We start from the raw sequence: 55,571 nt of genomic DNA, 5'->3' as shown, positions 1-55,571 counted from the left end.
GTGCGCAGCGCGCCGACGCGCTGTTCCATGATGGGCGTGCGCTCCGCGAGCCACTTGGCGTACTCGGCGCGCCATTCGTCGAGCATCTGAAGGCCGGCCGCGGCTTGTTCGATGAAGCCGAAGCAGTGGCCGTACTTGGAGCCGACCTGAAAGCCGACTTCCGGCGGCAGCGGCACGTTGCCGGACAGGCCCTGCAGCGGCCCGCCGATGACGGCCACGCCCGCCGCGTGCGTCCAGCCGAAGTGGTAGTCGTCGCCGCCGAAGTTCTCGGTCGGCGTCTTCCAGTTGCAGTTCAGGATCGACTTCATCGGCGGGCCGATCAGCTCGATGCCGCCCGGCACGTCGAGAAAACTGTCCACGTACCAGCGCATGTCGCCGAGGTAGTCCTCGAGCGGCGGCGCGCCGGCATCGAACGTGCCGAACACAAGGCCCTTGTACGACGCCACCTGCGCCACCGGCCGCAGGCCCCAGCGCGCCTTGTCGAGCGTGCCGAACCAGCTTTCCTTCTCCAGCGGCACGCCCACCAGCGCGCCCGTGCGGTCGTACGCCCAGCCGTGGTAGGTGCAGGTGAAGCGCTGCGTGTTGCCGGCATCCGCGTGGCACACGGTGTTGCCGCGGTGGCGGCAGGAGTTGATGAAGGCGCGGATCGAGCCGTCGTCCTGGCGGATGACGATCACGTTGTCCTCGCCCATGCGCGTGGTGTTGTAGTCGCCGGGGTTCGGGATCAGCGACTCGTGGGTCAGAAACAGCCAGGCGCGGGCGAAGATGTGCTTCAGCTCCTGCTCGTAGATGGCCTCGTCCCAGAAGATGCTGCGGTGCTGCAGCGCGCCGTCTTCGAGGATCAGTTCGTCCGGTTTCTGCATGGCGGTGCTCCTTGCGATGCGGTGGTGGTCAGGCCCGGCCGACCTTGCGGCCGAAGCGGATGTCGTTGAAGAAGGTTTCGAGCCGCTCGGCGGTGATGCGATGGCCGAAGGTGGACCAGAACTCGCCGTGGCACTGGTGGCGGCCGTTCGCGACCAGAGTGGGCGCGCGCAGGATGCCGTAGCGGCGGGCGATGTCCATGTCGGCGTGAATCTCGGCGTCGCGCGCCGCGGTGTCCTCGAAATCCCGCTGCCAGCGGGCGACGTCGAGGCCGACGTCCCGCGCGCACTGCGCCAGCACGGCGGGATCGGCGGTGTCGATGCACTCGGTCAGGTGCGCCCGCTGCGCGCGGTCGAAGAAATCCCAGTGCGCGGCCTGGCCACCCTGCTGCTGCGCCGCCTTGCAGCCGCGCTGGCTTGGCATGGAGTAGGGGTAGTCGAAGCGGCGCGTCATCATGAGCCGGTAGTCGATGCGCGGGTCGTTTTCTACGTCGTGCGCGTCCTTCCAGTGCTGGCCGCAGATTTCGGCGCGCGCCGCGTCCTTGCTCGGAAAAATCCTGGTCATCAGGCTGGGGTCGGTGGCGAGCGGCCACGAGCGGTGTGTCACCTCGATGTCCGGCTGGTGGGCCACCAGCGCGCGCAGGCGCTCTGAGGCGTGAAAGCACCAACACGACATCACGTCGTGGAAGAACTCGACCTCAATTTTCGGTGCGTCGTCGGCCATGGCTTTCTCCTCTCGGTGTGTGATTGGCTACCGATTGCCCCACACGGGTTTGCGGCGCTCCGCGAACGCCGCGAGCCCCTCGCGTAAATCATCGCTTTTCAGCACCTGCTTCCAGATGTCGGGTGCCGCCGCGGCCCAGGCCTCGCGCGGGTGGCGCAGGGTGAATTTCATGCCGGCCTCGGCGCCGGCGGTGGCGAGCGGGGCGTTCTTGGCCACGCGCGCCGCGAGCGTGAGCGCCGCCGGCATCAGCTCGGCGTCCGGCACCACCTGATTGACGAAGCCGATCGTCAGCATGTGGCTAGCCGGGTAGGGATCGGCGGTGAGGCTGAGTTCGAGCGCGCGGCGGTAGCCGACGGTTTTCCAGAGATCGAAGTAGGAAAAATTCGGCACGCCGACCGCCGCCTCCGGCATGCCGAAGCGGGCCGACTCGGCCGCGACGATCAGCGAGCAGGCGTGCGCGAGCGACAGGCCACCGCCCATGCAGAAGCCGTTGACGGCCGCGATCAGCGGCTTGCGGTCGCCCTCCAGCGCCTCGAACAGTGGCGTCAGGTGATCGACCGCGCCGACCCAGTCGCCGCCGTCGGCGCTGCCGACGCGCATGTTCTCAAGATCCGCCCCGGCGCAGAACGCCTTGCCGGTGCCGGTGAGGATGCCGACCCAGGCGTCGGCGTCGGCCTCGAAGCGACCCAGGCCATCCACCAGCGCGCCGGCGAGTTCGGCGTTCAGCGCGTTCATCTTGTGCGCGCGGTTCATGGTCAGCACCGCGATGTGGTCCGGGCGCAGTTCGTAGTGCAGCAGGGGCTCGGTCATTCGGGTTTCTCCTCGGTCGTTGTTGTGCCGTGCAGTATCCGCCGGGTGCGTTTCGATCCTCAGCGCCACAGCGCGTGGAAGTGCTGCACCGGCCCGTGGCCGTGGCCGACATTGAGTGCGCCTGCCGCGGCGATGGCGGCGGTGAGGTACTCCTTGGCCGCGCCCACTGCCTGCGGCACGTCTAGCCCGCGCGCGAGCCCGGCGGCGATGGCGGCCGACAGCGTGCAGCCGGTGCCGTGGGTGCTGGCGGTGGCGATGCGCCGGGCGGGGAATTCGGAGAACTCGCGGCCGTCGTAGAGCACGTCGGTGCAGTCATCGCCCGCCAGGTGGCCGCCCTTGAGCAGCACCCAGGCGGGACCGAGCGCGTGCAGCGCCCGCGCCGCCTCACGCATGGCCGGCAGGTCGGCGGGCGGCTCGCAGGCGAGCAGCGCGCCCGCTTCCGGCAGGTTGGGGGTGACGATGGTCGCGAGCGGAAGCAGGTCGGTGCGCACGCGTTCAATGGCGGAATCGGCCAGCAACGCGGCGCCGCTCTTGGCCACCATCACTGGGTCCAGCACCACGTTGCGCGCGCGCCAGTGGCGCAAGCGGCCCGCGACCGCCGCCACCACGTCCGCGTCGCCCAGCATGCCGAGCTTCACCGCATCGACGCGGATGTCCTCGAACACGGCGTCGATCTGCGCCGCGACGAACGCCGCCGGCAGCGGCTGGAGCGCCGTCACGCCGCGCGTGTTCTGCGCCGTGAGGCCGCCGAGCGCCGCCATGCCGTACACGCCAAGCGCCGAGAAGGTCTTGAGATCGGCCTGAATGCCGGCGCCGCCGGACGGGTCCGAGCCCGCAATGCTGAGCGCGTTCGGGATGGTGAAGGGCATGGGGCAGGGTCAAAATGGGGCCGCTTCGGCAGTATAGGACTCGCCCTTCACGCGGGCGCCGCGCCGCCCATCACAACCCGAGGAGAACACCATGGCCAACCGCACCGTACCCGCCCCGCCGCATTTCGCCGAAAAATTCGCCTACTCGCAGGCGCGCCGCGTCGGCGACTTCATCGCCGTGTCCGGCACGCCGGGACGCGGCGCTGACGGCGAGGTAGTCGGCGAGGGCGACGCCTACGCCCAGGCCCGCCAGGCGCTGGAGAACGTGAAACGCAGCGTGGAGGCGCTTGGCGGGCGCATGGAGCAGGTGGTGCGCACGCGCATTTACCTCACCGACATGAATTACATCTGGGACATCGGCCGGGCGCATCTCGAATTCTTCACCGGCATCGATCCGGCCACCTCGCTGGTCAAGGTGACCGGCTTCTTCGACCCGAAAATCCTGGTCGAGGTGGACTGCGACGCGGTGGTAATGCCGCAGTGACCGCCTGTGGCGTAGGCGCAGCAGCTGTGTGAACGCGCCGCTGCGCCGGGTGTCCAAGCTGCCCGGTGGCGGCCCCGGCCGCAGCGGGGACCGCCCGCTGGGCGGGCGCGCGCCACGTTGGACGGCCCATGCTCGGCATGCGCCGACCGATCACGAACCCGCAGCCCGGCGCTGCGCTGACCGCACGGGGAGTGCCCTTTGACTGACCACGCACTGTCGCGTCTGCCGTTTCGGTTCTGGGGCACCAGCCTGGCTGTAGTGCTGGCGCTGATATTGGTGCAGGCCCTCAATGTGCACCTCGCCGGGCCGGTGGCCGTCGGCTTTTTTGTCGCGGCCGCGGCGGGTTATGCGGCGCTGTTTCTGCTGCCGCTGTTGCTGGTGCCGCTGCTGGGTCGCTTGCTGGTGCCGGTGCTTGGCGCGGATGGCGCGCGTGCGATGGGCGGTGTCCTGCTGGTCGTGATCAGCAGCCTGGTGCAACTGGGGTTGATAGTCGATTGGCTGATCTACCGCATGTTCGGGTTTCACCTGAACGGTTTTGCGTGGAACCTGGTCACCACCCCCGGTGGGCTGGAGTCGATGGGGGCCGACGACAGCGCGTGGTTCACAGTCGCCGTGATGGTGTTGCTGGTGCTGGCTGCAAATACGCTTCTGCTGCGCTGGGCGCGGCGTCAGCCGCCGTTGCGTTCCGGTCGGCGGGCGTTGGTGGCGGTGCTGTTGCTGTGCGCGGTCGGCGAGCGCCTCGTGTACGGCATCAGCCACTTCACCGGGCAGGTCGGCGTCGGCAATGCCGCAGTCGCCATTCCGTTTTACCAGCCGACGACCTTCCGTCACGCAGCGCAGGCGCTCGGTTTCATGCCGGCGCCACGGCAAACCACCCGCTTGCACGCGGCCTCCGGGACGCTCAGTTATCCGCGCGCGCCGCTGCGGATCGAGCCGCCCGCCCGGCTGCCGAACATCATCTGGCTGGTGGCGGAATCGCTGCGGGCGGACGCGCTCAACCCCAAGGTCATGCCTGCTACCAGCGCGTTCGCCGCCAGCGCGGTGCGCTTCGACCGCCACTACAGCAGCGGCAACGGCACGCGCATGGGCCTGTTTGGAATGTTTTACGGGCTGTACGGCAGCGACTGGTTCCCGGTGCTGGCGGCCAACCGCCAGCCGGTGCTGATGGAGGCTCTGGAGCACCTGAATTACCGCATCGAGGCCTGGACTAGCGCACGCTTCAGTTACCCGGAATTTGATCGCACGGTGTTTGCCGGCCTGCCGGGCACTGCCCTGCACGAGCAGACGCAGGGCGCCGGCTGGCAGCGCGACCGGGCCAATGTCGACGAGCTGTTGGCGTATGTGCAGCGTGCCCGGTCGGCGCTGGATGGGCGGCCGTTCATGGCGTTCATGTTCTTCGAGTCGGCACATGCGCGGTATTACTTCCCGCCCGAGAACGCGGTCTTTCGGCCGTATCTGGAAGACTTCAACTACGCGACTGTGTCCCTTGAGCGGGACATCGGCCAGATCCACAACCGGTACCTGAACGCGTGCAACCACCTCGACAGCCAGTTGGGGCGGGTGTTCGCGGCGCTGCGGGCACAGCACCTGCTGGACAACACCATCGTGGTGGTCACCGGTGACCACGGCGAGGAGTTCATGGAGAAGGGGCGCTGGGGCCACAACTCCAGCTTTGTGGACGAGCAGATTCGCACGCCGCTGCTGCTGCACGTGCCTGGCGTGGCGCCGGCGCGCGTGGAGCATATGAGCAGTCACCTTGACCTGCCCGCGACGGTGATGGCGCGCATTGGCGGACGTAACGACGCGGCCGATTTATCGCTGGGCCACGACTTGCTGGGCGGCGGTCCCGCGCGGGTCGCGACCGTGGTGTCTGACTGGTCGAGCGTGGCCTGGATCGGGGCCGACTACAAGGCGGTGTACCCATTGGCCGCTAGTGCTATCGCCGATGCGGGCACCTTTGGGCCGGATGACCGCCCGACGCCGGACCCGCGCAAGGCGCGGGCAGCCCACCTTGGCGACCTGCGCGTCTTGTTGCGTGGTATCTCGCAGTTCCACCGGCCGCAGGTGCGCGCCGCTGGCATGCATTGACATGTCAAATGGCCGGGCGCTGCCTCACGCCTGCGCCAGCCCCGCCGCCTGGCGCTCCACCCCGGCATAGAACAGCCGCTGCGCTTCCAGAATCAGCGGCAGGCCGCGACGAATCTGCGCCTCGACGTCCGGCGTCAGCCACGGCTCCATCGGCCGCCACACCTTGATGCCGGCGTGCTCAAGGTCAGCCGACAGGTGGTAGCGGAAGAAGAACACCTGCTCCTCGGTGAGGCCGAGATGCTCGATCCAGCGGTCGGGGTGAAAATTGTGCCCCGGCAGCGCCGTCAGCACGAACTCGTCGATGGACGAGCCGAGCCAGCCGACCGTCCAGTGCCAGTCGCGCGCGAGGTGCTCCAGCAGAGCGAGCGCGGCGGCAGTCTCGGGCTCGGGCATGGTGGCATCCATCTGGGCGTCGGCGAGGCCGACATTGCGGCCCATCTGCCACAGTATCTTGGTGTGCGCGGCGCCGATGGCCGGGTCGTAAACCAGCTCCTCGCCCATTTGCGAGATGGTGCGGCGGACGATCGCCTGATCCGGGCAGCGGCTCATCCAGGCCGGCCGCATGACGGAGCTGAAAAACCGGTTGCGCAGCACGTGTTGCAGGATGTAAGCCTGCCCGCGCGGCAGCGTGAGTGGCGCCAGCACCCAAGGCCAGGTGCGGGCGGCGTCCAGCGCGGCCCCGGCGATGTCGGACAGCTTGAGCGCGGACATGGACTTGTCTCCTGGGTTGTCGAAAGCTGGCGAGGCAGCGCCTACTGTAGCCGTCACGGCTGGGGAGCTGCCAACGGTCGGCCGTGGGTCCACCCGGGCGCGCTGCAGAGCACCTGCCGTTGAACCTCCGCTAGCATTTCCACCCTTCATCCACGACGAGCCAGCGATGACTGAATCCACCGAGTACCTGCTCGGCAACAGTGCCGATGAACGCGAGCGGCTGCTGCGCCAGGGCGAGCTGTTCCGGGAGCAGGCGATCTGGCTGCTGGATCACGTCGGCATTGCGCCCGGTCAGCGTGCACTGGAAGTTGGCTGCGGCCCGCTTGGCATCCTCGATCTGTTGGCCAAGCGCGTCGGCGCTAGCGGCTCGGTGGTAGGTCTGGACCGCGACCTGCAGATGCGCGACTGGGCGCAGCTTTCGATCGCCGAGCGGGGACTCGACAACGTGCAGATCGTGGCGGGGGAGGCCGAGAGCTCGGGCCTGCCGCGCGCGTCGTTCGACTTCGTGCACGCGCGGCTGGTGCTGATCAACGTCGCCGACTGCGACGCGGTGGTCGGCGAGATGGCGGCGCTGGCACGCCCCGGCGGTGTGGTGGCGGTGCAGGATCTCGACTGGGTGTCGTGGGTGTGCGAGCCCCCGCACCCGGCCTGGGACAAGCTGGTGTCCGCCACCGCCGCGGTTCGGCAGGCGCATGGCCTGGACGTCCACATCGGCCGTCACATGCCGGCGCTGCTGCGCCGTGCGGGGCTGGTGGACGTCGGCTACAAGGCCTTCGCCCCGACCTGGAAGCCGGGCGATCTGTATCAATACCTGTTGATCGGCTTTGCCGAACTGCACCGCGACAAGATCGTGGCCGCCGGCTTGCTTGGCGACGACGAGATGACGGAACTGGCGACCGCGCTGCGCGCGCACCTGGACCACCCCGGCACGCTGGTGATCCACCCGCTGCTGTTCCAGGCCTGGGGGCACAAGCCTGCGTCGTGAAGGGCGCGCGCTACAGCGCGAGGCTCACGCGCATGAAGGTGGCCGGGATTGCCACCCCGCTGCCGGCGGCCGCGCGGTTTTGCGCATGGGCGAGCTCCAGCAGTTGCCGGTGCAGGTCCTGCTCGGTGCCGTTCCTGGTGGCGGCGTCGAAGGCGTTCATGGTCGGGCCGTAATAGCGGCGAAACAGCTCCACCACGTCGGCCGGACCCTTGTCCGGCGCGGCGAACAGAAAGGTGTCGCGTTCCGTCGAGATGTTTTCTGGCGCCACGCCGGCAGCACCGAAGCGCTCCACGATGTGGGCTTCGACGCCCCAGGTCATCGGGCTGACGAAGCCCTCCGGCGGCGGCGGGGTGAAGGCCGAACTGATCTTCAGCAGTTGCGACACGAACGAGGTCGGGTCGTTCGGAATCCAGTTGCCCATCACGATGCGCCCGCCCGGCCGGGTAACGCGCACCATCTCGCGCGCCACGTCGAGCGGCCGCGGCGCGAACATGGCGCCGAACATGCTGAGCGTGAGGTCGAAGGAATGGTCGGCCACACCCTGCAGATCGCAGGCATCGCCTTCCTCGAAGCACAGCTTGTGCAAGCCCGCCGCGGCGGCGCGGGCGTTGCCGGCTGCGACCAGGTTGCTCGCGATGTCGATCCCGACCACCTCGGCGCCGAGCCGCGCCAGCGGCAGCGCGGTGGTGCCGTCCCCGCAGCCAAGATCGAGCGCCCGCAGCGGCGGCGTGATGCCGAGCGAGGCGACCAGCGCCTGCCCGGAGTCACGCATCAGCGCCGCGATGGCGGTGAAGTCGCCCTTCTCCCACAAGGCCTTGTTCGCGTTCATGGTGGTGCTCCGAAGTCGGCTGTCTGATGGCGCCTCAATCCCGTCGCGGCCGGCACCCGCTCACGCGGCGCCGATCATCAGCCGCCGCCACTGCCGATACGCGCCGTGGGCGAGCACCTCGTCGGTGATGCCGCCGCTCGCCACCGGTTGCAGGCCGATTTCGCCCGCCGCGGCGTCGCCGCCCCAGGCGAGGCCGCCCGCGCCGCGTGCGTAGCCCTGCTGCCAGGGCACGGCGGTGCCGGCATAGCCGCGCTGGCAGTGCTCCATCACGGTCTGGTCGTCCGGCGTGGCAAGACCCGCCGGCCCCAGAAAGTCCTCGAACTGGCGAAGGCGCAGCGTGCGCGCGGCGGCCGGCTCGTTGCGCGGCGCGATGCAGAACACATCGAGCCGCGTGCGGTCCACCGCCAGCGGGCGCACCACGCGCACCGTGGTCGAGGCCTGGTCCATCAGCCACAGGTTCGGGAACACCAGCAGCGCGCGCACGCAGTCGATCATCCAGCGCGCCCGGTCGGCGCCGCAGCGCGCCTCCACCGCTGCGCGCTGCTGCGCGAGTGGGCGCTCGTCGCCGTTCGGCATCTGCGTCCAGCCGACGGCGTGGCCGTTGCCGAGGTCGTACATGCCGCCCGGCATCTGCTCCATGCGCGTCACGTCGATGGTCTTGAGCAGCTCGTCCGAGGTTTCCAGGCGCCGCCGGCCGAGGTTCATGTAGCTCAGATGCACCGGCACGAAGTGGTACGCGTCCGGGTTTTCGAGTTGCAGCTTCCAGTTGGCGTCGCAGGTGTAGGCGTGGCGCCCGCGCACGAGTTCGAGCCCGTCCGGGGACTGCTCGACGAACAGATCGATGAACACCCGCGCCGGGCCCAGAAACTCGCCAAGCGACGGCGCGTCGGGGTTCAGCGTGGCGAAGATGAAGCCCCGGTAGCTGTCCACGCGCAGGGACTTCAGGTCGTGATCCAGCGCATCGAAGTACGCCGGGTAGTTGGCGCCGGCGCGGTCCTTGACCGCCAGGCAGCGGCCATCCGGTGCGTAGGTCCAGCCGTGGTAGGGGCAGGTGAAGCTCGCGGCATTGCCGCGTTGGCGGGCGGTGAGCATGGCACCGCGGTGCGAGCAGGCGTTGACCAGCGCGTGCAGGGCACCGTCGGCGCCGCGCGTCAGCAGCACCGGTTGCAGGCCAAGCTGCGTGGAATAGAAGTCGTTCGGCCGCGGCAGCTGGCTGTCGTGCGCCAGGTACACCCAGGTGCGCTCGAAGATGCGCTGCATCTCCAGGGCGAACACGGCCGGATCGTGAAAAATCCGCCGCTGCACGTCGAAGCGGCCCTCGTGAGGCTCGTCCACCACCATGGCCGCAAGCTCGGCCGTGTCAACGAAAGCTTCGGCGGGACGGTTCATGGCGGGTTCCTCCTCTGGAACGGGCTGGGCTTCAGGTCATCGACGGGGCGGTTCCGGTGCGGGTGAAACGGGAGACGTGCAGCGCTATCGTGGCGGCCCACGGCGTCGGGGTGCGGGTCCGCCGGCGAGTGTAACCATCCGCACGCGCGGCGCGCGCGCCAACCGTCGGTACGCCGAGTGTCGATCCGCAAACCACCGGCGAAGACGCGCGATTCCACCAACGAGCCGAGGAGGATCCGACCATGACCGACAGACTCACAGGCCACGTGGCGCTGGTCACCGGCGGCGGGCGCGGCATCGGGCGGGCGATCAGCGAGCGCCTGTACCGGGACGGCGCCGAACTCGCTATCTGCGGCACCACCGAATCGGTGCTGCGCGACACGGCAAACGCGCTTGGGAACGAGGGCGGCCGGGCGGTGTTCTGGCAGCGCTGCGATGCGGGGGACGAGGCGTCGGTGCAGCAGACAGTGGCGGCCGCCGCGGCGCGCTTCGGCAAGGTGGACATCCTGGTCAACAACGCCGCTGTCACGCTCGGGCAGTTTCCGCGCGAGCGCATCGACGTGCCGTTCCACCAGCTCGACCGCGCGGTGTGGGACACGAACCTGCACATCAACCTTACCGCGCCGTGGTTCTTCGCCAAGGCGGTGTACCCGCACATGGCCGCGCAGCGCTGGGGGAGGGTCATCAACATCGGCTCGGGCACGGTCTACTCGGGTCGCGGCAACTGCGCCGCGTACATCGCGTCCAAGGCCGGCCTCGGCGGGCTCACGCGCGCCATGGCGTTCGATCTTGGCCGCGAAGGCATCACGCGCCATGGCGTTCGATCTTGGCCGCGAAGGCATCACCGGCAACCTGGTCTCTGTGGGCCTGACCCTGACCGACCGCATGGTCGATGCCGGCTACGAGGCGATGGCTGAGCGCTTCGTGGCGATGACGCCGATGGCGCGCACGCAGCGCCCGGACGACATACCGGGCACGGTGGCGTACTTCGCGTCCGACGACGCCGGCTACGTGACGGCGCAGGCGCTCAGCGTCGACGGCGGGCGCACCATGCACTGACCGCCATTGCACCCGCCGCCGCGCGCGGCGCATGCTCGCGCATCCCCACACCTGAGGAGAAGTCCATGGCCGCCAGCAAGACGCTCAACCTCGGCGACAAGGCGCCTGCCTTCACGTTGCCCACCGGCGACGGCCGCAGCGTGTCGCTCGCCGACTACCAGGGCCGGCCGGTCGTCGTGTACTTCTACCCGAAGGACGACACGCCCGGCTGCACCGCAGAAGCCTGCGCGTTTCGCGACCAGTACGAGGATTTCAAGCAGGCCGGGGCGGAGGTCATCGGCATCAGCTCCGCCCCCCCGGAGTCACACGCCCGCTTCGCCGGCAAGCATCGCCTGCCGTTCGTGCTGCTGAGCGACCGGGACAGCGCCGTGCGCAAGGCCTACGGCGTGCCGGCCACGCTCGGTCTGCTGCCGGGGCGCGTCACCTTCGTGCTGGATGGCAGCGGCACCATTCGCCACATGTTCTCCAGCCAGCTGCGCGCCAGGCAGCACGTGGCGGAGGCGATCGGGGTGATCAGGACGCTGGCCTGACCCTTCGGGCTTGACACCCAGCTCAGGCGTCGGGGTCCGGCAGCGCGTACGAGACCTTGTTCTCGGTGACCGTCACCAGCTCCCGGCGTTGCAGCTCGGCCAGCAGTTCCGCCAGATCCGGCTCGGCGAGCTGCTTCTGGAATAACGACTGAATCGTGCTCGACAGCGTCTTCAGCGTGCGTGGTTTGGAACTGCCGCGCTGGCGCAGGTTGGCGACCACCAGATCGATCTTCTCCGGCAGGCTCTTGACGTTCGCGATCTTGAGCAGCGGGATGTCCTCGATGGTCTTGCTGCGGCTGGCGAAAATGTTCTTGGTCTTGAGGTGCTGGATCAGCGGGTCGAACCCGGCGTCCTTAGAGATCACGTGAAAGTAGGCCGCCCCATCCGTGGACGCCAGGTGGCCGATGTAGAAGGCGATATGGAAGTCGAGCGCGTTCGGGCCGTTGCCGGAAATCCTGACGTATTGCGCGCGCTCACCCAGGCGTTGCATGGCATCCGCCACCTCGAACGGCACCTTGCTCTGATTGGCGCCCATGAACAGCAGCACCTTGAAGTGGTCGGCGTGCAGGCCAGCCAGCGATTGCGGCTGCACGTTTTCGTAGTCGATCAGGACGTAGTTGCTGCGCATGGGGCTCCAACGGCTCGCGGGCCACGGCGGAGGTGTCACGCCCTCCGCGACCAGCACCGGAGTGTTTCACCTCGCGCGTCGCTGCAAAAGCGTGCCTCGCGCCGGCGCCCTCAAAAGCTGTAACTCACCCCCGCGTACAGCGACCGCCCCGGTCCGGCGACGGCGATGCCCCACGGCACGCTGTTGATGCCCATGGTGCTGCCCTGGCCGACGTAGGCGCCGCCGAGCGGCAGCGCGAAGCGGCGGTCGAACAGGTTCTCGACGCCGGCATCGACGCGCACCTGCCGCCACGTGTAGCTGGTGCGAAGGTGCAGCAGCGCGTAGGACGCCGTCTCGATTTCATTGCGCACATCCGACACGTCGTCCTTGCGGCCCCACCATTCGGCTTCGAGCGCGCTGCGCCAGCCGCCGAGCGTCTGGCCGAGGCTGAGCGTGCCATGCAGCGGGTGCACGTTGTAGAGACCGTCGCCGGTGTCGCGGTTCTCGCCGTTCACGTAGCCGAACACGCCGTCGAGGGTGAAGTCGCCCGCCGCCGTGCCGCGGGCGAGCTTGATGTGACCGGACAGGTCGACGCCGTACAGGCGCGCCGAGACGTTGTCGTACTGGAGCACGTTGAAGCGGTTTGGCAGGCAGGTCTTGCCCGGCGCGCAGCGGGCGTCGATGTAGTCCTCGACGCGCGTGTAGTACGGGCTCAGGCGCACGCTCCAGCGGGTTTGCGCGGCGTCGTGCCAGTCGGCAGCGAGGCTCAGCGTGCGGGCGATTTCCGGGTCCAGATCAAGGTTGCCGACGTAGCCGTTACCGTCGCCGACCAGGTTGTTCATGATCGCGGCCATGGCGTTGCCGGACCACGTGTAGCGCTCGTAGAGGTTCGGCGAGCGGGTTTTCTGCGCCAGGCCCGCCGAGTAGGTGGCGGTGCTGCCGGGCGTGTAGCGCAGCAGGGTGGTCACGTCCCAGTTGTCGTCGCTGCGGCCGTGATCGCGGGCGTTGAAGGCGGCCGCGTCACCGGCGTACATCATGCTGTAGCCGTGCACGTCGGCGGCGTCCATGCGCACGCGCTCGTAGCGCGCGCCGAGCAGGGTCTGCCAGGCATCGTCCCAGCGCCGCTCCCACTCGCCGTAGGCGGCGTGGCGGTCGCGCTGGCCGTCGTTGATGTTCTGGAAGGTGCCGGGCGCCATCATCATGCCGCTGCCGGACGGCGGCCAGGAGTCTTCCAGCCGGTAGCGCTGGTATTCGGCGCCAAGACGCAGCGTGTCGATGTCGGTGAGCGGCAGCGCGGCGGCCAGCGTGGCGCCGGTGTTGCGCCCGCGGGTCTGCATGGGCATGCCGGGCGCGTCCATGTACCAGAACTGCCGGTCGTCGCCGAAGTTCATGCGGTGGTCGGTCGCCTCGTGATAGGCGCGGGCGGTGAGATCGCCCCAGCCGAACTGCGCCCGGTAGCCGGCGTTGACCTGGTCGGTCTCGTTGTCGGTCAGATCCATGCGCTGGTTCGGGAAGCCCTCGAACGGCACGTGCTGGTAGCGGTAGCTGATATCCGCCTGCTGGTCTGTGCCGCGCAGGCCGAGCTTCACGGCGTGATTCACGCTGCGGTAGGCGGTGGAGCCGACCTCGTCGCCGTCCACCCAGCCGCCGCCGGCCACGGGTGCGCCGGGCTTGAAGCTGCCGCCGGCGTCGTAGTTGTTGGCCCTGGTGCCGCTGCCGGTGTAGTTGAGGCTCACGTTGGCGCCGGCGAGCGTGGAGGTGAGATTCACGCCGCGGCCGTCGCCGTTGCTGCGATAGAACGCGCCGGCGCTGCCGGTGAGCAGCGTCTGCCCCGGCTCGGCGAACAGGCTTGGCGCGGATTCGACGACGATGGTGCCGCCGATGCTGTCGCCGCCGAGACTCACCGGCGCGATGCCGGCGTAGACGTCGGCCTTGGCAACGGCGGTCGGGTCCAGATACGACAGCGGCGAGTTCATGTGGTTGGGGCAGGCGGATACGAGATCCATGCCGTCCACCTTGATGCGCAGGCGATCGTCACCCAGGCCGCGCACCACCGGCAGCCCGGCAAGGCCGCTGCCGCCGGACACGGCGACTCCCGGCAGATTGCGCAGCAGCGCGGCGGTGTCGCCGCTGCGGTAGCGACCTTCGGCGATCGCGTCCGCCGACAGCGTGGCGTCGGGCGCGCTGCCGAGTGCCGGCAATTCCGGAGCGGCCACGATCGGGATGCGAGTTTCTTCGGCGAGGAGCGGGCTCGCCAGGCCGGCGAGCGTCAGCAGCGCAAGGGAAGAGCGAACAGCAACGGACATGGTTGGGCTTCGGCAGTGGAACGATCGCCCCGTCGGCAGGGCGACAGGGCCGAAAAATCGAAGCCGGAACGGTAATCAGGGTGGCCTGCAAACGCCATGCGACAGGTTGCCGCAGTCACCGCTGCGCAGCCGGTTCGGCGCCCGCAACGGGTAGAGCAGATCACGCGGTTTGCGTGAGTCTGGACGCCAGCTCCAGCAGTCCGCGTACGGCAGGGCGCTGGAGCCGAGGCCTCGCCCCGGTCAACCGCCGTTGGCGGCCGGGGCAGGGCCGGCGGTGGCCGGCGCGGGCACGCTGCGTCCGCCGCCCGTGTAGCGCTTCAGCAGCAGCGTGCCCTGCGAGCGGCCGCGCTTCTCGCGGTCGATGCGCACCGGGAAGTAGTCGAGCTCCGGCGCGCACCACAGCGTGACGGCGTACTTGCCGCCGGTCTGCGTGCGCTGCACCTTGATGGTCTTGAAGGTGCCGGCCGGGGTGGTGATCTGCTCCTCGCCCAGGGCTTCGAGCTTGTAGTCGCGGATTTCGCCGTCGGAGCCGTACAGCACCGGCGCCGTCATGGCGGTGCCGCCTTGGGCGAGCGTGCGGCGCAGGGCCTCGACGTAGGTCAGCTCGTCGAGCGTGCCCGGCTGCAACACGGCCGGCGGCCGGTCGCCCTCGCGCTCGCGGGTCCGGCCGGCGCGCCAGTCGAACGCGAAGTCGTGGTCGCGCTGCTTGCGCCCGCCGACGCGCTTGTGGACATAGCGCTGCGGTTGCCAGCCCTGCTTGCCGACGGTGCCGGTGCTCTCGTCGTGGAAGGTTTCCTGCGTGAACATGGCCACCACGCCGCCGGGGGTGACATCCAGCGTCATGCGGTAGCGGCCCTTGTCGGCCGTGTAGCTTTGCACCGCCTCGCCGCCTTCGATGCTGCCCTGGCGCACGGTGTAGGCCGCCTGCCACTGGCCGGGCGGGGCGGCCTGCGCGGCGCCGGCGCACAGCAGCAGCGCCAGCGCGCAGTTCCAGATCTGCCTAGTCATCGCGTTCTCCTGCGGCGGCGAATGGCACGGGCGCAGCCAAGGGCAGCCCATCGAGCTGCACCTGCTCACCCGCCAGCGTCAGGCGGCCCCGTGCGTACCAGCCTAAGACCGTCGGGTAGAGGCGGTGTTCGGCGGCCAGCACGCGGGCGGCGAGCGTATCCGGCGTGTCGTCGGCGCGCACCGGCACGCGGATTTGCGCGACTAGCGGCCCGCCGTCCACGGCGGCGGTGACGAAATGCACGCTCGCGCCGTGCTCGGCGACGCCCGCGGCCAGCGCCCGCGCGTGGGTGTCGAGGCCCGGAAATTCCGGCAGCAGCGAGGGGTGGATGTTGATGAGCCGACCGCGGTGGCGGGCCACGAAGTCGGCCGTCAGCACGCGCATGAAGCCGGCCAGCACGACAAGGTCGCACGGCACGGCGGCGAGCTGCGCGTCGAGCGCCCGCTCGAAGCCCGCGCGATCCGCGAACTGCCGGTGATCGACTACCGCTACCGGTACGCCGGCGGCCGCGGCGAGCGTGAGGCCGCCCGCACCGGGGCGGTTGCTGATGACCTGCACCACCCGCGCCGGCAGCGTGCCCGCCGCGCAGGCGCGCAGGATGGAATCGAGGTTGCTGCCGCGGCCGGAGAGCAGGACCGCCAGGCGCAGCGGCTGCGCCGTCACGGCGCCAGCACGACGCCCGGGCCGTCCCCGCGCGGCACAATCTCGCCGATGTGGAACACGCTCTCGCCGGCTTCCGTGAGGCGCGCGATGGCCTCGTCGGCGCGCGCCGCCGGCAGGATCACGACCAGGCCCACGCCGCAGTTGAAGGTGCGCCACATTTCGGCATCCGCGATGCCGCCGTGCTGCTGCAGCCAGTCGAAGATGGCCGGCCGCCGCCAGGCGCGCGTATCGAGTCGCGCGGCGAGGCCATCTGGCAGCACGCGCGGGATGTTCTCGACCAGCCCCCCGCCGGTGATGTGGGCGATGCCGACCACCGGCAGCGCGGCGAGCAGGTCCAGTACCGGCTTCACGTAGATGCGCGTCGGCGCGAGCAGCGTCGCACCGAGCGTGCTGTCGCCGAAGGGGGCATTCAGGTCCGCCCCGGCATGCTCCACCACCTTGCGCGCCAGCGAGTAGCCGTTCGAGTGCAGGCCGGTCGATGCCAGACCTATCACGGCATCACCGGCCTGGATGGCCTGACCGTCCAGGATGCGCACTTTCTCGACCACGCCGACGCAGAAGCCGGCGAGGTCGTAGTCGCCCGCCGGATACATGCCGGGCATCTCGGCGGTCTCGCCGCCAGCCAGCACGGCGCCCGCCAGCTCGCAGCCCCGCGCGATGCCACCCACCACCGCGGCGGCCGTGTCGACGTCGAGCTTGCCGGTCGCGAAGTAATCCAGAAAGAACAGCGGCTCCGCACCCTGCACCAGCACGTCGTTGGCGCACATGGCGACCAGATCGATGCCGACCGTGTCGTGCACGCCAAGGTCGATGGCCAGACGCAGCTTGGTGCCGACGCCGTCGGTGCCGGCCACCAGCACCGGCTCGCGAAAGCGCTTCGGCAGTTCCAGCAGGGCGCCGAAGCCGCCGATGCCGGCGAGCAGTTCCGGCCGGCGGGTGCGCGCGGCGAGCGGACGGATACGATCGATCAGGGCGTTGCCGGCGTCGATGTCGACGCCCGCGTCGCGGTAACTCAGACCAGAGGTGGGCTGCTCGCCCATGGGGAAAACTCACGTGGAAACACGGTTCGGGGCACAATGGTAGCCGCTCCCCGGTTACCCGCCTAGCTCGCCCCGATGCGTCCGCTGCTGCCGTTCGTCTGTATGGTTCTGGCGCTCGGCCCGTGGCGGCCGGCGCTTGCGCTCGATCTTTACCAGGCCAGCGCGCCGCTCGCCGACGCCGGCGAGGCCGCCCGCGACAACGCCGTGACCACGGCCTTCGGGCAGGTGCTGGCGCAGGTCGCCGGGCGCGCAGCAGTCGCCACCCTGGCGCAGCAGCCAGCGGGACGCCGGGCGGCGCAGGGTGCACTGCTCGGTTTTGCCACCCGGACCGGTGACGACGACACACCGCTGATCGAGGCGCGCTTCGAGCCCGCCGCGGTGCGTACTTTTCTCGACACCCAGCACGTGGCGGCGCCGCCGGATCGGCGCCCCACGCTGCTGCTGTGGTTGCTGCTGGACGGTGAATCGCCGACCTGGTTCGGCGCGGACGAGCCGCCGGATCTCGCCGCGGCGGTGGCGCAATCGGCCGCTGCGCGCGGCGTCCCGCTGCTGCTGCCGGTGCTTGATCTTGCCGAGCGCGGCACGCTGCCGCCGACGCTCGACCCCGCCGACCCGGCGAGCGTGGCAGCGCTCGATACCGCCGCCGCGCGCTACCGGCCGGACGGCGTGCTGTTCGGCCGCGTGCACGGCGGTGCCGATCGCTGGCACGCCGATCTTCGCCTGACCCTGCCCGGGCGGCAGGACGCCACGTGGTCGGCCGAGGGCGACAGCCCGCAGGCGGCGGTGGATGCCGCGTTCGACCGCGTGGGCGGCCAGTTGGCGCCGATCGCGTCGGTGCCGGATGGGCCGCCGGCGGCGGTGCAGGTCAGCATTCTGGGCGTCGACGACATGGCCGCCTATGCGCGCGTCTGGGAGCATCTGTCGCGCGTGCCGGGCCTGCGCGGGCTGCGGCCGGTGGCGCTCGGCCAGGGGCGGGCGGTGTTCGGCTTCGAACTTGCCGGCGGCGAGGCCGCGCTCGCCGGGCGCGTCGAGCCCGGCGCGCCGTTCGCGCGCAACACCGATTCACCCGACTACCGGTACCAGCCATGACCACACAGCTGCGCCGCCGCTTGCTGATCGCCGCCGGCGTGCTCGGCACGGCGTTGCTGTGCTATCTGCTGGGGCCGGTGCTGGCGCCGTTCTTCGGCGCGGCGCTGCTGGCGTACATCGCGGACCCGCTGGTCGAGCGCCTGCAGCGGCTGCTGCCGCGTGGCTGGGCCACCACACTGGTTTTCGGCGTGCTGGCGCTGGCGGGGCTGCTCGCCATGCTGTTCGCCATTCCGGCGCTGCAACGCCAGCTCATCAGCCTGCTGCAACAACTGCCGCGCTTCCTGGACTGGCTGGAACAGACCGCGGTGCCCTGGGCCACGGCCACCTTCGACCTGCCGCCGGACATGCTGTCGGTGGCCGCCGCGCGCGACTGGCTGCAGGAGCACTGGGCGCAGGCGGGCACCTACGCGGCGCAGGGGCTCGGCAAACTCGTCAGCTCCGGTCTTGGCCTGATCGGGCTGCTGGTGAACCTGATCGCGGTGCCGGTGGTGACGTTCTATCTGCTGCGCGACTGGCCGCAACTGATCGCGCACATCGACGCCCTGCTGCCGAACCGCTGGCGGCCGGCGGTGCGCGAGTTCGCCGGCGAGGCCGACCGCGTGCTGGGCGGCTTTCTGCACGGCCAGTTGCTGGTGATGCTGGCGCAGGGCACGTTTTACGCGGTGGCACTCAGCGTGGTCGGCCTGAACCAGGCGCTGCTGATCGGTTTTGCCGCCGGGCTGGTCACCTTCGTGCCGTACCTGGGCGGGGTGATCGGCATCACGCTGGCGTTGATCGTCGGCCTCATCCAGTTCCAGGACGTGGTGCATCTGGCGGCCATCGGCGGCGTGTTCGCGGCCGGGCAGTTGCTGGAAAGCCTGGTGCTGACGCCGCTGCTGGTCGGCGACCGGCTCGGCCTGCACCCGGTGGCGGTGATCTTCGCCGTCATGGCAGGCGGGCAGTTGTTCGGCTTTTTCGGCGTGCTGCTGGCGCTGCCGGTGAGCGCGGTGCTGCTGGTGCTGCTGCGCCGGGCGCTGGCGCGCTATCGCGACAGCGAGTGGTATGCCGAGGAGCCGCCGTGCTGAGCGCCCAGCAGCCGCTCGAACTGCGCCTGCGGGCGGACCAGACCTTCGAGGGCTTCATCGGCGCGCCCGGCCGGGGCGGCGCGCGCGCCTGTCAGTTGGCGCAGCGCCTGGCCACCGGCCGCGAGCGCACGCCGCTGTACCTGTGGGGACCGCCGGCGAGCGGCAAGACGCATTTGCTGAGCGCCGCGCTCGCGGCGGCGCAGGCGCACGGGCTGCGCGGCGCCTGTCTGCCGCTGCGCGAGCTTGGCGCCGCCGGCGTGGTCGAGGCCGTCCGCGACTTCGAGCAGTTCGCCCTCGTGTGCGTGGATGACCTCGACGCCGTCGCCGGCGACGAGCCGGCCGAGCTCGCGCTGTTTCACCTCTACGACCGGCTGCGCACCGGCGGCGGGCGCCTCATCGTCACCGGCAGCGCTACGCCAACCGCGCTCGGCCTGCGCCGCCCGGAGCTGCGCAGCCGTCTCGGCTGGGGCGTGATCTGCCACCTGGAGCCGCTGGGCGACACCGACAAGCGTGCATTGCTGCTGCGCCGCGCCGCCGAGCAGGGCCTGACGCTCGCCGAACCCGTGGCGGACTACCTGCTGCGCCACCACAGCCGCGACCTGCGCGACCTGCTGGCGACGCTCGACCGGCTGGAGCGCGCCACGCTCGCCGCGCAGCGGCATCCGACCCTGCCTTTCGTGCGCGAGCTGCTGGCCGCCGCCGACGCGCCGTGAGCGCGCAGCGCATCGACGCCTTCGCCGACCGCCTGCTGGCCTGGCACGCGCGCGCCGGCCGGCACGACCTGCCCTGGCAGCGGCCACCCACGCCGTACCGGGTGTGGGTGTCGGAAATCATGCTGCAGCAGACGCAGGTCGCCACCGTCATCCCGTACTTCGAGCGCTTCATGGCGCGCTTGGCACACCTGCCGGCGCTGGCCGCGGCGCCGCTCGACGAGGTGCTTCACCTGTGGACCGGCCTTGGCTACTACGCCCGGGCACGGAACCTGCACCGCGCCGCGCAGATCGTGTGCCGCGAGCACGGCGGCGAGCTGCCCGAGGACATCGAGGCGCTCACCGCGCTACCCGGCATCGGCCGCTCGACGGCCGGCGCCATCCTGGCGCAGGCGCACGGCCAGCGGCAGCCGATCCTCGACGGCAACGTCAAGCGCGTGCTGTGCCGCCATCAGGCGGTCGCCGGCTGGCCGGGCGAGGCGGCCGTGCACAAGTCGCTGTGGCAGCTCGCCGAGCGCCACACGCCGCCCGGCGACGCCGCCGATTACACGCAGGCTATCATGGATCTGGGCGCGCTCGTGTGTACGCGCCGCCGGCCGCGCTGCGCGGACTGCCCGGTGGCGGCGGACTGCGTGGCGCACGCCACCGGCACCGCAGCGGATTACCCGCAGGCACGGCCCAAGCGCGTGCTGCCGCAGCGCGATACCACGCTGCTGCTGCTGCGCCGGGCCGACGGCAGCGTGCTGCTGGAGCGCCGCCCGCCGGCCGGCATCTGGGGCGGGCTGTGGTCGCTGCCGGCGTTCGATGACGATCAGGCCGGGTTGGCGCAGGAATGCCGGCGGCGCTACGGGCTCGAAATCGTCGGCGATGCCGAACGCGGGGCGCCGTTCACGCACACCTTCAGCCATTTCCGGCTGCGCATCACGCCGCTGGAATGCGCCGTCGCGCCGGCCAATGCGGCTTTGGACGCCCCGGACCTGCTTTGGTATAACCCGATCAACCCCCCGCGTCTTGGCCTGGCGGCGCCCGTTTCGCGCCTGCTTCGGGCCTGACGCCTTCGCTGGAGAATCCGATGCGTACCGTCAACTGCGTGGTCCTGGGCCGGCAGGCCGAGGGCCTGGACCGCCCGCCGTATCCCGGCGCGCTCGGCCAGCGCATCTTCGAGCAGGTGTCGCGCGAGGCCTGGCAGACCTGGCTTGGGCACCAGACCATGCTGATCAACGAGAACCGCCTGACGCTGATCGACCCCGAGGCGCGCAAGTTCCTGCAGCAGGAAATGGAGAAATTCCTGTTCGGCGGCGGTGCCGACAAGCCGGAAGGCTACGTCGCGCCCCAGTCCTGACATTCGCCTGACGTGGCGCATGTCAGCATCGTCGGCGGCGGCATCATCGGACTGCTGGCGGCACGCGAACTGCGCGCGGCCGGACTTGACGTCACGGTGCTCGACCGCGGCGAGATCGGCCGCGAGGCATCCTGGGCGGGCAGCGGCATCCTGTCGCCGCTGCACCCGTGGCGCCAGCCGCAGGCCATTCACCCGCTCAGCCTGTGGAGCCAGCGGGCGTATCCCGACCTCGTAGAGGCGCTGGCGGACGAATCGGGCATCGACCCGCAGCTCACGGTGAGCGGGCTGCTGCTGCCGGACTGCCCGGACGCAGATGCTGCCGGCGAATGGGCCGCGCAGTGGCGGGTGCCTACCGAACGGCTGGACGCCGCAGCGCTGCGCACCGCCGAACCCGCACTCGTTGCCCATGCTGGAGGTCTGCTGCTGCCGGACGTGGCACAGATTCGCAACCCACGCCTGCTGCGGGCAGCACGCGTGGCGCTGGAGCGTGCGGGCGTGCGCTTCGAGGAGCACTGCGAGGTGCTCGGCTTTGCCACGCGGGGCACACGCGTGGTCGGCCTCGACACGCGTCACGGCCGCCGGCCGGTGGACCTGCTGCTGGTGGCGGGCGGCGCATGGAGCGGCCAGTTGCTGCGCGCTTGCGGCATCGATCTGCCGATTGCCCCGGTGCGCGGACAGATTCTGGCCCTGCAAACGCCGCCAGGGCATGTACGCCACGTGCTGCTGGCCGAGGATCATTACCTCGTGCCGCGCCGAGATGGACTGGTGCTGGCCGGTAGCACGGTCGAACACGTCGGCTTCGACAAGGCGGTGCCGCCTTCGGGTGCCGCCTCGCTGCGCGCCGCGGCCGCGCGCCTGGTGCCGGATCTTGCCGACGCGCCGCAGGTGGCGCACTGGGCCGGTCTGCGGCCGGGCAGTGCCGACGGCGTGCCTTACATCGGCCGCCACCCGCGCTTTGAGAACCTGGTGGTGAGCGCCGGGCACTACCGAAGCGGTCTCACGCTGGCGCCGGCTTCGGCGGCGGTGATCCGCGCCTTGCTGGCGGGCGGACGGACGCCGGTGGACGCGACCCCGTATCGCCTGGAGCGGCCGCCGGCAGGGTAGAGGGCTGGTGTTCCGACCGGTCCGCGCGATCCCGCTTACTTACGGTAAAGCCGATCGATGGCTTCGGCGTAGTGCTCCAGCAGCTTGCCGCGGCGCGCCTTCTGTGTTGCCGTGAGCAGGCCATTGGTCTCGGTCCACTCGTCGAGCGTGAGGTGCACCCGACGCAGGCGGGCGTAGCCCGGGAAGGCGTGCAGCGCGGCGTCGGCGCGCGCCAGCACGGCCTTTTGAACGGCCGGGTCGGCGAGCGCGGCAGGCGCGTCCGGGTCGACGCCCAGCGAGCGCGCGAGTTCGGCCCAGGGTTTGGCATGCAGCACGAGCACGGCGGCCAGGTACGGCCGCCCCTCGCCGACCAGCAGCGCCTGATGGACGAGCGGATCGAGCATCAGCGCGTGCTCGACGTCGGTCGGCGGCACCTTCTCACCGTTGCCTAGCACGATGATGTCCTTGAGTCTCCCGGTGATCGTCCAGTGGCCGTCGCGCTCGGCGGCAAGATCGCCCGTGTGCATCCAGCCGTCGGCGTCGAGCACGGCGGCGGTGGCGTCGGCGTTCTGCCAATAACCGAGCATCACGCCGGGGCTGCGGGCGAGCAGTTCGCCGTCGTCGCCGAGGCGCAGCTCCACATCCGGCAGGGCAAGACCGACGCTGTCGGGGCGGTTCGATTCGAGCGTGTTGACGGTCAGCACCGGGCTCGCCTCGGTGAGGCCATAACCCTGCAGCAACGGCAGTCCGAGGCCGATGAACAGGCGCGCCACGTCCTGCGGCAGCGCGGCGCCTCCGCAGATGGCCATGCGAAGACGCCCGCCGAGTTGCGCCAGCACGGGCTGTGCAAGCCGCGCGCGCAGCACCGGCAATAGCGCCTTGAACAGGGGCGCAGACGCACGGCGCTGCGCGAACTCGAACTCGCGCCAGCCAAGGTCGACCATCCGCTCGAACAGCCAGCGCACCGCCGGGCCGCGCGCGTCGATCGCGCTGCGAATGGCGACGGCACTCCTCTCGAACACGCGCGGCACCGACACCAGCACCGTCGGACGCACTGCGCGCAGGTCGTCGGCCAGTTGCTGGATGCCGCGCCCGAACGCCACCGGTGCCCCGGCCAGCATCGGCAGGTAGTAGCCGACGGTGCGCTCGAGCGTGTGCGACAGCGGCAGAAAGGACAGGAAGAGGTCGTCCGGCGTGACCGGCGACATGCGCTCGGCGGCGTCCGCGTTCCACAGCATGTTGCGGTGTCGCAGCATCACGCCCTTCGGCCGCCCGCTGGTGCCGGACGTGTAGACAATGCTGGCGAGCGCCTCGCCATCGGTCCACTCGACGGCGAATTCGCCCGCCGCCGGCAGCCAATGGGCGAGCGACAGTACGCGGTCGTCGTCCGCGTCGTCGCTTGCCAGCACCACCCGCTGCAGGGCGCCGAGATAGCCGTGCGGCAGCAGCGCGGACCACTGCTCCGCCGACTGCGCGAGCAGCAGCGCGGCGCCGGAGTGCTCCAGCAGATACGCCGCGTTGTCCGGTCGGTCGGCGGCGTAGATGGGCACCGTGACCAGACCCAGCGCCGCCGCGGCGAGGTCGAAGCACACCCAGTCCGGGCCGTTCGGCAGCATCACCGCCACGCGGGCGCCCGGCGGCAGGCGCTCGGCGCGCAGCGCCGCCTGAAAACGCCCGACACGCGCCGCGACCTCGGCCCATGTCAGCGTCTGCCAGGCGTCATCCGCGAAGTAGCGGTAGGCGACGCGCTGCGGGCTGCGCGCCACGCGCTCGCGCAGCAGCCCGGCGAGCGTGCCGGCCTGCTGCCAGGGGATGGCGTCGTGTGCCGCAGACTGGCTCACGCGCCGCGTTTCAGGCTCGCCGCCGCAAACGCGTCGACGGCGATGATTTCGCGCTCCAGCGCCTCGTACTGCGCCAGCACGTCCGCCTGCTTGGCGTCGATCACGCCCGCTGCCTGCGCCTGCGCGAGCACGTCCTCGTCGGCGCCCGCGGCAAGCGCGCCGCGCAGCGCCCGCCGCGCCTGGGTCGCCGCATCGGCGAGTTCCGCGGCGATTTCCAGCCGGCCGGTGGCCTCGGCCGTGTCCCTCGACCGGTAAATGCCGGCGCTGAGGCGATCGCGCGCGTCGCCGGGCGCGAGCAGCAACTCGGCGACGTGGCGATCCTGTTCGTCGTCCGGCCCACGCGGGCGGCCGGTCGGGAACACGAGGCCACGCAGCAGGCGGCCGAGCCAGCGCTTCGGGTAGTTCGCGAACAGCGCGTCGAGCGCGTCGCCGGCGCGCGCGAGGCAATCGTCGAGCGCCCAGCGCAGCAGCGGCAGGTCGTCCGTTGGCTGGCCATCCTGCTCGTAGCGCCATAGCACGGCGCTCGCCAGGTACAGCTCCGACAGCACGTCACCGAGACGCGCCGACAACCGCTCGCGGCGCTTGAGATCACCGCCGACGACGAGCAGCGTCACGTCGGCGGCAAAGGCGAAGGCCGCGCTAAGCCACGCCACGCGCTGCTGGTAGCGACCGATGTCGCCATCGCCCGGCACCTGCGCGATCCGGCCGCGCGAGAGCCCCAGCCAGAAGCCGCGCGCCGCGTTGCCGAGCGCGTAGGCGGCATGCGCCAGCAGCAGCGGGTCGAAGCGGTCGAGCGCCTGCTCGGCGTCGTCGTCCTGCGCCGCCAGCATTTCATCCAGCAGGTACGGATGCGCGCGCACCGCGCCCTGACCGAACACGATCAGGTTCCGGGTGAGGATGTTGGCGCCCTCGACCGTGATCGCCACCGGCATCACCTGGTAGTAGCGGCCCATGATGTTGCGCGGGCCCAGCATCACGCCACTGCCGGCCTGCACGTCCATGGCGTCGTTCACCACTTGCCGGCCGCGCTCGGTGAGCTGGTATTTCAGAATCGCCGTGACGACCGCCGGCTTCTCGCCCGCGTCGAGCCCGTGCAGCGTCAGGCGCCGGGCGGCGTCCATCTGGTAGCAGCGCCCACCGATGCGCGCCAGCGCCTCCTGCACACCCTCGAAACGGCCAATCGGCAGGCCGAATTGCTCGCGCACCCGCGCATACGCGCCGGTGTAGCGCACGGCGACCTTGGCGACGCCGGTCGACAGCGCCGGCAGCGAGATGCCGCGGCCTTCCGAGAGACAACTGACCAGCATCTGCCAGCCGCGGCCGATGCCCGCCTCGCCGCCGATGATCCATTCGAGCGGCGCGAACACGTCCCGTCCGACGATGGGCCCGTTCTGGAACGGCACGTCGAGCGGCAGATGGCGCCGCCCACGCTCGACGCCGGGCGTGTCCGCCGGCAGCAGCAGTACGGTGATGCCGCGCTCGACGTCGCCGCCGAGCAGGCCATCCGGGTCGCGCAGGCGAAACGCGAGCCCGATCAGCGTCGCCACCGGAGCGAGTGTGATGTAGCGCTTCTCGAAGGTGAGGCGCACGCCGAGCACGTCCCGCCCGTCGTGCTGGCCGCGGCAGACGACGCCGATGTCCGGCAGCGCCCCGGCATCGGAGCCGGCCTGCGGCCCGGTCAGCGCAAAGCAGGGGACGTCCTGCCCGCGCGCCAGGCGCGGCAGGTAGTGTTCTTTCTGCGCGTCGGTGCCGTAGTGACGCAGCAGCTCGCCGGGACCGAGCGAGTTCGGCACCATGGCGGTGATGGCGGCCGTCACACTTCGGCTGGCGAGTTTCATGACGACGGCCGAGTGCGCGCGGTGGCTGAAGCCCTTGCCGCCGTACTCGGTCGGGATCAGCAGACCGAAGAAACCCTCATCGCGCAGCGTCTGCCACACATCGGGCGGCAAGTCGGCATCGACGTGCGTGATGCGCCAGTCGTCGAGCCGCGCGCACAGGCGCTCGACCGGCCCGTCGAGAAAGGCCTGCTCGTCTTCCCGCAGCGGGCGGTCCGCAAACCCTTCCAGCCGCTCCCAGTCGGGCTGGCCCGAGAACAGCTCGCGCTCCCACCACACGCTGCCGGCTTCCATCGCCTCGCGTTCGGTATCCGACAGCACCGGCAACTGGCGGCGGTAGAAGGCGAGCACCGGCTTCGTCACGTATTGCCGTCGCCAGTCGTCCGCGTGCAGCAGCATCGCAAACGCTACCCACAGCAGCCATAGCGGTAGCGCGAACCAAAGCGAGAGGCCGCCGAGCGTGGCGACCAGCAGCGCCGCGCCGAGCACACCGGCTGCTGGGGTGCGCCCGGGCTGGCGATAGGCGACGACGCTTGCGATCAGCAGCAGCGCCACAATCCACAACAGGCTGTTCATGCGCGCCCCCGGCACGCAAAGCGGCCCCGCGATTGCCGCGCTGGCGGCGCCACCCTAGAATCCGATCGCTCGTTCAGGTTCAACCGCCAGTCCACCGCCGGAGAAATCGCATGGCCCTCACAATCGACAAATCCAAGACCGCCCTGCTGGTCATGGACGTGCAAAACGACATCACGCATCCCGATTCCCCCATGGCACAGGCACTCGGCTTTGCGGGCATGATCCAGAAGACCAACATGCTTGCCAAGCTGCGCGGCCTGATGGACGCCTGCCGTGCCAAGGGCGTGCCGGTGATCCACGTGTTGATCGATCTTGAAGCCGGCGTGCAGCCGCGCATGCCGCACCGCGGCGGGTTCTTCCAGCTGGTCGGCGGCGGCAACGTGTGCAAGCGCGGCACCTGGGGCGGCGATGTTGCCGACCTGGTCAAGCCGCTGCCGGGCGAGACCATCGTCTACAAGTGCATCTTCAGCGCGTTTGTCAGCTCCGGCCTGCAGGAGGTGCTCGACAGCCACGGGATTACCGACGTCATCCTGTCGGGCGTCAGCACAGACGCGGTGGTCGAGTCCACCCACTGGGACGCCTGCGACCGCGGCTACAGCAACATCCTCGCCGAGGACTGCTGCATATGCGCTACGCAGGAAGCGCACGACATTACCGTCAAGCGTATGGCCGGCCGCTGCGACGTGGCGACGGCGGCCGAGATCATTGCCGCGCTCGGCTGAGCCGGTTTCACGCCGGACTTTTCGCATAACCAGGGCCGGCCACAGCCGGCCCAGACATCAGAGCAGGAGACACCCATGGACCAGATGACCGACCGCGCGGGCCTGAACCTTGCCGAGCTGCTGGACTGCGTGCAGGACGCGCCCGAGGAGGGCAAGTTCGAGGTCGCGCGGCGCATCTTCTCGGACCCGGCCATCTTCGAGCTCGAGATGCGCAACATCTTCGAATCGACCTGGGTGTACCTGGCGCACGAGAGCCAGATCCCGAACGCGCACGACTTCGTCGCCGCCCGCATTGGCCTCAAACCCGTGCTGGTCACGCGCGGCGACGACGGGCAGGTGCACGCGTTCCTGAACAGCTGCTCGCACCGCGGCGCGGAGCTGACGGCCAGCAAACGCGGCAACAAGCGCACGCTGACCTGCCCATACCACGGCTGGGTGTACGACAGCACCGGCCGCTGCGTGAACATCGACGCCGAGCCGCGCGGCGGCTATACCGGCTACTTTGCCGGCCTGTCGCACGACCTCGCGCGGGTCAAGGTCGGCGTATACCGCGGCTTCATCTTCGGCAGCCTGAGCGACGCCGTGCCGCCCATCGAGCAGCACCTCGGCGGCTCGGCGGCGATCATCGACGCCATGGCCGACCAGTCGCCGCAGGGCCTGGAGCTGCTGCGCGGCGCCGTGCGCTACACCTGCAAGGCCAACTGGAAGATGCAGCTCGAGAACATCGACGGCTACCACTTCTTCCCGGTGCACACGAGCTACATCGGTCTGATCATGGAGCGCCAGAAAAAGGCCGCCAGCAGCATCAAGACCATCGACCCCACGCAGATGGCGAGCCTGCCGGGCGGCAGCTACCAGTTCGAGAACGGCCACAGCATGGACTGGGGCCTGATGCCGAATGGTGACGACCGGCCGCTCGGCTTCCAGCGCGAGCGCATCACGCGCGAGTTCGGGCCCGACAAGGCGCGCTGGATGATCGACGCGGTGCGCAACCTCGTCGTGTTCCCGAACCTGCTGATCATGGACCAGTCCTCCAGCACCGTGCGCATGGTGCACCCGCTGTCGGTGGATGAGACGCTGGTCGAGGTGTACTGCGTGGCGCCGAAGGGCGAACCGAAGGCCGCACGCGAGCGGCGCCTGCGCCAGTTCGAGGATTTTCTCGGCCCCGCCGGCCTCGCCACGCCCGACGATCAGGCGGTGATGGAAGCCTGTCAGCGCGGCTTCAAGGCCTCCAAGCGGCCGTACCTACAGGGCCACTTCCGCGGCATGACGCATCTGACGCCGGGCGCCGACGACAACGCCCGCGCGCTCGGCCTGTCGCCGCAGTTCAGCGGCAGCGACATTGACGACGAGACCTTCACCCACACGCAGTACCGGCAGTGGCTGCGGCTGATGACGGCGGCAGACTGAATCTCGCCTGGATCGACCATCGACCCGTCAGGGGGTGGCTGTCTTTAGCGAGCCCGTCAGGCGGCGGTACCGATCAAGATCGGCCGCGAATTGGGTGCGCATCTGGTCCTGTTCCGCACGCGTGCGCAGCGCTGACTTTTCTTGATCCGCAAGGTCCGCTGCCGTCTGGGCACGCGCCGTCACCACAGTCGCGGGGGGCGCGCGACCCGCTGCCTTGTGCTCGGACAGCACTTGGTCGCTGCGCCGCAGGTTTTGCTGCAGGTGGCCAATGGTGTTCTCGGTGGCGCGCAGGATGAGGTCGAGATTTTCGAGCTTGGCGTCGCGCATGCGCGTCAGGTCCGCCTCAGTCGCAAATGTTTGCAACAGCATCCGGTCGCGCAACGACTGCTCTGTCTGCGCGGCACGCTTGTCGTCGGCGGCCTTCTTCGCCGTCTGTTCGGCCAGCATGGTCGCACGGCGCTGCTCCGCGGCCAGGCGTAATTCCTCGGCACTCGGCGGTGCCTTCACGACGTTCAGGACTTTCAAGGTCCGCTCGTCGAGCACTTCGTAGGCGCCCTGCGCCTGTCCCGGCGGCAGGTTGGTGTTGATATGCATCACGCCGCGCGCGTCGCGGTAGCGAAACAGCCGGCCCGCATCGGCGGACGTGGGCGTCGCGGCGAGCAGGGCGAGCAGCAACAGCGCGGCCACGCGCCACGGCTCAACTCGCCCCGTATCTCGCCCGGTAGGCGCGTATCGATTCTGTGTGGGCTGCATGTTCTTCTTGAACCTCGATGTACTGCACCAGCTCGTCAAGACCTGCCACTGCCACAACCGGCACGCCATGGCGGGCCTCCACTTCCGCCACCGCGGACCGCTCGCCCTGACCGCGCTCCTGCCGGTCGAGCGCCACCAGCACGCCCGCGAGGTGCGCCCCGGCGGCCTCGATCAGCCCCGCCGAGTGCTGCACGGACAGCCCCGACGAGATCACGTCATCCACTACCACCACGCGCCCGGCGAGTGGCGCGCCAACAATCAGCCCACCCTCACCGTGATCCTTCGCCTCCTTGCGGTCGAAGGCGTAGGGCATATCCCGGCCGTGCTCCGCGGCGAGGGCAATCGCCGTGGCAGCCGCCAGCGGGATGCCCTTGTAGGCCGGCCCGAACAGCAGGTCGAACTCCACGCCCGAGCGCACCAACGCCGCGGCGTAGTAACTGCCGAGACGCCGCAGGCGCTCGCCCGTGTTGAACAGTCCTGCGTTAAAGAAATACGGACTGATTCGGCCAGACTTTAGGGTGAACCCACCAAATTTCAGGACGCCGCAGTCGATGGCGAACTCAAAGAACTCCCGCTGGTACACTTCCATAAAGCTTTATCCTATTTAGAACAATTGGTTGCCCTTTTGGCGCCAGTGGGAACCCAGGTGCCGACAAAAATCATCACCTTGAACGCTAATGGCATCCGCTCGGCCTGGAAGAAAGGCCTGGCAGGCTTCCTTGAACGCGAACAGGCCGACCTGGTCTGCCTGCAGGAGACCAAGGCGCAGCGCCCGCAGCTGAGCGCCGACATGCTGGCGCCGTCCGGATGTCAGGGATTTTTTCACGATGCGCAAAAGCCCGGCTACAGCGGCGTCGGTCTGTACGCCCGGCGCACGCCTGACCGGGTGGTCGAGGGTCTCGGCTGGGCGGATTTCGACGCCGAAGGGCGCTGGCTGCAACTCGACTACGGTCCGCTCAGCGTGGTGTCGCTGTACTTGCCGTCCGGCTCCAGCGGCGAGGCGCGCCAGCAGGTGAAGTTCGACATCATGGCGCGCCTGACGCCACTGCTGCGGCAGATGCTGGCGGACGGGCGCGAGTGGATCATCTGCGGCGACATCAACATCGCCCACAAGAAGATTGATATCAAGAACTGGCGCGGCAACCAGAAGAACTCGGGCTTCCTGCCCGAGGAGCGCGCCTGGCTCGACCTGCTGTTCGATGAACTCGGCTGGGTGGACGCGTTTCGCGTGGTGAATCAGGAGGCCGATCAGTACACCTGGTGGTCGAACCGCGGCCAGGCCTGGGCAAAGAACGTCGGCTGGCGCATCGACTACCAGATCGTGTCGCCCGGCCTTCGGGGCAGCGTGCGCTCGGCGCGCATCCACAAGGACGAGCGCTTCTCGGATCACGCGCCGCTGATCATGGAGTACGCCTTCGACCTGCCCTGAGTGGCCACTCGGGGCTTGGAACGCCGCGCCAACCGCGGCTACCATGCCGCCCCGCCGCGTTGGCCTCACCTCAAACCCGCACCCCCATGGATTCCCCACAGAACCCGCGCATCAAGCCGCTGCCGGCGCTGATTTTCTCGTCCCGCTGGCTGCAACTGCCGCTGTATCTGGGACTGATCGTCGCCCAGGGCGTTTACGTGGTGCTGTTCGTCAAGGAGCTGTGGCACCTCGTGCACGGCGCCTTCGAACTGAACGAGCAGCAGGTCATGCTGATCGTGCTGGGGCTGATCGACGTGGTGATGATCTCGAACCTGCTGGTCATGGTCATCGTCGGCGGTTACGAAACCTTCGTGTCCCGGCTCGGCATCGAGGGCCATCAGGACCAGCCGGAGTGGCTGTCGCACGTCAACGCCACCGTACTGAAGGTCAAGCTGGCACTGGCCATCGTTGGCATCTCGTCGATCCACCTGCTCAAGACCTTCATCGAGGCCGGCACGCTCGGCGCGCTGCCGCTGTGCTCGGCGGTCGCCGCGGGCACCAAGTGCACCGCGATGACCGAGGCCAGCGTGATGTGGCAGACCATCATCCACTGCGCGTTCATCCTGTCAGCGCTTGGCATTGCCTGGACGGATCGGGTGATGGGCGGCACCAGCGGCGCCAACGGCAAGGCGCACTGACAACGCCGGGCGGCGTTGCCGCCCCAGCGTCGCGCGGCCTCAGGCCGGGCGCCCCGCCCGCCACACCATCCGGTACAGCCCCGGCAGCACCAGCAGCGTCAGCAGCGTGGACGAGACGATGCCGCCGATCACCACCGTCGCCAGCGGGCGCTGCACCTCGGAACCAATGCCGGTGTTGAGCGCCATCGGCACGAAGCCCAGGCTCGCCACCAGCGCCGTCATCAGCACCGGGCGCAGGCGGGTCAGCGCGCCCTGGGTGATGGCCGCGTCGAGCGCCATGCCTTCCGCACGCAGCGCGCGGATGAAGCTCACCATCACCAGACCATTCAGCACCGCCACGCCCGACAGGGCGATGAAGCCGACCGCGGCCGAGATGGACAGCGGAATGCCGCGCGCCCACAGCGCCAGCACGCCGCCGGTGAGCGCCAGCGGCACGCCGCTGAAGATCACCAGCGCGTCGCGCGCCGAGCCGAAGGCCAGCCACAGCAGCGCGCCGATCAGGGCGAGCGTGGCCGGCACCACGATCACGAGCCGCCGGGTGGCGGATTCGAGCTGCTCGAAGGTGCCGCCGTAGTCGAGCCAGTAGCCGGGCGGCACGTCCACTTCCGCGTCCACGCGCCGCTGCAACTCGGCGATGAAGGAGCCCAGATCCCGCCCGCGCACGTTGGCGGTCACCACCACGCGGCGCTTGCCCTGCTCGCGGTTGATGGCGTTGGGGCCGAGTTCCAGCGCCACCGTCGCCACTTCGCCGAGCGGCACGTAGCCGCCCGGTCCCGCAGCGCCATCGGGCAGCGGCACCGGCAGGCGGGCCATGGCGTCGGCGTCGTTGCGCAGGGCTTCGGGCAGGCGCAACACGATGTCGCTGCGCCGGTCGCCCTCGTACACCACGCCGGCGGTCTGCCCGCCGTAGGCCGCGGCCACCAGCGCCTGCACGTCGGCCACGTTGAGGCCATAGCGCGCCAGCACCTCGCGCCGGGGCGTGACGGTGAGGATGGGCAGGCCGGTGGTCTGCTCGGTCTTGACGTCGGCCGCGCCGGGCACGGCGCCCATCACCTGCTCGAGCTGCGCGGCCACGCCGTCGAGCACGGCCAGATCATCGCCGTAGACCTTGAGCGCCACGTCCGCGCGCACGCCGGAGATGAGCTCGTTGAAGCGCATCTGGATCGGCTGCGTGAACTCGTAGTTGTTGCCCGGCACGCCGGCGGCAAGGCGCTCCAGATCGCGCACCACGGCGGCCTTGGGCTTGCCGGGGTCGGGCCATTGTTCGCGCGGCTTGAGCATCACGAAGGTGTCCGCCACGTTCGGCGGCATGGGGTCGGTGGCCACCTCGGCGGTGCCGATCTTGGCGAACGCGCGCGCCACTTCCGGCGCGGTCTTGAGCGTGGCTTCGAGCTGGCTTTGCATGTGCACCGCCTGGGTGAGGCTGGTACCGGGAATGCGCAGCGCGTGCAGCGCGATGTCGCCCTCGTCGAGGCTCGGGATGAACTCGGAGCCGAGGCGCCCGGCGAGCCAGGCGCAGGCCACGACCAGGCCGAGCGCGCCCACCAGCACGGCGAGCCGCGCCCGCAGCGCGGCGCGCAGCAGTGGCGCGTAGGCCGCGCGCGCCGCGCGCATGAGCCGGTTGTCGTGCGCCGCGACCGGGCCGCGCAGCGCGAGCGCCACCGCCGCCGGCACGAAGGTCAGCGACAGCACCAGCGCGGCGGTCAACGCCACCACCACGGTGATGGCCATCGGGTGGAACATCTTGCCTTCGACGCCGGTGAGCGCGAACACCGGCAGATAGACGGCGGTGATGATGCCGACGCCGAACAATGACGGCCGGATCACCTCGTTGGTGGCGTCGAACACCACGTCCAGCCGCTCGGCTTGCGACAGGCTGCGCCCGCCGGCGGTGGCGAGTCCCAAACGGCGCAGGCAGTTCTCGACGATGATCACCGCGCCGTCCACGATCAGCCCGAAGTCGAGCGCGCCCAGGCTCATCAGGTTGGCGGACGTGCGCGACTGCACCATGCCGGTGAAGGTCATCAGCATGGCGAGCGGAATCACCGCCGCGGTGAGCAGCGCCGCGCGCACGTTGCCAAGCAGCGCGAACAGCACCGCGACCACCAGCAGCGCGCCCTCGACGAGGTTCTTCTGGACCGTGGCCAGCGTCTTGTCCACCAGCGTGGTGCGGTCGTAGACCACGGTCACGGTCATGCCGGGCGGCAGCGCGCGCCGGGCCTCGTCGAGCCGGGCGGCGACGGCCTGCGCCACCGCACGGCTGTTCTCGCCCATCAGCATGAACACGGTGCCGAGCACCACCTCGCGGCCGTTCTGCGTGGCGGCGCCGGTGCGCAGCTCCGAGCCGATCCGCAGCTCGGCCACGTCGCTGACGCGCACCGGCGCGCCGCCGCGCTGCGCCACCACGATGGCCCCGAGGTCGTCCAGGCTGCGCGCCTGTCCAGGCAGGCGGATCAGTTGCTGCTGGCCGTTGCGCTCGATGTAGCCGGCGCCCTGGTTGGCATTGTTGGCGCCGACCGCGCGCGCCAGCGCGTCGAAGCCGACGCCGTAGGCCAGCAGCCGCGCCGGGTCGGCCAGCACCTGGAACTGCTTGCCGTAGCCGCCGATGCTGTTGATCTCGATCACGCCCGGCGTTTGCAGCAACTGCGGGCGCAGGATCCAGTCCTGCGCGGCGCGCAGGTCCGTGGGCGTGACGGGCGTGCCGTCGGGATTGCTGGCCCCCGGCAGCGCGTCCACCGTGTACATGAAGATCTCGCCAAGACCGGTGGCGATGGGGCCCATCTGGGGTTCGAGCCCGTCCGGCAGGCGCGCGCGCAGCGCCTGCAGGCGTTCGGCGATGAGCTGGCGCGCGAAGTAGATGTCGGTGCCGTCGGCGAACACCACCGTCACCTGCGACAGGCCGTAGCGCGACACCGAGCGCGTGGCGTCGAGCCGCGGCAGGCCGGCCATGGCGGTTTCCACGGCGAAGGTCACGCGCTGCTCGGCTTCGAGCGGCGTGTAGCCGGGCGCCTCGGTGTTGATCTGCACCTGCACGTTGGTGATGTCCGGCACGGCATCGATCGGCAGGTGGGTGAAGCTCCAGGCGCCGAGCGCGGCGAGCGCCAGCACGGCACTCAGCATCAGGCCGCGGCGGCGGATGGCGAAGCGAAGCAGGTGTTCGAGCATGGCGGCGCGTCCTCAGTGGTCGTGGCTGGCGCCGGACTTTTCGATGTCGGCCTTGATCAGAAAGCTCTGCGCGGTCACGTACTCGGTGCCGGGCTTGAGGCCACCGAGCACCTCGACGAATTCGCCGTCGCTGCGGCCCAGCTCCAGCATGCGCACCTCGTAGGTATCGCCCACGCGCGCGAACACCACGGTGAAATCGCGGAACGCCTGCAACGCCGCGGCGCGCACCGCGAGCGGCACCTCGCCGCCGCCGGTGAGCACCTCGGCAGTCACATACAGGCCGGGCGTCCAGGCGCTGCCCGCGTCGTCGATGCTGGCCCAGACGGTGAGCGCCGGGTTGCCGGCGCCGCCGGCGGGCGCGATGCGCGCGATGCGCCCGCTGCCCGTGGGGCTGCCGTCCGCGCCGGCGAGGCGCACCGCCTGCCCGGGCCGCACGCGCGGCACATCGCGCGGGAACACCGCCAGTTCCACCCACACCTGACTCGTGTCGCTGACGGTCAGCAGCGGCGCAGCGCCCGCCTGCTGGCCGGGGTTGGCCATGCGCGCGGTGACCACGCCGCCGATCGGCGCCGTCACTTCGTACACGCGCAGCGAATCGTTCGATTCCACGCGCGCCAGCACCTCGCCGGCGCGCACGCGCTCGCCGACGCTCTTGCGCAGCTCGCGGATCACGCCCGGAAAGCGCGCGCCGACCTCGCGCACCGCCTCCGGCGCCACCACTACGCGCCCGTACAGCGGCAGCACGTCGTGGATCAGGCGCGGGCCGGCGGCCTCTGTTTCGATGCCGGCGGTCTTGGCGCTGTCGGGCGCGATCTGCACGCGGCCCTCGTAGCTTGGATAGTCCCAGCGGTGGGTGGCGCCGGCGTACTCGGCCTCCACGGTGACATCGAAGGAGTGCGGCTCCGTCACCGTGCCGTCGCCGCGCAGGAAGCCCGTCGCGGCCTCGCCCTGCGGCTGAAAACGAAACACATTGCGCTCGCCATCCAGGCGGGCGAGCGTGACGGTGAGCTGTACCTCGGCGAGCGGCACCGGCGCGCCGCCCACGCTGGCCCAGGCGTGGTACTCCGGCGGCACGCCGTCCTCGAAGATCGCGAGCTCCACGGCAAAGTCGCCGTCGGTCAGCATCCGCCCGCCGTGCGGACCCTTGGCGGGTTCGGCGGCTTCGGCCTGGCCGGGGGCGTCGGCGTGGGGGTCGGCGGGCACATCGGCCTTGCCGCAGCCGGTGAGCCACAGCGCCAGCAGCAGCGCCAGCGCGCGATGGGCAAGTTGCGTGTTCATGGGCGTGTCCTTCAGGGTTGGGCGGCGAGCGGCTCGCCGGTCAGGCGCTCGATCTCGGCCTGGAAAACCTGGGCGTTCACGGCGGCCTCGATCAGGCTGCGGCGAATGGCGATGAACTCGCGCTGCGCCTCCACCCATTCGAGGTAGCCGTAGCGGCCGCGCTCGTAGGCGTAACGCGTCTCGTCGAGCGCGCCCGTCATCTGCGGCAGCACCGTGCCGCGCAGCAGCTCGGTTTCGGTGATGGCGTGGCGCAGTTCCTGGTGCAGCGCGTACAGCTGCGCCTTCGCGCGCACGGCGGCGGCATCGCGCCGCGCCGCGCTGAGGTCACGCAGCGCCCTGGCTTCCGCGATGGCGGGCGCCGCCGCCCGGCCGGCACCGAGCGGCAGCGACAGACCGAACACCAGCGCCTGATCGCCGGTTTCTTCCAGATGCCGCAGGCCGCCCGAGAAGGTGACATCGGCGCGGCGTTTGGCTTCGGCGAGACGAATTTCGGCATCGCGCAGCCGCGCCTCGCTGGCGAAGCGCACGAAGTCGGGGTTGGCATCGAGCCGCGCGAGCAGGCTCTCGAACGGCGCCGGGCGCGGCAGGGTGTACAGATCGGCCGTGACCGCGCCGAAGCGCGCCTCGCCATCCCCCCACATCGCCGCCAGCTTGCGCCGCGAGGTGCCCAGTTCGTGCTCGGCGTGCTCCTGCTCCACCTCGGCGCGGGCGAGCGTGATGCGCGCGCGGCGCAGCTCCGCGTCCGGCGCCTTGGCGGCATTCACCCGCGCACTGACGGCCTGCACCGTCTCGCGGGCGAGCGCGGTGGCGTTTCGGGTCAGCGTGAGCTGCTCCTGGTCACCCGCCACGTGGATGAAGCGGCGCGTCACCTCCGCCAGCACGTCGAGCTGCGCCGCCTGCTCGGTGACGGCGATCAGTTCGCGGCCGGATTGCGCGGCGCCGACGCGCGCCCGCCGTTTGTCGCCGAGCTCGACCACCTGCGACAGCGCGAACGTGGTCTCGGCCGTATTCAAGCCGCCGTGCTCGCCGCTGCCGAGCACGTTCTCGACACTGGCGCTCACCGTGGGCGCCGGACGCAGGCCGGCGGCATCGGTGCGCGCCTCCTGCGCGCGCAGCTCGAAGGCGAAGCCGGCGAGGTCGGGGTTGGCGGCAAGGCTCGCGCGCACGGCATCGCGCAGCGTGAGCGGGGCAGGGGGCTCGGCGGCCTGAGCAGGCGCGAGCAACGCCGCCGCGGCCAGCAGGCCGGCGCAGAAACGAATCCCAGTCATGGATCTCTCCCGTCGATCCGGGGGTGCCGGAACGGATAGGCCGTCGCGCCGAGATCGGCGGCGGCCAGACGTCAGGGCGTCAGCGGGAGAGGAATGGCGGTCCGCGCAGGGGCGGGTGATGGAAGCGGACCCGCGAGGTGCGGGCCGCCAGCCGGGTCGAGCGGATCGCGTGGCCGATGCGTTGCCCGTCGATGCCGAGCCGCAGCACCACGAGCGCCGTCGGCAGGTCCATGAACAGCTTCGACAAGGGCGTCACTGCCTCGCCAACCAGTGAGACGTCCTGGTCGCTGTGGGCGGGATCGCCGTGATGCGCGTCGCTGTGCCCGGGCTCGCTGGCGTGCACGCTGACGGGGGCTTCCTGACCGTCCAGGCACAAGTGCAGGTGCGCGCCGCCCAGGCGCGCGCACAGCAGCGCCAGGCACAGCGCAAACAGCGTAAGGCGGAACGGTTGGCGACCGGTCATTTGCGCAGTGTAGCCGCGCCGCCCACGGCCCGAAACGTGAGATTGATGCGCGGCGCAGTCGGCCGGCGGGTGCTTGGCACGGCGTGCTGCCAGTGGGTTTGGGTGTCGCCGGTCATCAATAGCAGGTCACCGTTGCCCAGCGCCAGCGTGACCGACCGGTAGCGTCGCGCGCGATGACGCAGCGCGAAGCGCCGCGTGGCGCCCAGGCTGAGCGAGGCGATCACCGGCCGCGGACCCAGGCTCGCTTCATCGTCGCTGTGCCAGCCCATGCTGTCGGCGCCGTCCCGGTACAGGTTGCACAGCACGCTGTTGAAGGCGAGGCCGAGCGCGGTGTGCAGGCGCGCGCGCAGGCCGGCGAGGGCAGGGGGCCACGGCAGCGGTTCCAGCGCCTGGCCGCTGTAGGCATACCGCGCGCCGGGGTCGCCATACCAGGCGCACAGGCGCGGCGTGAGGTGTTCGCGGCCGAACAGCCGCACGCGATGCCGGGTCCAGGCCAGTTCCGTCGACAGTGCATCGAGCAGATAGGCGGCTTCGCTGTCCGCCACAAAGCGGGGCAGGAGATAGAGCTCGCCCTCCGGTAGCGGCACCGCCACCGCCCCAGGCAGCACTGCCGACCAGCCGCTCAGCGGTAGAAGACGTGCCCGCCGATGCGGGCCACCTGGGTCAGCCGCTGCGTCCAGGACGGCCGCTTGCTGCGGGCCGGCGCAAAGTAGAGCGCCCCACCGGTCGGGTCGTCCGAGCGGCCGGCCAGCGCATCGCGCGCCACCTCCTGCGCCGACTGCCACATGCGGGCGGAGGTCGGCTGGTCGCTGCGGCCGTCGCAATACCAGCCGAACTGACACGGCCGCTGCTCGCCGCCCTGCTGCACCACGCCGCACACCCCACCGGGGAAGCCGGCGTGCTGGGCGCGGTTCAGCACCACGTGGGCGACCGCTTCCTTGCCGGCGTGCGGCTCGGAACCGGCCTCGAAGTAGACCGCGAGCGCCAGGCACCGCAGCGCGTCGGGCGGCACTTCGCGCCCCGCCGCGCGCGCCGCGGGCGGCGTCGCAAGGCCGGCCAGCCAGGCGATCGACACCGCGGCCGCGAGAAAAAATGCCTTGATATTCATGTTCATCCCGTTCCTCACGGGTGAGACCAGCCGGCTTTATAACCCGGATGGCGCGACAGGCCAACCCCTGCGACAGGGGTTCACACCCCGTTGTCGGCCATCGGTTGCGCACGCTTGAAGGCCTTCCGCGTATCGCCTGGCGCCGCTGGAAGCCCCGGGTCCGATCGTCAATCCGCCGCCCGCCAGCCGCCGCCGCGCGGCAGATCGCGAAACGGCAGGTCGCGCGGCACGTGGCTTTCCTGAGGCAGTCCGAGCAGGCGCTCGGCGATGATGGTGCGCTGGATCTCGTCCGTGCCGCCGGCGATCCGCATGCACGGGTTCTCCAGCAACGCGGCCTGGAAGGCGCCCTGCCAGGGCGCGTCGGCACCGGCCAGCATGGCCTGCGGGCCGAGCAGTTCAAGGCCGAAGTTGGTCATCTCCTGCGACAGGCGGGCGAATTCCATCTTGACGATGGAGCCTTCCGGCCCCGGGATGCCGCCCTGCGACACGGTGGTCAGCACCCGATAGCTCATGTGCTCGATGGCGCGGGCGCGCACCGTGAACGCCGCCAGCCGCTGGCGCACGGCGCCGTCCTCGAGCGCCGGCCGGCCGCCCGGCGCGCAGCGCCTGGCAAGTTCGATCAAGTGCCGCAACTGCGGGCCGCCGAAGGCGCCCGACGAGCCCCAGGCGCCGACGAAAAAGCGCTCGTACATGAGCGTGGTGAGCGACACACGCCAGCCGTCGTCGACCGCGCCGATGCGGTCGGTGTCCGGCACCCGCAGGCCGTCGAAACACACATGGCTGAAGTGCGAGCCACCGTTCGGGTGACGCACGTCGTCGACCCGCACACCGGGCGCGCGCATGTCGACGACGAAGCAGGTGAGCCCCTTGTGCTTGGGGCCGTCCGGGTTGGTGCGGGTGACCAGAAAGCCGCAGTCGGCGTAGGCGCCGTCGGAGATCCAGATCTTGTCGCCGGCGATGCGCCAGTGGTCGCCGTCGCGCTCGGCGGCGCAGGCCAGCGCCGCGAAGTCCGAGCCCGCGCCCGGCTCGCTGAACAACTGGCACCAGGCGAGCTCGCCGCGCAGCGTCGGCGGCAGCCAGCGCGCCTTCTGCGCGTCCGTGCCGTGCGCCAGCAGCGTGTAGCCGACGTGGCCCTGGCCCATCAGCAGCACCGCCGGCGGCGTCACCACCCGCCGCTCCTCCTGGTTCCAGATGATCTGCTGCATGATGCTGCCGCCGCGCCCGCCGTACGCGGTGGGCCAGAACACGCCGGCCCAGCCGGCGTCGTGCTTGCGCCGTTGCCAGGCGCGCGCGGCCTGCATCTCGGTCTCGGTCGGCCAGTTCTCGAACACGCCGGGCTCGATGTCGGCGGGATCGCGCAGCGGCGCGTTGGCTTCGAGCCAGGCGCGGGCCTGCGCACGGAAGGCGGCTTCCTCAGGACTGTCGCGAAAATCCATGTGACGGTCTCCTCACGCCGCGCTGTCGATCAACTGTGCCCGCCACTGCGCCGCGCTGCCGAGCGCGGCCTCCAGCGCGCGAGCCCGGCGCAGGTGCAGGTGCGCCTCGCAGGCCCAGGTGAAGCCGACGCCGCCGTGCACGTGCAGGCTTTCCTGCGCGGCGAGCAGGTAGGTGTCGGTGGCGCTGGCGCGGGCCAGCGCGGCGGCTTCCGCCAGCAGCGCCGGGGTGTTCTGCGCCAGCGCGTAGGCGCCGAAGTAGGCGTTGGCGCGGGCGAGTTCGATCTCGACGTGCAGCGCGGCGAGCTTGTGCTTGACCGCCTGGAAGGCGCCGATCGGCTGGCCGAAGGCGTAGCGCTCCTTCGCGTAGGCGACGGCAAGATCCAGACACCGCTGCGCGCCGCCGAGCTGCTCGAAGGCGTACAGGATGGCGGCGCGGTCGCGCCAGGCGTCGGCCGGACCGAGCGCGATCGCCGGTGCGCCGTCGATTGCCAGCTCTGCCGCGCTGTGGGCCAGGTCGAGCGTTGCGAGGGAGCGGCGCTGCGCGTTGCCCGCACGCAGGTCGACCAGCCACGCCTCGCCCGCCGCGTCGGCGCCGAGGAGGGCGTCTGCGATCAGACCATCCGCCACCGGCGCGAACGTGCCGCGAGCCCGGCCGCCGGCGACCGACAGCGTGGGCGCGGCGCCCTGCGGTGGCGGCAGGCACAGCGCAACGCGCAGGCTGCCCGCGGCCAGGTCGCGGGCGTGCGCCGCATGCGCGCCGGCCGTGAGCGGCACGCCCGCCAGCAGTGTCGCCACCAGCGGTATCGGCGCCAGCGCGTAGCCGGCCGCGCTGGCGGCGAGTGTCAGGTCGTCGCTGGAACCGGCCTCATCCGGGCGTGACGCCGACCCGATCCAGCCGCCGTTGGCCAGTTCCCGCCACAGTTCGGCGTCGAAGGCATCGCCGCCGGTGTCGTGCCGGGCACGCAACCGGGCCGGCGCGCGGTGGCGGTCGAACAGCGCCGCGAGTTCTGCCGCGCGTGCGGTCTGGGTCGCCGTGTAGGCAAAGTTCATGGCTCACCTCCTCGTGACCGCCGCGTGTTCGGCGGCCGTGTCTTCAGATCATCGCCGCCGGTGCAGTGGTGGCGATCAGCGCTTCGATGGCTTGCGGATCGCGCAGCGCACGCGCCTCGTCGACCACGTCGCGCGTCAGATGCGGCGCCAGTTGGGCGATGAAGTCGTACACGTAGGCGCGCAGAAAGCGCCCCGGCGCGAGCGCCAGGTGCACGCGCCGACGCGGCAGCAGCGTCGCCGCATCGAGCGCGACAAGGTCGGTATCAACCTCAGCGTCATAGGCGGCGGCGGCCATGAGGCCGACGCCAAGACCCTGGCGCACGTAGCGCTTGAGCACCGACGTGTCGACCGCGGTCAGCGCGAGCTGCGGCCGGATGCCCGCCGCCGCAAAGCACATCCCGAGGGCCGACCGGGCGCCGAACGCAAAGCCGTAGGTCACCAGCGGATGTTCGGCGATCGCCTGGAGCGTCAACGGCTGCGCCTGCGCCAGCGTATGGCCGACGGGGCACAGCACGCAGTAGTGCCAGGTCGACACCGGCAGCAGCACCAGGTGCGGGTACAGCGCCGGGTCCTCGGTGGTGATGGCCAGGTCCACCTGATCGTGCTGCGTGAGGTCGGCGAGCTGCTGCGGCGTACCCTGCAACAGGTCCACGCGGACCCGCGGGTAGCGGGCATTGAACGCGGCAATCACCGGCGGCAGCACGTAGTTCGCCTGCGTGTGCGTGGTGGCGATGCCGAGCTCGCCCCGGTCCGGGGCGGCGAAGTCCTGCGCCAGCTGGCGGATGGTGTCGGCCCGGGCGAGCATGTCCTCGGCCTGCGCGAGCACGGCGCGACCGGCCGGCGTGAGCGCTACGAACTGCTTGCCGCGGCGCTGGAACAGCTCCACGCCGAGCTCGTGTTCCAGTTGGCGAATCTGCTTGCTGACGCCCGGCTGCGACGTGAACAGGCGCGCGGCGGCGGCCGAGACGTTCAGGTCCCGGCGCACGATCTCGACCAGGTAACGCAGTTGCTGGAGCTTCACGGGCGCCAGTATCGCAGGCCGCTGGCCAGGCCGTAACGCGCGCTTTCGCGTTGCCGCTCGCGGCGCCCCTGTGCTACTGTCCGCGGCCTTCGCAGGCGCGTAGCTCAGTTGGTTAGAGCACCACCTTGACATGGTGGGGGTCGTTGGTTCGAGTCCAATCGCGCCTACCAGATACGGAACCCGCAGCCCGACACGTGACGGGCTGCGGGTTTTTTGTTGGGCGATCGGGGAACTCCCGCGACGGACCGGGCGCGCGCGTCTGCGGCGTCGCCGACCGGGCGGCGCGCGGCACTGCCATGATCGGTAAGCCCCTCTCGGTCAGGATCCGCTCGTGTCGCGCGTCATCCCCTTTCGTAGCCGCTCCCAATTGGCGCGCGACCGGGCGCGGCAGCAGTGCGCTGACGGTTACCACGCGTGGGAGCTGGTCGCCCTGGGTCCGCACGCCGCGCCAGGGCGCACGTCATCGCGCTGGCGGTGTTCCCGCTGCGGCGTCGAATGCGAGGGCCCGACACCCGGCACGCCACCCGCGGGGCGCACCTGAGCGTCGTCAACCGAACGGTCGGTGGGGAGTGACCGGCAAGCCGCAAAGCGCCTAGACTGGGTCACCTGGACGGCAGGCGGCCACACGCTGCCGTCCGAACAACGACGAGGAGAACCCCCATGGACATGGCCGCGCGTTCATCGTTGATCGACTACGCCGCGCTGGTGCGGCCGGACCGCGTGCATTCGCGGGTCTACACGGACCCCGCCATCTTCGAGGAAGAACTCGACCGCATCTGGTACCGCGAGTGGGTGTTCGTGGGCCACGACAGCGAGGTGCCGAACCCCGGCGACTACCGCACGGGGTACCTCGGCAAGCAGCCGATCATAATCACCCGCGGCCGGGACATGCAGGTGCGCGTGCTGCTGAACCGCTGCACGCACCGGGGCAACACGCTGTGCCAGACGCGCAGCGGCAACTCGCCAACGTTTACCTGCTCGTACCACGGCTGGACCTACAGCTGTGAGGGTGACCTGCAAGGGATGCTGTTCCGCGAGGACTACCCGCCGGACTTCAAGCGCGAGGATCACGGCCTGTTTCGCGTGCCGCGCGTGGCGCTGCACCGCGGCTTCATCTTTGCGAGCCTGGCCAGGACCGGCAACAGCCTCGCCGAGCACCTCGGCCCGGCGGCCGCCAACATCGACCGCTTCTGTGACCTGTCGCCGACCGGCGAGATCACCATGAATCATGGCGTCTACCGGATGCGCATCGAGTGCAACTGGAAGATGTGGTCCGAGAACTCGGTCGACTCGTATCACGTGTATCAGACGCACGGCTCGAACGTGTACCTCGCCAACATGTTCGAGGCCAAGGCCGGCGCCAAACCGCCGCCGCCCGGCAAGGGCTACTTCGGCCTCATCCACGCGCGCGATCTGGGCAACGGACACTCGGATCTGGACATGCGCCCGCAGCGGCGCGTGACCGGCATGACGTACACCGGCGAGTGGTCCGGCGAGATTCCGGAATCGGCCCAGCGGGCCTATCTGGAGGGCCTGGAGAAGCTGCACGGCAAGGCCAAGGCCGAGCAGATCCTGACCGAAGGCCCGGCGCACACGGTGATCTTCCCGAACCTGTTCAACATGCTGCAGGAGATCCGCTGGTGCGTGCCGGTCAGCGTGAACGAGACCTACATCTACTACGCACCGTGCCTGTTCAAGGGCGCGCCGGACGAGATCAACACGGCGCGCCTGCGCCGCGACGAGGGCGCCTACGGGCCGGCCGGCTTTCAGCTCGCGGACGACATCGAGGTGTGGGCGCGCAACTACGAGGGCCTGCAGGCACGCGAGGTGGAATGGATCCTCATGAACCGCGGCACGCATCTGCCGGTGCAGCCGGACGAGGACGGCGTTCCTTATCAGGGCGATTTGAGCGAGCTGACCATGCGCACGCAGTGGCGCCATTACCTTGAACTGATGAGCAGCCCCTGAGGAGCGCACCGATGCCTTTCGATCGTTACGCCGTCGAGCAGTTCCTGTACCGCGAGGCGCGCCTGGCGGACGAGCAGCGTCTGGAGGACTGGCTCGCCCTGTGGGACGAGGACGCGCTGTACTGGGTGCCGTGCAACGAGTACGACGTCGACCCCACGCGCCAGCTGTCCATCATCTACGACGACCACACGCGCCTGCGCCTGCGCGTGGCGCGCATCACCAAGACCGGCATGGCGTGGACGCAGGAACCGCGCTCGCGCCTGCGCCGCCTGGTATCGAACATCGAGATTTACGACTACCCGGACGGGCTGGTGCAGACCTTTTCGAACTTCCACCTGACCGAGCTGCGCGTGAACCGGCGCGACCCGGTCGAGTGGATCGGCCGCACCGAGCACCGCTTGCGCCCGCACGGCGACGACTTCAAGCTCGCTTACAAGAAAGTCATGCTGATCAACAACGATCACGAAATGACGCAGCTGTCGTGCATGGTGTAGACCTGTCAGCCGACGTCCCCCATGGAGTCCACCCGTGACGCGCTACCAGGCCTTGCTGCAAGAGGTTAAAACCCGGATCCGCGAAACCGATGTCGAGGCGCTGCGGCGCAGCGGTGCGGCACTCGGCCTGCTGATCGACACCCGCGAGCCGGCGGAGTGGGGTATCGGCCGCATTCCAGGGGCCGCGCTGGTGCCGCGTGGCATTCTGGAAGGCAAGATCGAGGAACTGGCGCCAAACCTCGATCAGCCCATCGTCCTGTACTGCGGTTCGGGCGGACGATCGGCGCTCGCCGCGGAAAGCCTGCAGCGAATGGGCTACAGCAAGGTACTGTCCCTGGCCGGCGGCTTTGCCGCCTGGCAGGAAGCCGGGCTGCCGATCGAGCGCTGAGGGTTGCGAACGTCCCTGCGGCGCCCGATCGCGCCCCAGGGCTCAGAAGTCGTCGCCCTTGAAGTGACTCATCCCGAACGCGAACATCGCCACCACCACCCAGTAGGCCAGCAGGAAGCTCTGCCATTCCGGGGTCGGAGATTTCCATAGCACCAGCAGCGTGCCGAGCACGAAGTTGATCAGGCCCCAGATCAGGTTCACCCGCGCCGACGAATTGGCCCCGAGCGGCGAGCGAAAGCGCTTGCCCGCCGCACCCGCGATGAAGTGCGGCATGCCGTTGCTGAAGAAAAACCCGACCACGATGTGCCAGATGGAAAGACTCATTCGTGCAACCTCCTCTCGTTGATGTCTTGAAAGCCCCTGGCGCCTTGCCCAGCGCAGGCGCCGTCCCTATAATGCGCGCCGTCTTTTGGCCCGCCAAGCGGGTGTGTCCCGCCAAGGCGCGGCCGCGTTCCGCAAGGGCAGGTTGGTGAGCCGATCTGCCGGCAGCGCAAACCGCAACAGCCGCACGGACATGGCCGACCTGACGGAGCGTGACGCGCGTTGGCCGGACGACGACGGGCTGGACGCCGAACCCTGGAAGCCCCTGACCGCCGCCGAGGCGCAGGCCTTGCGCGCACGGCAGCCGTCGCTTGCGCCCTCGCGGGTGCTGCGCGTGCAAATGTGGGTCGGCGGCGGCATCGCACTGTTGGCCTGGTTGCTGACCGGGCGGGTGCACGTGGCGGCGTCGGCGTTGTACGGCGCGGCCGCGGTGGTGTTGCCGGCGGCGGTGATGGTGGGGGGTCTCGCGCGGCCGTTGCCGCAGGCGGTGCCCGCACTCGGTGCGCTGCGCGTGCTGGCGTGGGAGGCGGTCAAGCTGCTGCTGGCGGTGGGCATGCTGGCACTCGCGCCGCGGTTGGTGCAGCCGCTCAGCTGGCCGGCGTTGCTGGTCGGGATGGTGGTGTGCCTGAAGGTTTACTGGCTCGCGCTGTTGTGGCGCGGGCGTTGAGATTGATCAGAACTTAGAGCAACAGGATCGTTCGACCCATGGCAGCCGAAGGCCACGCGCCAAGCGCCGGCGAGTACATCGTCCACCACCTGCAGCACCTGCGTACCGACCACCAGGCCTCGATCATCGATTTCTCGGTGGTCAACATGGACTCGGTGGTCTGGTCGGTGTTGCTCGGCGTGGTCACCTGCTGGCTGCTGTGGCGCGCCGCGCGCACCGCCACTGCGGGCGTGCCCGGCCGTTTCCAGGCGGCGGTCGAGATGCTCGTCGAACTTGTCGACAGCCAGGCCCGGGGCATCATCCACAACGCGCAAAGCCGTCGTCTTGTGGCGCCGCTGGCGTTGACGGTGTTCGTGTGGATTTTCCTCATGAATGCGATGGACCTGCTGCCGGTCGATCTGCTGCCCTGGGTGTGGACCAAGCTGTACGCCGCCGCCGGGCATGATGCGCAGCACGCGTATCTTCGTGTGGTGCCGACCGCGGACCTGTCGACCACGCTGGGCCTGTCCAGCGGCGTGCTGCTCGTGTGCATTTTCTACAACCTCAAGATCAAGGGCCTTGCCGGCTGGGTGCACGAGCTGTTCGCGGCGCCGTTCGGCGACAAGTGGTTCCTGTACCCGGTCAACTTCGCCATGCAGTTGATCGAGTTCGCCGCCAAGACGGTCTCGCACGGCATGCGGTTGTTCGGCAACATGTATGCGGGCGAGCTGATTTTCATGCTGATCGCGCTCATGGGTGGCGCGGCGGCGCTGTCGCTTCCCGGCATCCTGCTGCCGATCGGCCACGTGCTGGCCGGCGCGGCCTGGGCCATCTTTCACATCCTGATCATCACGCTGCAGGCATTCATCTTCATGATGCTGACGCTGGTGTACGTGGGTCAGGCGCACGACGCGCACTGATCGCGGGTTCCGCTGTTCTCAACCCCTTTCGTCAACCCCGTTTTATCAACCGTTGGAGTAGAAAATGGAGCACGTGCTTGGTTTCGTCGCCCTGGCCGCCGGCCTGATCATTGGTCTGGGTGCCATCGGTGCCTGCATCGGCATCGGCATCATGGGCAGCAAGTACCTGGAAGCCGCCGCCCGTCAGCCGGAGCTGATGAACGAGCTGCAGACCAAGATGTTCCTGCTGGCCGGTCTGATCGACGCCGCGTTCCTGATCGGCGTCGGCATCGCCATGATGTTCGCGTTCGCCAACCCGTTCGTCCTGCAGTAACGCCGGCCCTCGTCATCCACTCAAGTCTCGGGGTGCCGTCGTGAGCATCAACGCAACGCTGTTCGTCCAGTTGGTGGTATTCGCCATCCTGGTGTGGTTCACCATGCGTTTCGTGTGGCCGCCGATCACCAAGGCCATCGACGAGCGCACGCAGAAGATCGCCGACGGCCTGTCGGCGGCCGAGCGGGCGCGGGTCGAATTGTCGAACGCCAACCGCCGGGTGGACGAGCAGCTCGCCGCGGCGCGCGATGACGCTGCCAAGCGTCTTGCCGACGCCGAGCGTCTGGCGCAGTCGATGGTTGAGGAAGCCAAGGCCCGCGCCGCAGACGAGGGCGCCAAGATCGTCGCCGCTGCTCGCGCCGAGGCGCAGCAGGAGATGATCAAGGCGCGCGAGGTGCTGCGCGGTCAGGTGGCGGAACTCGCCGTGCGCGGCGCGGAGCAGATCCTGCGCCGCGAGGTGAACAGCAGCGTGCACGCGGACCTGCTGGGCCGCCTGCAGACCGAGCTGTAAGCCATGGCGGAGCTTGCCACCGTCGCCCGTCCGTACGCGGAGGCCCTGTTCCGGGCTGCCGCGCCAGCGGTTGCGGCATCTCTGGTCGGTCCCCTGCAGCAGCTCGGCGAGGTCGCGGCCGAGCCGCGCCTTCGCGAGTTTGCCGACAACCCCAAGGTGTCGGCGAAGCAGGTCCATGAGCTGATCGCGGGCGTGCTGCCGCAGCCGCTGCCGGTCGAACTGCAAAACCTGCTGGCGGTGGTCCTGGAGAACCGTCGCCTGCCGGCGCTCGGCGAGATCGCCACGCAGTTCAAGGCGCTGGTCGATGCCCGTGCCGGCGTGTCGCAGGCCACGGTGTACAGCGCGTTCGAGATTTCCGACGCCCAGCTCGCCGATATCAAGGCGGCGCTTGAACGGCGCTTCGGGCGCAAGCTCGACGCGCAGGTGGTGATCGCGCCCGAACTGATCGGCGGTGTGCGCGTGGTGGTCGGCGACGAGGTGCTCGACACCTCGGTGCGCGCCCGACTTGAACAGATGAGGACTGCGCTGGCGGCTTGAGCCTCTCGCCGCCACGGCCGCGCACGCGGCATTCCCGGAGCATGCAATGCAACTGAATCCTGCTGAAATTTCAGACCTGATCAAGGCCCGTATCGAGGGTCTCGGCGCCGCCGCCGACGTCAAGAACCAGGGCACGGTGGTGTCCGTGACCGACGGCATCGTGCGCGTGCACGGCCTGTCCGACGTGATGGCCGGCGAGATGCTGGAATTCCCGCCGACGCCCGACGGCCAGCCGACGTTTGGTCTCGCGCTGAACCTCGAGCGCGACTCCGTCGGCGCGGTGATCCTTGGCGAGTACGAGCACGTGTCCGAGGGCGACACCGCCAAGTGCACCGGCCGCATCCTGGAAGTGCCGGTCGGCCCGGAGCTGATCGGCCGCGTGGTGAATGCGCTGGGCCAGCCCATCGACGGCAAGGGGCCGATCAACGCCAGGATGACCGACGTCATCGAGAAGGTCGCCCCGGGCGTGATTGCGCGTCAGTCGGTGAGTCAGCCGGTGCAGACGGGCCTCAAATCCATCGACTCGATGGTGCCGATCGGCCGTGGCCAGCGCGAGCTGATCATCGGTGATCGCCAGACCGGCAAGACCGCGGTGGCGATCGACACGATCATCAACCAGAAAGGTCAGAACATGACCTGCGTGTACGTCGCCATCGGTCAGAAGGCGTCGTCCATCAAGAACGTGGTGCGCGCGCTCGAACAGCACGGCGCCATGGATTACACCATCGTCGTCGCCGCCTCGGCCTCCGAGTCGGCGGCCATGCAGTACGTGTCGGCCTACTCCGGCTGCACCATGGGCGAGTACTTCCGCGACCGTGGTCAGGACGCGCTGATCATCTACGACGACCTGTCCAAGCAGGCCGTGGCGTATCGCCAGGTGTCGCTGCTGCTGCGCCGCCCGCCGGGCCGCGAGGCCTTCCCGGGCGACGTCTTTTATCTCCACAGCCGCCTGCTGGAGCGCGCCGCGCGCGTGAATGCCGACTATGTCGAGGCGTTCACCAAGGGCGAGGTCAAGGGCAAGACGGGTTCGCTGACGGCGCTGCCGATCATCGAAACGCAGGCCGGCGACGTGTCGGCCTTCGTGCCGACCAACGTGATCTCCATCACCGACGGCCAGATCTTCCTCGAAACCAACCTGTTCAACGCCGGCATCCGGCCGGCCATCAACGCCGGCATCTCGGTGTCGCGCGTGGGTGGCGCGGCGCAGACCAAGCTGATCAAGGGCCTGTCGGGCGGCATCCGTACCGACCTTGCGCAGTATCGGGAATTGGCCGCGTTTGCGCAGTTCGCATCCGACCTCGACGAGGCGACGCGCAAGCAGCTCGACCGCGGCGCGCGCGTGACGGAACTGCTGAAGCAGGCGCAGTACTCGCCACTGCCGATCTCGCTGATGGCGGCGACGCTGTTCGCAGTGAACAAGGGCTTCCTCGACGGTGTCGAGGTCAGCCGCGTGTTGGCCTTCGAGCACGGCCTGCACCAGCACCTGAAGTCCAGCCACGCGGCGCTGCTGCAGAAGCTCGAAGCCGACAAGGCGCTCGACAAGGCGGCCGAGGAAGAACTCACCGCCGCCGTCGAAGCCTTCCGCAAGTCCTTCGCCTGACACCCCGGCACGCTTGACACAGGAGCACCGGCATGGCGGTCGGCAAGGAAATTCGCGGCAAGATCAAGAGCATCGAGAACACGCGCAAGATCACCAAGGCGATGGAGATGGTAGCGGCATCCAAGATGCGCCGCGCCCAGGAGCGCATGCGCGCGGCCCGGCCGTACAGCGACAAGGTGCGCAACATCACCGCGAATCTGGCGCGTGCCAACCCCGAGTACCGCTCGCCGTACATGCGGCCGGTAGGCGAAGTGCGCACGGTGGGCTTCATCGTGGTCAGTACCGACAAGGGCCTGTGCGGCGGCCTCAACACCAACCTGCTGCGCGCGGTGAGCCTGCGCATGCGCGACGCCCAGGCCGCCGGCCAGGGACTGCGCGTGACCACGCTTGGTGGCAAGGGCCAGAGCTTCATGGCCCGTGCCGGGGCGCAGATCGTCAGCCAGGCGGTGCAGCTCGGCGACGCGCCGCAGCTCGACATGCTGATCGGCCCAGTCAAGGTGATGCTGGACGCCTTCATGACCGGCGAGATCGACGCCGTTTACCTGTGCTACACGCGCTTCATCAACACCATGAAGCAGGAGTCGGTGGTGGAGCAGCTGCTGCCGCTCACCGCCGATCGCCTCGATCAGACAGAAGCCGAGCGCCAGGCCCACAGTTGGGACTACATCTACGAGCCGAGCGCCGCCGTGGTGATCGAGGAGCTGCTCACGCGCTATATCGAAGCGCTGGTGCTGCAGGCGGTGGCGGAGAACATGGCGTCCGAGCAGTCGGCGCGCATGGTGGCGATGAAGGCGGCCAGCGACAACGCCGGCAACCTGATCGAGGAGCTCAAGCTCATCTACAACAAGACCCGACAGGCCGCGATTACCAAGGAGCTGTCGGAAATCGTCAGCGGCGCCGCCGCGGTGTGACGCAAACGGATTCTCTCTAGGACCGGACAATGACAGAAGGCAAGATCGTTCAGTGCATCGGCGCCGTGGTGGACGTCGAGTTCCCCCGCGGGCAGCTGCCCAAGGTGTACGACGCGCTGACCATGGAAGGGGCGGAACTCACCCTGGAAGTGCAGCAGCAGCTCGGCGACGGCATCGTGCGCGCGATCGCACTCGGCTCGACCGACGGCCTGCGCCGCGGTTTGACGGTGCAGGACACCGGCCGCCCGATCACCGTGCCGGTGGGCCAGGCCACGCTCGGTCGCATCATGGACGTGCTCGGCCGGCCGATCGACGAGCGCGGCCCAGTGGACAAGGCGCAAACCGCCGCCATCCACCGCAAGGCGCCGACCTACGACGAGCTGTCGCCGTCGCAGGAGCTGCTCGAAACCGGCATCAAGGTCATCGACCTGATCTGCCCGTTCGCCAAGGGCGGCAAGGTGGGCCTGTTCGGCGGTGCCGGCGTCGGCAAGACCGTCAACATGATGGAGCTGATCAACAACATCGCGAAGGCGCACTCGGGCCTGTCGGTGTTCGCCGGCGTGGGCGAGCGCACCCGCGAGGGCAACGACTTCTACCACGAGATGGCGGAGTCGGGCGTGGTCAACCTGGAGAACCTCGGCGAGTCCAAGGTGTCGATGGTGTACGGCCAGATGAACGAGCCGCCGGGCAACCGCCTGCGCGTGGCGCTGACGGGTCTGACCATCGCCGAATCGTTCCGCGACGAAGGCAAGGACGTCCTGTTCTTCGTCGACAACATCTACCGCTACACGCTGGCCGGCACCGAGGTGTCCGCGCTGCTCGGCCGCATGCCGTCGGCGGTGGGTTACCAGCCGACGCTGGCGGAGGAAATGGGCCGCCTGCAGGAGCGCATCACCTCCACCAAGGTCGGCTCGATCACCTCCATCCAGGCGGTGTACGTGCCGGCGGACGACCTCACCGACCCGTCGCCCGCCACCACCTTTGCGCACCTTGACGCGACGGTGGTGCTCAGCCGCGACATCGCCTCGCTCGGCATCTATCCGGCCGTGGATCCGCTCGATTCCACCAGCCGTCAGGTGGACCCGAACGTGGTCGGCGACGATCACTACAGCACCACGCGCGCCGTGCAGGCCACGCTCCAACGCTACAAGGAGCTGCGGGACATCATTGCGATTCTGGGCATGGACGAGCTGTCGCCGGAAGACAAGCTGGCCGTGGCCCGGGCGCGCAAGATTCAGCGCTTTCTGTCGCAGCCGTTTCACGTGGCCGAGGTGTTCACCGGCAGCCCCGGCAAGTACGTGCCGCTGGCGGAAACCATCCGCGGCTTCAAGATGATCGTCAACGGCGAATGCGACCACCTGCCCGAGCAGGCCTTCTACATGGTCGGCACCATCGACGAAGCCTTCGAGAAAGCCAAGAAGATTCAGTAAGCGGGGACCGACATGGCAAGCAACGCCACCATGCAGGTCGACGTCGTGTCGGCCGAGGCGTCCATCTTCTCCGGCGAGGCGAAATTCGTCGCCCTGCCGGGCGAGTCGGGCGAGCTCGGCATCCTGCCGCGGCACACGCCGCTCATCACGCGCATCAAGCCGGGCACCGTGCGCATCGAGCGGCCGGACGGTGGCGAGGAAATCGTGTTCGTGGCCGGCGGCATCCTTGAGGTGCAGCCGGGCGGGGTCACCGTGCTCGCCGACACCGCCGTGCGCGCCAATGATCTTGACGAGGCGGCCGCGCTCGAAGCCAAGCAGCGGGCGCAGGCGGCCATGGAAAACCGCACCGGCGACTTCGAGTACGCCACGGCGAGCGCGGAGCTCGCCGAAGCGATGGCGCAGCTCGCCACCATCCAGCGCCTGCGCCGCCAGGCCGGGCGCTGACGCGTCCTCATCTTCGGCGCAGGTGCCGTGACGTAGAGTCCGCACCATGAACGCGCCTTCACTGCAAATCGTCATCCTCGCCGCCGGGCAGGGCAAGCGCATGCGCTCGTCCCTGCCCAAGGTGCTGCAACCGCTGGGCGATCGACCGCTGATCCGCCACGTGCTGGCGACGGCAGAGGCGTTATTGGCTGACGCCGGCAGCGCCGCTCGGCCCGTGCTGGTCTACGGCCACGGCGGCGAGCAATTGCAGGCCACGCTGACAGGCGTCGATTGCCATTGGGCACATCAGGCGAGCCAGCGCGGCACGGGCGACGCCGTCGCCGCCGCGCTGGCGCACATCCAACCCGCCGGGCGCGTGCTGGTGCTGTGCGGCGACGTGCCGCTGCTGCGGGTCGAGACGCTGCGCACGCTGCTGGCGAGTCCGCCGGACGCACTCGCCATCCTGACCGCCATCCTCGACGACCCCTCCGGCTACGGGCGCATCCTGCGCGACGCGCACGGCGCGGTCCACGCCATCGTCGAACAGCGCGACGCGAGTCCCGCGCAGCAGGCGGTGCGCGAGATCAACACCGGCACGCTGCTGATCCCGGCCGCGCACCTCGCCGGCTGGCTCGGCCGCCTCGATGCCGACAACGCCCAGGGCGAGCTGTACCTGACCGACATCGTCGCCATGGCGGTGGCCGACGGCGTGCCGGTAGTCGGCGTGCCCGCGGCCGGCGAGGCCGAGATCATGGGCATCAACGACCGCGCGCAGCTCGCCCAGTGCGAGCGCGAGTACCAACGCCGGCAGGCCGAGCGGCTGCTGCTGGACGGCGTGGCCCTGCGGGATCCGGCTCGGGTGGACGTGCGCGGTGAGGTGACTGCCGGGCGCGATGTCGAGATCGACGTCAACGTGATCCTCGAAGGCCGGGTCACGCTGGGCGACGGCGTGCGCATCGGCGCGCACTGCATCCTGCGCGACGCGGTTATCGAGGCCGGCGTTCGCATCGAGCCGTTCAGCCTGATCGACAGCGCGCGCGTCGGCCCGAACGCTGTGGTCGGCCCCTACGCGCGCCTGCGGCCGGGCACGGAACTGGCCGCGGACGTGCACGTCGGCAACTTCGTCGAGGTGAAAAACAGCCGCCTTGCCGCCGGCGCCAAGGCGAACCACCTGGCCTACCTGGGCGATGCCGACGTCGGCGCGCGCGTGAACGTCGGCGCCGGCACCATCACCTGCAACTACGACGGCGCCAACAAGCACCGCACCGTCATCGGCGACGACGCCTTCATCGGCTCCAACAGCTCGCTGGTGGCGCCGGTGACCATCGGCGCGGGCGCCACCATCGGCGCGGGTTCGGTGATCAGCCGCGAGGCGCCGCCAGGCGGCCTCACGCTGACCCGCGCGCCGCAAAAAACCATTCCCGGCTGGCAGCGGCCGCTGAAAAACAAAGGCAAGTAGCAAGGTGCAAGTGACACGAAAAACAATGCTGCGCTGGGTGTTTCTTGCACCTTGCACCTTGCACCTTGCAACTGGGGCTTAGCCATGTGCGGCATCGTCTGTGGCATTGCCGGGCACGACATCGTGCCGGATCTGCTGGAGGGCCTGCGGCGGCTCGAATACCGCGGCTACGACTCGGCCGGCATCGCCGTCCGCTTAGACGACGGCCGCCTGCACCGCGTGCGCGCGCTCGGCAAGGTCATGGAGCTCACGCGGCGTCTCGCCGCCGAGCCCGTCACCAGCCACGCCGGCATCGGCCACACGCGCTGGGCCACCCACGGCGCGCCGAGCGAGGCCAACGCCCACCCGCACATCTCGCGCGGCGAGCTGGCGGTGGTGCACAACGGCATCATCGAGAACCACCACGCGCTGCGTGAGGCGCAGCAGGCGGCCGGCTTCGAGTTCACCTCGCAGACCGACACCGAGGTCATCGGCCACCAGATTCGCGGTCATCTTGACGCGGGTCTGGACCTGTTCGACGCCGTGCGCGCGGCGGCGGTGGAACTCGAAGGCGCGTTCGCCATCGGCGTGCTGGCGGGCGCGGAGCCCGACCGATTGATCGCCGCTCGCCGCGGCAGCCCGTTGGTCATCGGCATTGCGCCGGACGCGGTGTATCTCGCGTCCGACGCCGCCGCGCTGGTGCCGTTCACGCAGGACATGGTGTTCCTGCACGACGGCGACGTGGCCGAGGTCGGCATCGGCGCGCTGCGCATCGTCGGTACCGACGGCCGGCCGGTCGAACGGCCGATCCAGCGCAGTAGCCTCAGCGCCGCCGCCACCGAGCGTGGCGCCTATCGGCACTACATGCAGAAGGAAATCTTCGAGCAGCCGCAGGCGATTGCCGACACGCTGGACGGCCGGCTCGGCGAGAGCCGCGTGCTCGAAGCGGCGTTCGGTACCGCCGCTGCGGACATCTTCGACCGCGTGCGCGAGGTGCGCATCGTCGCCTGCGGCACGAGCTACCACGCCGGCTGCGTGGCGCGGTACTGGTTCGAGGCGCTGGCGGGCGTGCCCTGTCAGGTGGAAATCGCCTCCGAGTTCCGATACCGGGACAGCGTGGTGCCGGCGGGCGCCCTGCTGGTGGCGATCTCCCAGTCCGGCGAGACCGCCGACACGCTGGAAGCGCTGCGCGAGGCACGCCGGCGCGGCTATGCGCACACGCTCGCCATCTGCAACGTGCCGGAAAGCTCGCTCACGCGCGAGGCGGACTTGAAGCTCATGACCCACGCCGGGCCCGAGATCGGCGTCGCCTCCACCAAGGCCTTCACCACGCAGCTCACGGCGCTGATGCTGCTGGTGATCGCGCTCGGCCGCCGGCACCGCCTGGACGC

56 protein-coding genes and 1 tRNA gene (1 of these 57 running past the window's edge) are annotated in these 55,571 nt (G+C 69.8%); 31 read left to right on the top strand and 26 right to left on the bottom strand.

Annotated features, from left to right (window positions below; all coding sequences use genetic code 11):
* The 4 genes in view from AB7F93_RS00285 to thiD are tightly spaced (at most 59 nt apart) and all read right to left on the bottom strand, a layout consistent with a single transcriptional unit that may run on beyond the window.
* A protein-coding gene (locus AB7F93_RS00285) for an aromatic ring-hydroxylating oxygenase subunit alpha (protein WP_428300866.1) crosses the window boundary here: on the bottom strand, window positions 1–863 show its 5' portion. It extends 472 nt beyond the left edge of the window; the window shows 863 of its 1,335 coding nt (coding positions 1–863); the start codon lies at window positions 861–863; its stop codon lies beyond the left edge, outside the window.
* A gap of 28 nt (window positions 864–891) precedes the next feature.
* Window positions 892–1,584 (bottom strand): DsbA family oxidoreductase, encoded by a 693-nt coding sequence (locus AB7F93_RS00280; protein WP_428300865.1) that lies wholly within the window; start codon window positions 1,582–1,584, stop codon window positions 892–894.
* A gap of 27 nt (window positions 1,585–1,611) precedes the next feature.
* The gene (locus AB7F93_RS00275; protein ID WP_428300864.1) at window positions 1,612–2,394 is read right to left on the bottom strand and encodes an enoyl-CoA hydratase/isomerase family protein; all 783 of its coding nucleotides are present in this window, start codon (window positions 2,392–2,394) and stop codon (window positions 1,612–1,614) included.
* A gap of 59 nt (window positions 2,395–2,453) precedes the next feature.
* Window positions 2,454–3,263 (bottom strand): bifunctional hydroxymethylpyrimidine kinase/phosphomethylpyrimidine kinase, encoded by an 810-nt coding sequence (thiD, locus tag AB7F93_RS00270; RefSeq protein WP_428300863.1) that lies wholly within the window; start codon window positions 3,261–3,263, stop codon window positions 2,454–2,456.
* A 91-nt stretch (window positions 3,264–3,354) separates the two neighbouring features.
* Here thiD and AB7F93_RS00265 point away from each other — a divergent pair, with 91 nt between their 5' ends.
* Window positions 3,355–3,747: a Rid family hydrolase gene (locus AB7F93_RS00265; RefSeq protein WP_428300862.1), complete on the top strand. Its 393-nt coding sequence runs from the start codon at window positions 3,355–3,357 to the stop codon at window positions 3,745–3,747.
* 198 nt (window positions 3,748–3,945) lie between these two features.
* A complete protein-coding gene (locus AB7F93_RS00260; RefSeq protein ID WP_428300861.1) occupies window positions 3,946–5,835 on the top strand; it encodes a sulfatase-like hydrolase/transferase in 1,890 nt (629 codons plus the stop codon).
* Window positions 5,836–5,859: 24 nt separating this feature from the next.
* On the opposite strand, the gene AB7F93_RS00255 is transcribed toward AB7F93_RS00260, so the two are convergent.
* Window positions 5,860–6,546, bottom strand: coding sequence for an iron-containing redox enzyme family protein (locus AB7F93_RS00255; protein WP_428300860.1), 687 nt, complete (start codon window positions 6,544–6,546; stop codon window positions 5,860–5,862).
* Window positions 6,547–6,712: 166 nt separating this feature from the next.
* Between AB7F93_RS00255 and AB7F93_RS00250 the strand changes: the two genes are divergently transcribed.
* On the top strand, window positions 6,713–7,531 hold the full coding sequence (locus AB7F93_RS00250; protein WP_428300859.1) for a methyltransferase domain-containing protein: 819 nt from the start codon (window positions 6,713–6,715) through the stop codon (window positions 7,529–7,531).
* Between the two features lie 10 nt (window positions 7,532–7,541).
* Here AB7F93_RS00250 and AB7F93_RS00245 read toward each other — a convergent pair whose 3' ends face one another.
* Together AB7F93_RS00245 and AB7F93_RS00240 are read right to left on the bottom strand one after the other, a co-directional pair.
* Window positions 7,542–8,360, bottom strand: a complete 819-nt coding sequence (locus tag AB7F93_RS00245; protein ID WP_428300858.1) for a class I SAM-dependent methyltransferase — start codon at window positions 8,358–8,360, stop codon at window positions 7,542–7,544.
* A 60-nt stretch (window positions 8,361–8,420) separates the two neighbouring features.
* Window positions 8,421–9,749: an aromatic ring-hydroxylating oxygenase subunit alpha gene (locus AB7F93_RS00240; protein WP_428300857.1), complete on the bottom strand. Its 1,329-nt coding sequence runs from the start codon at window positions 9,747–9,749 to the stop codon at window positions 8,421–8,423.
* Between the two features lie 242 nt (window positions 9,750–9,991).
* On the opposite strand from AB7F93_RS00240, the gene AB7F93_RS00235 reads away from it, so the two are divergent.
* The 3 genes from AB7F93_RS00235 to AB7F93_RS00225 all read left to right on the top strand — a co-directional run bounded on the left by AB7F93_RS00235 (window position 9,992) and on the right by AB7F93_RS00225 (window position 11,338).
* Window positions 9,992–10,666, top strand: coding sequence for an SDR family NAD(P)-dependent oxidoreductase (locus AB7F93_RS00235; RefSeq protein WP_428300856.1), 675 nt, complete (start codon window positions 9,992–9,994; stop codon window positions 10,664–10,666).
* Window positions 10,659–10,808 (top strand): SDR family oxidoreductase, encoded by a 150-nt coding sequence (locus tag AB7F93_RS00230; RefSeq protein WP_428300855.1) that lies wholly within the window; start codon window positions 10,659–10,661, stop codon window positions 10,806–10,808. Before AB7F93_RS00235 ends, AB7F93_RS00230 begins: the two co-directional genes overlap by 8 nt.
* Before the next feature lie 65 nt (window positions 10,809–10,873).
* Entirely contained in the window at window positions 10,874–11,338 is a 465-nt protein-coding gene (locus tag AB7F93_RS00225; protein WP_428300854.1) for a peroxiredoxin, read from the top strand.
* Between the two features lie 22 nt (window positions 11,339–11,360).
* On the opposite strand, the gene AB7F93_RS00220 is transcribed toward AB7F93_RS00225, so the two are convergent.
* From AB7F93_RS00220 to purM, 5 genes are all read right to left on the bottom strand, one after another.
* Window positions 11,361–11,966: a PIN domain-containing protein gene (locus tag AB7F93_RS00220; RefSeq protein WP_428300853.1), complete on the bottom strand. Its 606-nt coding sequence runs from the start codon at window positions 11,964–11,966 to the stop codon at window positions 11,361–11,363.
* 110 nt (window positions 11,967–12,076) lie between these two features.
* The gene (locus tag AB7F93_RS00215; protein ID WP_428300852.1) at window positions 12,077–14,251 is read right to left on the bottom strand and encodes a TonB-dependent receptor plug domain-containing protein; all 2,175 of its coding nucleotides are present in this window, start codon (window positions 14,249–14,251) and stop codon (window positions 12,077–12,079) included.
* A gap of 240 nt (window positions 14,252–14,491) precedes the next feature.
* The gene (locus tag AB7F93_RS00210; protein ID WP_428300851.1) at window positions 14,492–15,259 is read right to left on the bottom strand and encodes a DUF3108 domain-containing protein; all 768 of its coding nucleotides are present in this window, start codon (window positions 15,257–15,259) and stop codon (window positions 14,492–14,494) included.
* The gene (gene purN / locus AB7F93_RS00205) at window positions 15,252–15,920 is read right to left on the bottom strand and encodes a phosphoribosylglycinamide formyltransferase (protein WP_428300850.1); all 669 of its coding nucleotides are present in this window, start codon (window positions 15,918–15,920) and stop codon (window positions 15,252–15,254) included. Before purN ends, AB7F93_RS00210 begins: the two co-directional genes overlap by 8 nt.
* Window positions 15,917–16,960, bottom strand: a complete 1,044-nt coding sequence (purM, locus tag AB7F93_RS00200; RefSeq protein WP_428300849.1) for a phosphoribosylformylglycinamidine cyclo-ligase — start codon at window positions 16,958–16,960, stop codon at window positions 15,917–15,919. Before purM ends, purN begins: the two co-directional genes overlap by 4 nt.
* A 75-nt stretch (window positions 16,961–17,035) precedes the next feature.
* Between purM and AB7F93_RS00195 the strand changes: the two genes are divergently transcribed.
* From AB7F93_RS00195 to thiO, 6 genes are read left to right on the top strand one after another with little or no spacing between them, the layout of a single operon-like run.
* A complete protein-coding gene (locus AB7F93_RS00195; RefSeq protein ID WP_428300848.1) occupies window positions 17,036–18,049 on the top strand; it encodes a DUF2066 domain-containing protein in 1,014 nt (337 codons plus the stop codon).
* The gene (locus AB7F93_RS00190; RefSeq protein WP_428300847.1) at window positions 18,046–19,113 is read left to right on the top strand and encodes an AI-2E family transporter; all 1,068 of its coding nucleotides are present in this window, start codon (window positions 18,046–18,048) and stop codon (window positions 19,111–19,113) included. The genes AB7F93_RS00195 and AB7F93_RS00190 overlap by 4 nt, the downstream gene beginning before the upstream one ends.
* The gene (gene hda, locus AB7F93_RS00185; protein ID WP_428300846.1) at window positions 19,107–19,826 is read left to right on the top strand and encodes a DnaA regulatory inactivator Hda; all 720 of its coding nucleotides are present in this window, start codon (window positions 19,107–19,109) and stop codon (window positions 19,824–19,826) included. Before AB7F93_RS00190 ends, hda begins: the two co-directional genes overlap by 7 nt.
* Window positions 19,823–20,875: an A/G-specific adenine glycosylase gene (mutY, locus tag AB7F93_RS00180; protein ID WP_428300845.1), complete on the top strand. Its 1,053-nt coding sequence runs from the start codon at window positions 19,823–19,825 to the stop codon at window positions 20,873–20,875. Before hda ends, mutY begins: the two co-directional genes overlap by 4 nt.
* Window positions 20,876–20,895: 20 nt before the next feature.
* Window positions 20,896–21,165 carry an oxidative damage protection protein gene (locus tag AB7F93_RS00175; protein WP_428300844.1) on the top strand — a complete coding sequence of 90 codons (270 nt, stop codon included), beginning with the start codon at window positions 20,896–20,898 and terminating at the stop codon, window positions 21,163–21,165.
* A gap of 12 nt (window positions 21,166–21,177) precedes the next feature.
* A complete protein-coding gene (gene thiO, locus AB7F93_RS00170; protein WP_428300843.1) occupies window positions 21,178–22,269 on the top strand; it encodes a glycine oxidase ThiO in 1,092 nt (363 codons plus the stop codon).
* A 35-nt stretch (window positions 22,270–22,304) separates the two neighbouring features.
* Here thiO and AB7F93_RS00165 read toward each other — a convergent pair whose 3' ends face one another.
* On the bottom strand, window positions 22,305–24,089 hold the full coding sequence (locus AB7F93_RS00165) for an AMP-dependent synthetase/ligase (protein ID WP_428300842.1): 1,785 nt from the start codon (window positions 24,087–24,089) through the stop codon (window positions 22,305–22,307).
* Window positions 24,086–26,500, bottom strand: coding sequence for an acyl-CoA dehydrogenase (locus AB7F93_RS00160; RefSeq protein ID WP_428300841.1), 2,415 nt, complete (start codon window positions 26,498–26,500; stop codon window positions 24,086–24,088). The genes AB7F93_RS00165 and AB7F93_RS00160 overlap by 4 nt, the downstream gene beginning before the upstream one ends.
* 110 nt (window positions 26,501–26,610) lie before the next feature.
* On the opposite strand from AB7F93_RS00160, the gene AB7F93_RS00155 reads away from it, so the two are divergent.
* Together AB7F93_RS00155 and AB7F93_RS00150 are read left to right on the top strand one after the other, a co-directional pair.
* Window positions 26,611–27,222, top strand: a complete 612-nt coding sequence (locus AB7F93_RS00155) for a cysteine hydrolase family protein (protein ID WP_428300840.1) — start codon at window positions 26,611–26,613, stop codon at window positions 27,220–27,222.
* 75 nt (window positions 27,223–27,297) lie between these two features.
* A complete protein-coding gene (locus AB7F93_RS00150) occupies window positions 27,298–28,632 on the top strand; it encodes an aromatic ring-hydroxylating oxygenase subunit alpha (protein WP_428300839.1) in 1,335 nt (444 codons plus the stop codon).
* Between the two features lie 27 nt (window positions 28,633–28,659).
* On the opposite strand, the gene AB7F93_RS00145 is transcribed toward AB7F93_RS00150, so the two are convergent.
* Both AB7F93_RS00145 and pyrE read right to left on the bottom strand, forming a co-directional pair.
* Complete coding sequence (locus AB7F93_RS00145; RefSeq protein WP_428300838.1) at window positions 28,660–29,319, bottom strand: hypothetical protein; 660 nt, start codon at window positions 29,317–29,319, stop codon at window positions 28,660–28,662.
* Window positions 29,320–29,329: 10 nt separating this feature from the next.
* Window positions 29,330–29,974, bottom strand: a complete 645-nt coding sequence (gene pyrE / locus AB7F93_RS00140) for an orotate phosphoribosyltransferase (protein WP_428300837.1) — start codon at window positions 29,972–29,974, stop codon at window positions 29,330–29,332.
* A gap of 78 nt (window positions 29,975–30,052) precedes the next feature.
* Here pyrE and AB7F93_RS00135 point away from each other — a divergent pair, with 78 nt between their 5' ends.
* Together AB7F93_RS00135 and AB7F93_RS00130 are read left to right on the top strand one after the other, a co-directional pair.
* Window positions 30,053–30,814, top strand: coding sequence for an exodeoxyribonuclease III (locus tag AB7F93_RS00135; RefSeq protein ID WP_428300836.1), 762 nt, complete (start codon window positions 30,053–30,055; stop codon window positions 30,812–30,814).
* Between the two features lie 86 nt (window positions 30,815–30,900).
* A complete protein-coding gene (locus AB7F93_RS00130) occupies window positions 30,901–31,491 on the top strand; it encodes a TIGR00645 family protein (RefSeq protein ID WP_428300835.1) in 591 nt (196 codons plus the stop codon).
* Window positions 31,492–31,530: 39 nt separating this feature from the next.
* Here the strand turns inward: AB7F93_RS00130 and AB7F93_RS00125 are convergent, their stop codons facing one another.
* From AB7F93_RS00125 to AB7F93_RS00085, 9 genes are all read right to left on the bottom strand, one after another.
* Window positions 31,531–34,656, bottom strand: coding sequence for an efflux RND transporter permease subunit (locus AB7F93_RS00125; protein WP_428300834.1), 3,126 nt, complete (start codon window positions 34,654–34,656; stop codon window positions 31,531–31,533).
* Between the two features lie 12 nt (window positions 34,657–34,668).
* Window positions 34,669–35,934, bottom strand: coding sequence for an efflux RND transporter periplasmic adaptor subunit (locus AB7F93_RS00120; RefSeq protein WP_428300833.1), 1,266 nt, complete (start codon window positions 35,932–35,934; stop codon window positions 34,669–34,671).
* Between the two features lie 11 nt (window positions 35,935–35,945).
* Entirely contained in the window at window positions 35,946–37,202 is a 1,257-nt protein-coding gene (locus AB7F93_RS00115) for a TolC family protein (RefSeq protein ID WP_428300832.1), read from the bottom strand.
* 79 nt (window positions 37,203–37,281) lie between these two features.
* Window positions 37,282–37,665, bottom strand: coding sequence for a hypothetical protein (locus AB7F93_RS00110; RefSeq protein WP_428300831.1), 384 nt, complete (start codon window positions 37,663–37,665; stop codon window positions 37,282–37,284).
* Window positions 37,662–38,252, bottom strand: coding sequence for an alpha-ketoglutarate-dependent dioxygenase AlkB family protein (locus AB7F93_RS00105; protein WP_428300830.1), 591 nt, complete (start codon window positions 38,250–38,252; stop codon window positions 37,662–37,664). Before AB7F93_RS00105 ends, AB7F93_RS00110 begins: the two co-directional genes overlap by 4 nt.
* A gap of 35 nt (window positions 38,253–38,287) precedes the next feature.
* Complete coding sequence (locus tag AB7F93_RS00100; RefSeq protein ID WP_428300829.1) at window positions 38,288–38,773, bottom strand: cell wall hydrolase; 486 nt, start codon at window positions 38,771–38,773, stop codon at window positions 38,288–38,290.
* A 167-nt stretch (window positions 38,774–38,940) separates the two neighbouring features.
* Window positions 38,941–40,209, bottom strand: coding sequence for an acyl-CoA dehydrogenase family protein (locus tag AB7F93_RS00095; RefSeq protein ID WP_428300828.1), 1,269 nt, complete (start codon window positions 40,207–40,209; stop codon window positions 38,941–38,943).
* Between the two features lie 12 nt (window positions 40,210–40,221).
* A complete protein-coding gene (locus tag AB7F93_RS00090; RefSeq protein ID WP_428300827.1) occupies window positions 40,222–41,259 on the bottom strand; it encodes an acyl-CoA dehydrogenase family protein in 1,038 nt (345 codons plus the stop codon).
* Window positions 41,260–41,302: 43 nt separating this feature from the next.
* Window positions 41,303–42,280: a LysR substrate-binding domain-containing protein gene (locus tag AB7F93_RS00085; RefSeq protein WP_428300826.1), complete on the bottom strand. Its 978-nt coding sequence runs from the start codon at window positions 42,278–42,280 to the stop codon at window positions 41,303–41,305.
* Window positions 42,281–42,373: 93 nt separating this feature from the next.
* Here AB7F93_RS00085 and AB7F93_RS00080 point away from each other — a divergent pair.
* From AB7F93_RS00080 to AB7F93_RS00065, 4 genes are all read left to right on the top strand, one after another.
* A tRNA-Val gene (locus tag AB7F93_RS00080) sits at window positions 42,374–42,450 on the top strand.
* Window positions 42,451–42,940: 490 nt separating this feature from the next.
* Complete coding sequence (locus AB7F93_RS00075) at window positions 42,941–44,248, top strand: aromatic ring-hydroxylating oxygenase subunit alpha (protein WP_428300825.1); 1,308 nt, start codon at window positions 42,941–42,943, stop codon at window positions 44,246–44,248.
* An 11-nt stretch (window positions 44,249–44,259) separates the two neighbouring features.
* Entirely contained in the window at window positions 44,260–44,742 is a 483-nt protein-coding gene (locus AB7F93_RS00070; protein ID WP_428300824.1) for an aromatic-ring-hydroxylating dioxygenase subunit beta, read from the top strand.
* Window positions 44,743–44,776: 34 nt separating this feature from the next.
* Window positions 44,777–45,130 (top strand): rhodanese-like domain-containing protein, encoded by a 354-nt coding sequence (locus AB7F93_RS00065; protein ID WP_428300823.1) that lies wholly within the window; start codon window positions 44,777–44,779, stop codon window positions 45,128–45,130.
* 42 nt (window positions 45,131–45,172) lie between these two features.
* On the opposite strand, the gene AB7F93_RS00060 is transcribed toward AB7F93_RS00065, so the two are convergent.
* On the bottom strand, window positions 45,173–45,454 hold the full coding sequence (locus AB7F93_RS00060; protein ID WP_428300822.1) for a hypothetical protein: 282 nt from the start codon (window positions 45,452–45,454) through the stop codon (window positions 45,173–45,175).
* A gap of 103 nt (window positions 45,455–45,557) precedes the next feature.
* Here AB7F93_RS00060 and AB7F93_RS00055 point away from each other — a divergent pair, with 103 nt between their 5' ends.
* The 11 genes from AB7F93_RS00055 to glmS all read left to right on the top strand — a co-directional run.
* Window positions 45,558–46,118, top strand: a complete 561-nt coding sequence (locus tag AB7F93_RS00055; protein ID WP_428300821.1) for an ATP synthase subunit I — start codon at window positions 45,558–45,560, stop codon at window positions 46,116–46,118.
* A gap of 38 nt (window positions 46,119–46,156) precedes the next feature.
* The gene (atpB, locus tag AB7F93_RS00050) at window positions 46,157–47,017 is read left to right on the top strand and encodes a F0F1 ATP synthase subunit A (RefSeq protein WP_428300820.1); all 861 of its coding nucleotides are present in this window, start codon (window positions 46,157–46,159) and stop codon (window positions 47,015–47,017) included.
* A 64-nt stretch (window positions 47,018–47,081) separates the two neighbouring features.
* Complete coding sequence (gene atpE, locus AB7F93_RS00045) at window positions 47,082–47,330, top strand: F0F1 ATP synthase subunit C (protein WP_068803475.1); 249 nt, start codon at window positions 47,082–47,084, stop codon at window positions 47,328–47,330.
* Between the two features lie 40 nt (window positions 47,331–47,370).
* A complete protein-coding gene (locus AB7F93_RS00040) occupies window positions 47,371–47,841 on the top strand; it encodes a F0F1 ATP synthase subunit B (protein WP_428300819.1) in 471 nt (156 codons plus the stop codon).
* A gap of 3 nt (window positions 47,842–47,844) precedes the next feature.
* Complete coding sequence (locus AB7F93_RS00035) at window positions 47,845–48,378, top strand: F0F1 ATP synthase subunit delta (RefSeq protein ID WP_428300818.1); 534 nt, start codon at window positions 47,845–47,847, stop codon at window positions 48,376–48,378.
* 46 nt (window positions 48,379–48,424) lie between these two features.
* Window positions 48,425–49,978 (top strand): F0F1 ATP synthase subunit alpha, encoded by a 1,554-nt coding sequence (atpA, locus tag AB7F93_RS00030; RefSeq protein ID WP_428300817.1) that lies wholly within the window; start codon window positions 48,425–48,427, stop codon window positions 49,976–49,978.
* 32 nt (window positions 49,979–50,010) lie between these two features.
* Window positions 50,011–50,889, top strand: a complete 879-nt coding sequence (atpG, locus tag AB7F93_RS00025) for a F0F1 ATP synthase subunit gamma (protein WP_428300816.1) — start codon at window positions 50,011–50,013, stop codon at window positions 50,887–50,889.
* Between the two features lie 29 nt (window positions 50,890–50,918).
* Window positions 50,919–52,319: a F0F1 ATP synthase subunit beta gene (atpD, locus tag AB7F93_RS00020; RefSeq protein ID WP_428300815.1), complete on the top strand. Its 1,401-nt coding sequence runs from the start codon at window positions 50,919–50,921 to the stop codon at window positions 52,317–52,319.
* Window positions 52,320–52,331: 12 nt separating this feature from the next.
* Window positions 52,332–52,763: a F0F1 ATP synthase subunit epsilon gene (locus AB7F93_RS00015; protein ID WP_428300814.1), complete on the top strand. Its 432-nt coding sequence runs from the start codon at window positions 52,332–52,334 to the stop codon at window positions 52,761–52,763.
* A gap of 61 nt (window positions 52,764–52,824) precedes the next feature.
* Complete coding sequence (gene glmU / locus AB7F93_RS00010) at window positions 52,825–54,201, top strand: bifunctional UDP-N-acetylglucosamine diphosphorylase/glucosamine-1-phosphate N-acetyltransferase GlmU (RefSeq protein WP_428301188.1); 1,377 nt, start codon at window positions 52,825–52,827, stop codon at window positions 54,199–54,201.
* Window positions 54,202–54,285: 84 nt separating this feature from the next.
* Window positions 54,286–55,571: glutamine--fructose-6-phosphate transaminase (isomerizing) (gene glmS, locus AB7F93_RS00005; RefSeq protein ID WP_428300813.1), on the top strand; the 1,286-nt coding region annotated here is incomplete at its 3' end.

This window comes from Immundisolibacter sp. (assembly GCF_050250495.1).
Classification (GTDB): Bacteria; Pseudomonadota; Gammaproteobacteria; order Immundisolibacterales; family Immundisolibacteraceae; genus Immundisolibacter.
The sequence above is the reverse complement of the archived record's forward strand: the minus strand, read 5'-3'. Positions and strand labels throughout refer to the sequence as shown.

Coding starts and splice junctions, on each gene's coding strand:
- AB7F93_RS00280 (WP_428300865.1), bottom strand. CDS start 1,584: ATGGCCGACGACGCACCGAAAATTGAGGTCGAGTTCTTCCACGACGTG.
- AB7F93_RS00275 (WP_428300864.1), bottom strand. CDS start 2,394: ATGACCGAGCCCCTGCTGCACTACGAACTGCGCCCGGACCACATCGCG.
- thiD (WP_428300863.1), bottom strand. CDS start 3,263: ATGCCCTTCACCATCCCGAACGCGCTCAGCATTGCGGGCTCGGACCCG.
- AB7F93_RS00265 (WP_428300862.1), top strand. CDS start 3,355: ATGGCCAACCGCACCGTACCCGCCCCGCCGCATTTCGCCGAAAAATTC.
- AB7F93_RS00255 (WP_428300860.1), bottom strand. CDS start 6,546: ATGTCCGCGCTCAAGCTGTCCGACATCGCCGGGGCCGCGCTGGACGCC.
- AB7F93_RS00250 (WP_428300859.1), top strand. CDS start 6,713: ATGACTGAATCCACCGAGTACCTGCTCGGCAACAGTGCCGATGAACGC.
- AB7F93_RS00245 (WP_428300858.1), bottom strand. CDS start 8,360: ATGAACGCGAACAAGGCCTTGTGGGAGAAGGGCGACTTCACCGCCATC.
- AB7F93_RS00240 (WP_428300857.1), bottom strand. CDS start 9,749: ATGAACCGTCCCGCCGAAGCTTTCGTTGACACGGCCGAGCTTGCGGCC.
- AB7F93_RS00235 (WP_428300856.1), top strand. CDS start 9,992: ATGACCGACAGACTCACAGGCCACGTGGCGCTGGTCACCGGCGGCGGG.
- AB7F93_RS00230 (WP_428300855.1), top strand. CDS start 10,659: ATGGCTGAGCGCTTCGTGGCGATGACGCCGATGGCGCGCACGCAGCGC.
- AB7F93_RS00225 (WP_428300854.1), top strand. CDS start 10,874: ATGGCCGCCAGCAAGACGCTCAACCTCGGCGACAAGGCGCCTGCCTTC.
- AB7F93_RS00220 (WP_428300853.1), bottom strand. CDS start 11,966: ATGCGCAGCAACTACGTCCTGATCGACTACGAAAACGTGCAGCCGCAA.
- AB7F93_RS00215 (WP_428300852.1), bottom strand. CDS start 14,251: ATGTCCGTTGCTGTTCGCTCTTCCCTTGCGCTGCTGACGCTCGCCGGC.
- AB7F93_RS00210 (WP_428300851.1), bottom strand. CDS start 15,259: ATGACTAGGCAGATCTGGAACTGCGCGCTGGCGCTGCTGCTGTGCGCC.
- purM (WP_428300849.1), bottom strand. CDS start 16,960: ATGGGCGAGCAGCCCACCTCTGGTCTGAGTTACCGCGACGCGGGCGTC.
- AB7F93_RS00195 (WP_428300848.1), top strand. CDS start 17,036: ATGCGTCCGCTGCTGCCGTTCGTCTGTATGGTTCTGGCGCTCGGCCCG.
- AB7F93_RS00190 (WP_428300847.1), top strand. CDS start 18,046: ATGACCACACAGCTGCGCCGCCGCTTGCTGATCGCCGCCGGCGTGCTC.
- AB7F93_RS00175 (WP_428300844.1), top strand. CDS start 20,896: ATGCGTACCGTCAACTGCGTGGTCCTGGGCCGGCAGGCCGAGGGCCTG.
- AB7F93_RS00160 (WP_428300841.1), bottom strand. CDS start 26,500: ATGAACAGCCTGTTGTGGATTGTGGCGCTGCTGCTGATCGCAAGCGTC.
- AB7F93_RS00155 (WP_428300840.1), top strand. CDS start 26,611: ATGGCCCTCACAATCGACAAATCCAAGACCGCCCTGCTGGTCATGGAC.
- AB7F93_RS00150 (WP_428300839.1), top strand. CDS start 27,298: ATGGACCAGATGACCGACCGCGCGGGCCTGAACCTTGCCGAGCTGCTG.
- pyrE (WP_428300837.1), bottom strand. CDS start 29,974: ATGGAAGTGTACCAGCGGGAGTTCTTTGAGTTCGCCATCGACTGCGGC.
- AB7F93_RS00130 (WP_428300835.1), top strand. CDS start 30,901: ATGGATTCCCCACAGAACCCGCGCATCAAGCCGCTGCCGGCGCTGATT.
- AB7F93_RS00125 (WP_428300834.1), bottom strand. CDS start 34,656: ATGCTCGAACACCTGCTTCGCTTCGCCATCCGCCGCCGCGGCCTGATG.
- AB7F93_RS00120 (WP_428300833.1), bottom strand. CDS start 35,934: ATGAACACGCAACTTGCCCATCGCGCGCTGGCGCTGCTGCTGGCGCTG.
- AB7F93_RS00115 (WP_428300832.1), bottom strand. CDS start 37,202: ATGACTGGGATTCGTTTCTGCGCCGGCCTGCTGGCCGCGGCGGCGTTG.
- AB7F93_RS00110 (WP_428300831.1), bottom strand. CDS start 37,665: ATGACCGGTCGCCAACCGTTCCGCCTTACGCTGTTTGCGCTGTGCCTG.
- AB7F93_RS00100 (WP_428300829.1), bottom strand. CDS start 38,773: ATGAATATCAAGGCATTTTTTCTCGCGGCCGCGGTGTCGATCGCCTGG.
- AB7F93_RS00095 (WP_428300828.1), bottom strand. CDS start 40,209: ATGGATTTTCGCGACAGTCCTGAGGAAGCCGCCTTCCGTGCGCAGGCC.
- AB7F93_RS00090 (WP_428300827.1), bottom strand. CDS start 41,259: ATGAACTTTGCCTACACGGCGACCCAGACCGCACGCGCGGCAGAACTC.
- AB7F93_RS00075 (WP_428300825.1), top strand. CDS start 42,941: ATGGACATGGCCGCGCGTTCATCGTTGATCGACTACGCCGCGCTGGTG.
- AB7F93_RS00070 (WP_428300824.1), top strand. CDS start 44,260: ATGCCTTTCGATCGTTACGCCGTCGAGCAGTTCCTGTACCGCGAGGCG.
- AB7F93_RS00060 (WP_428300822.1), bottom strand. CDS start 45,454: ATGAGTCTTTCCATCTGGCACATCGTGGTCGGGTTTTTCTTCAGCAAC.
- atpB (WP_428300820.1), top strand. CDS start 46,157: ATGGCAGCCGAAGGCCACGCGCCAAGCGCCGGCGAGTACATCGTCCAC.
- atpE (WP_068803475.1), top strand. CDS start 47,082: ATGGAGCACGTGCTTGGTTTCGTCGCCCTGGCCGCCGGCCTGATCATT.
- AB7F93_RS00035 (WP_428300818.1), top strand. CDS start 47,845: ATGGCGGAGCTTGCCACCGTCGCCCGTCCGTACGCGGAGGCCCTGTTC.
- atpA (WP_428300817.1), top strand. CDS start 48,425: ATGCAACTGAATCCTGCTGAAATTTCAGACCTGATCAAGGCCCGTATC.
- atpG (WP_428300816.1), top strand. CDS start 50,011: ATGGCGGTCGGCAAGGAAATTCGCGGCAAGATCAAGAGCATCGAGAAC.
- atpD (WP_428300815.1), top strand. CDS start 50,919: ATGACAGAAGGCAAGATCGTTCAGTGCATCGGCGCCGTGGTGGACGTC.
- AB7F93_RS00015 (WP_428300814.1), top strand. CDS start 52,332: ATGGCAAGCAACGCCACCATGCAGGTCGACGTCGTGTCGGCCGAGGCG.